The sequence below is a fragment of the Pseudomonas sp. FP198 genome, assembly GCF_030687895.1.
In the GTDB taxonomy this organism is placed as follows: domain Bacteria; phylum Pseudomonadota; class Gammaproteobacteria; order Pseudomonadales; family Pseudomonadaceae; genus Aquipseudomonas.
In genome coordinates this window covers 57,672-113,472 of record NZ_CP117452.1, presented here as the reverse complement: position 1 = coordinate 113,472, position 55,801 = coordinate 57,672, and the positions used below count along the sequence as shown (strand labels likewise).

The following is a 55,801-nucleotide window of genomic DNA, read 5'->3' as shown; positions in this document are numbered from 1 at the left end:
GCCCAGCCCGCCAGGGACCTGGGTTTTTGCGGCGACGGCATTATAGGTGTCGTCCCCCAGCAACACCCGAGCCAGCGGCTCTGGCTCCTTGGCGTAGATCATTTCCGGTGAGTTGACCTGGATTTCTCCCGGTATTCCAGCGCGGGTCTGCATCGTGGAATTGACGCCGCTATAGCCCATTTCGTTAGCGGCACCGTCAATCACTTTCACGTTCGCGCCGCGCTTGCCGAGCTCTGCCGCAACGGAACTGATCTGGTCGGATTCGACAATGATCGTGTTCCTGGCCAGGTCCTTGATCCGGGTCGCATCCCCACCATAATCGTTGTCGATTTTCTCTCGGGCACGCGCCTCGGACTTGATCGGCGCCTTGGCGACCTTGCCCCCATATTGGGCGGCGATTTCATCGGCGACGGTATCGATTTCCGCTTTGGCGGCCGGGGCTTTTGCGTAGACCTCTTCGAAGGTCTTGGGAGCCTTGGAGGTGGTGGCTGGCTTGCCCAGTTTCGCCAGCTTCGGCCCCATGCCCAGCAAGGCCATGCCCGCCACGCCTTGCAATAGATCCCGGTAACCCGGACCAAGGCGGTCACCCAGGTCCCCCAGCAGTGCCATGCCTGCCATCGCGGCACCGCCAATGGCGACGGCTGCAGCAAGGGCGGCGGCGCCGGCCATCGCGGCCAATACCAGCGCAGCACCCGCAGCCACGATTCCCAACGCTTCCAGGCCGGTATGCAACCAGCCTTCGAGGTCCAGCACAAACGCCACCGACACCGTCGGTCCGCCGATGAAGGTGTTCGGGCTGCCCGTCTTGATGTGGGCGCCGCAGACCATTTTGCTGTGCAGGCGCGCCGCCGGTTTGCCGTTGATGAACACCGTGGCGCTGCCTTCGGCGATCAGCACCGGAAAGGGCCAGATCGGATGGTTCATCGGCAGGCCGGTGCAGGAAGAGGCGATGTCTTCGCCCGCCCGCATGGCATTGCGATCGTTGATATAGACGTTGAAGCTGCCCATGATCAACGCCCCCGTGGTCGGCTCGGGCAGGTTGAATATGGTGGACAGGCCCTTGACGATCTGGAACATCGACAAGCCGCCAGCCGCGATCGAGCCGGCCATGATCGCCAGCGCCACACCGCCCGTGGCGACCGTCGCGGCGACGACCGCAGCGCCGATCAAGGCGCCGGCCACGGCACCAGCGACCATCGCGGCCAACCCGAACCCGTGGGCTATTTCGTCACCCAGACGTGCCGCCGCCTGTGCATCCATCGCGGGAATCTACCTCACTGTTTGGTCTGACTGCGCAGTGGCACGTATCGAATCTCAGACAATCGGAGGCTGTGGCTTGAGCGAATGCATCGCCAGCTTCCAGGCCGGCTCGTGATAGGCGAAGTCGTTGGGTGTGGTGGTCAAGGTGGTGATCAGTACGGACGGCTTACGCTCGATGAAAACCTGGCGCAGCATCAGGTCGCGTCCTTCGCGTTGCCAGGTGTAATCCAGCAAGGTGGTGGTGTGCCCATGCAGCGCCGTGTCCCAGCGCTGGACCAGCTTGAAGCCCGGCAATTGCTGCTCCGCGCTTTTGAGTTGGCGGTCCACGTACTCGGCAAAGGGAGCGTCACCCTGGGTGGCATCGCGGCTGATGACGAAACTGGCCTCTTTGGCGGGTCCCACTGCCGGCAGCTTGAAAATGTTGATGCTCTGGTCCTGCCAGGTATCGGGGATTTCGAGATCGGCTTCTTGAATGCGGTATGAGGTCACAGTAATCGCTTTCCATGGACATGAGGTGACGCGTGGAGGAGCAGATATTCGGGTAATGCCTGGCAACAATCAAGAACCGGGTTCCTCTCCTCCAGGTAACCCTCTACATTATGCGATCAGCGTCACCACTCTGGCGATTCACGCCTCTGCAGAAGCCATCGAAGGGCATATTCTGTTGATTTTTTGAATCAGACCATTGCAGTCTTCGCCAGCATAAGGGACTGCGGCAGCGATAAGGACAACCGATGGTATTCAACCAAGCCTCACGCCTGGCAAAGATCACCAGCCCCCTCGGACCCGAGGTGCTGCTGCTCAAGGACATGGGCGGCGGCGAAGAGTTGGGGCGGCTGTTCAACTATGAGTTGCAGTTGCACTCGCTGGACAACGCCATCGACCTCAACCAGGTGCTGGGTAAACCCATGTGCGTCAGCCTGCAACTGGACGGTGGCGGCGAGCGCTATTTCCACGGCATCGTCGCGCGCTTCAGCCAGAACATCGACCAGGGCCAGTTCGCCAGCTACCAGGCCACCTTACGGCCCTGGCTGTGGCTGCTGACCCGAACGTCCGACTGCCGGATCTTCCAGAACCTGACGGTTCCGCAGATCATCAAGCAGGTGTTTCGCGACCTGGGTTTCTCCGACTTCGAAGACGCCCTCAGCCGGCCTTATCGCGAGTGGGAATACTGCGTCCAGTACCGCGAGACCAGCTTCGATTTCGTCAGCCGGTTGATGGAACAGGAAGGCATCTACTACTTCTTCCGTCATGAACAGGGTCGCCATGTACTGGTGCTGGCCGACGCCTACGGCGCCCATACCCAAGCGCCCGGCTACGGCTCGGTGCCGTACTATCCGAAGAACGAGCAGCAGCGTGAACGCGATCATATCCACGATTGGCACCTGGCCCAGGAAGTCCAACCGGGGTCGCTTGAGCTCAACGACTACGACTTCCAGCGTCCCAGCGCGCGCATCGATGTACGTTCGGCTATGCCGCGCCCGCACACCGCTGGCGACTATCCGCTGTATGACTATCCCGGCACCTACGTGCAGAGCGAAGACGGCGAGCACTACGCCCGCACCCGCATCGAAGCCTTGCAGACCCTGCACGAGCAGGTCGAGCTGGCCGGCAATGCCCGAGGCCTGGGCTCGGGGCATCTGTTCAGCCTGACCGGCTTCAGCCGCCAGGACCAGAACCGCGAATACCTGATCGTCGGCGCGCGTTATTACCTTTCTCAGGAAAGCGGCGAGAGCGGCGTCGGCGCGCCTTCGGCACAGTTCGAAAGCAGCCTGACCTGCATCGACGCCCAGCAGAGCTTTCGCCCGATGGCGATCACCCACCGCCCGATCGTCAAGGGACCGCAGACGGCTTTGGTGGTCGGGCCCAAGGGCGAGGAAATCTGGACCGATCAGTTCGGCCGGGTGAAGGTGCATTTTTATTGGGACCGTCACGACCAGTCCAACGAAAACAGTTCGTGCTGGATTCGGGTGTCGCAAACCTGGGCCGGGAAAAACTGGGGCTCGATGCAGATTCCACGTATTGGGCAGGAAGTCATCGTCAGCTTCCTCGAAGGCGATCCGGACCGACCGATCATCACCGGACGTGTCTACAACGCCGAGCAGACCGTGCCTTACGACCTGCCTGAGAATGCCACCCAGAGCGGCATGAAAAGCCGTTCGAGCAAAGGCGGCACGCCGGCAAATTTCAACGAAATACGCATGGAAGACAAGAAAGGCGCCGAGCAGCTTTACATCCATGCCGAGCGCAACCAGGACATCGTGGTCGAGGTGGATGAGAGCCATTCGGTCGGCCACGACCGCACCAAGAGCATCGGCCACGACGAAACGGTGATCATCGGCAACAACCGCCTGCGCATCGTCAAGCAGGAGGACATCCTGTCGGTGGGCCAGCGCAAGACCGACAGCATCAGCCAGAGCTACGTCATTGAAGTCGGCGAAAACCTGCGCCTGGTGTGCGGTGAGAGCATCCTGGAGCTCAACGCCAGCGGCCAGATCAACCTGACCGGTGTGCAGATCAGCTTCTACGCCAGCGGCGATGCCGAGTTCAACACCGGCGGTGTGCTGCACCTGAACAACGGCGGCGGCCCCGGTGCCACGCCGGACGGCCAGGGCGTCAAGGCCAGCATCGATGCCAACGTCGCCGCCGCCTTTCCCAAAGGCTAACCCAAAGGCTAACTTCGAGACCTGATGCGCCATGACTTACCGTTTGAATGAATTTCAGCTCCAGCTGCCACCCAGCGAGTTGCTCGACGCCTCGATCAACATCCTCAAGTTTCCCGAATTGGGCACGTCCCTGATCGTCAGCCGCAGCCTGCTCGCCGAGGGAGAAACCCTGCAAAGCAACCTCGACGACCAGCTCAAGCGCCTGGAAAAGCAAGTCCAGGACCTGCGCTGCCAACCGGGCGCCACGTTGCGCGTGGGGGCTGGGCAGGAAGTCGAAGCCATCGAGTTGCGCAGCCAGTTCAACAAGGGCAACGAAAAGGTCTTTCAGTATCAGCTCGCGCTGGTACTGCCGGGCACACGCAAGATGCTTGCCCTGAGCTACGTCAAGGCCGAGAAGCTGGGCGACACCGAAGCGGCGCATTGGGCGACGATCAAGGGATCGCTGGTGTTTGACGCGCCGGTTTGATAAGCGCCGGGCTCGTGTGGCGAGGGAGCTTGCTCCCGCTGGGGCGTGGAGCCGCCCCGAAAATCCGCCGGGCGTGGGGCGTCAGGCACACCTTATCCGCTGGTTTTGCGACTGCTTCGCAGCCGAGCGGGAGCAAGCTCCCTCGCCACAGGGGTCCACCATGTCCCGGATTTATTTTTTCATTTTATCGTTGCGTCCCTGACCGGCAGAGTCCTTTGTGCCACCGGGCGACGCTCGCGGCGCTCCACCAGCATTTCATCGGCGACTTCGGCCGCGCTCTCCGCAATCAACTCGGGACGGCGGCCCGGTAACTGCTGCATCACCTGCGGCAAGGCGCTGACAAAATACATATCCCAGATCACCTGCTCCGTTTGCGACAGCTGAATCATGCGGTTCTCCTTGCTCGATGGATAAACTTTCTGCAGAGAACCTATGCCCGGTGGCAGGTGCTGAAAATCAGACAATTCCTTAGAGCATGTCGGACGTTTCCGATAGTTGTGTCTTCAGCCCCGCAAAAATGCCTGGTGCAACTCTTCCAGTGTCTGGAAATGATGTACCGGGTTCTGCGCACTCAACTCCTCGAAACTGCCGAATCCGTACCCCACCGCCGCCGCGTCCAGACCATTGCTGCGCGCGCCGATCAAGTCATGTTCGCGGTCGCCGATCATCAGGGTGCTGGCCGGGTCAAGGCTTTCTTCGGCCATCAGGTGGGCGATGAGCTCGACCTTGTTGGTACGGGTGCCATCCAGTTCGCTACCGTAGATCACCTTGAAGTGCCGGGCGAAATCGAAATGACGGGCGATTTCCCGGGCGAAAATCCACGGCTTGGACGTGGCAATGTAGAGCTGTCGGCCTTGGCCACCAAGCGTTTCCAGCAGCGGCACGACACCGTCGAAGACACGGTTTTCATAGAGGCCGGTGACCTTGAAGCGCTCGCGATAGAAATTTACTGCGTCCCAGGCTTTCGCTTCGTCGAAGGCATAGAACTGCATGAAGGCCTGCAATAGCGGTGGGCCGATGAAATGTTCGAGACGGGTCAGGTCGGGTTCGTCGATGCCCAGTTTGCCCAGGGCGAACTGAATCGAACGGGTGATGCCCTCGCGCGGGTCGGTAAGCGTGCCGTCGAGGTCAAAGAGTATGGTCTGGTAGTGCATGGCTGGTCCTGAGGAAGTAAGTGGGGCTGCTACGCAGCCCAGCGGGAGCAAGCTCCCTCGCCACGAGAATAGGGGCCTGGCAAACCACTCAAGGCTGGTCGTAGCCTTCGGCCAGATGCAAATCCTTGAGCTTCACGTAATTCGCCGCGCTGTAGGTGAAAAACGCCCGCTCTTTGTCCGTCAGCGGCCGGACCTGCTTCACCGGGCTGCCCACATACAAAAAGCCGCTCTCCAGGCGCTTGCCCGGCGGTACGAGGCTACCGGCGCCGATGATCACGTCGTCCTCGACCACCGCGCCATCCATCACAATGCTGCCCATGCCGATCAGGATCCGGCTGCCCACCGAGCAGCCATGGAGCATGACTTTGTGGGCGATCGTAACGTCGTCACCAATCAGCAACGGGAAGCCATCGGGGTTGAACGGCCCGGCGTGGGTGATGTGCAGCACGCAGCCGTCCTGGACGCTGGTGCGGGCGCCGATGCGGATGCGGATGCGGTGCATGTCGCCGCGAATGACGGTCAGCGGCCAGACCGAACTGTCTTCGCCGATCTCGACGTCGCCGATCACCACCGCGGTGCTGTCGACAAAAGCCCCCCGGGCAAGCCGCGGGCTGTGGTTCTGGTACGTTCGAAGGGTCACGATAGGCTCTCTCTTGTCCGATGATAGGCGCTGCTAGCTGCGGTGAACGCCGATTGTAATTAAGATGGGCCCATGTTTCTTCCAGCCAAGGTGCCAACCGTGAGCGTGAACAACCCTCTTTTGCAGCCCTACGACCTGCCGCCATTCTCGGCGATCCGTGCCGAGCACGTGCAACCGGCCATCGAGCAGATCCTGGCTGACAACCGTGCCGCCATCGCCGAGATCCTCAAGACACAAGTCAAACAGCCCACCTGGGCCGGCCTGGTATTGGCAATGGATGAGCTCAATGATCGTCTGGCCGCGGCCTGGAGCCCGGTGAGCCATTTGAACGCGGTGCGCAACAGCCCCGAGTTGCGCGAGGCCTACGAGGCTTGCCTGCCGGCGCTGAGTGCCTATTCCACCGAGCTGGGCCAGAACCGCGAACTGTTCCAGGCGTTCGAAGCCCTGGCGAACAGCCCCGAGGCCGCCGGTTTCGACGTGGCCCAGAAAACCATCCTGGAACATTCTCTGCGCGATTTCCGCCTGTCGGGCATCGATCTGCCGCCCGAGCAGCAGAAGCGCTACGCCGAAGTGCAAAGCAAACTGTCCGAACTCGGCAGCCGCTTTTCCAACCAGTTGCTCGACGCGACCCAGGCCTGGACCAAGCATGTCACCTCTGAGGCCGCCCTCGCCGGCCTGACCGACTCGGCCAAGGCGCAAATGGCCGCCGCGGCCCAGGCCAAAGGCCTCGACGGTTGGCTGATCAACCTGGAGTTTCCCAGCTACTACGCGGTGATGACCTACGCCGAAGACCGCGCCCTGCGCGAAGAAGTCTACGCCGCCTACTGCACCCGCGCCTCGGACCAGGGCCCGAACGCCGGTCAGAACGATAACGGCCCGGTGATGGAGCAGATCCTCGACCTGCGCCAGGAACTGGCCCAGTTGCTGGGTTTCGCCAACTTCGCCGAATTGAGCCTGGCAACCAAGATGGCTGAATCCAGCGATCAGGTGCTCAGCTTCCTGCGCGACCTGGCCAAGCGCAGCAAACCGTTCGCCGCCCAGGATCTGGAACAATTGAAAGCGTTCGCCGCCGAACAGGGCTGCCCCGACCTGCAAAGCTGGGACAGCGGCTTCTACGGCGAAAAACTCCGCCAGCAACGTTACAGCGTCGCCCAGGAAGCCCTGCGCGCCTACTTCCCGATCGACAAGGTGCTGGGCGGCCTGTTCGCCATCGTGCAACGCCTCTACGGCATCGAGATCGCTGAACTGAAGGGTTTCGACGCCTGGCATCCGGACGTGCGCCTGTTCGAGATCAAGGAACACGGCCAGCACGTCGGGCGCTTCTTTTTCGATCTGTACGCCCGTCCCAACAAGCGTGGCGGCGCCTGGATGGACGGCGCCCGTGATCGTCGCCGTACCCTTGATGGCGTACTGCAGAGCCCGGTCGCCAACCTGGTGTGCAACTTCACCCCGGCCGACAGCGGCAAGCCGGCGTTGCTGACCCACGATGAAGTGACCACGCTGTTCCACGAGTTCGGCCACGGCCTGCATCACCTGTTGACCCGCGTCGATCATGCCGGCGTGTCGGGCATCAACGGCGTGGCCTGGGACGCCGTGGAGCTGCCGAGCCAGTTCATGGAAAACTGGTGCTGGGAGCCTGAAGGCCTGGCGCTGATTTCCGGTCACTACGAAACCGCTGAGCCATTGCCCCAGGACCTGCTGGAAAAAATGCTCGCGGCGAAGAACTTCCAGTCCGGCCTGATGATGGTCCGCCAGTTGGAATTCTCGCTGTTCGACTTCGAACTGCACGCCACCCACGGCGATGGCCGCAGCGTGCTGCAAGTGCTCGAAGGCGTACGCGACGAGGTGTCGGTGATGCGTCCGCCGGCCTACAACCGCTTCCCCAACAGCTTTGCGCATATCTTCGCCGGCGGTTACGCCGCGGGTTACTACAGCTACAAGTGGGCGGAAGTGCTGTCGGCCGATGCGTTCTCCAAATTCGAAGAAGATGGCGTGCTCAACGCCGACACCGGTCGCGCCTTTCGCGAGGCGATCCTGGCGCGCGGCGGCTCCCAGGAGCCGATGGTGCTGTTCGTCGACTTCCGTGGCCGCGAGCCTTCGATTGACGCACTCTTGCGCCACAGCGGCCTGAGCGAGGACGCGGCAGCATGAGTGAGGGGCCTGTGATTACCAAACGACGCTTCATCGCCGGGGCAGTCTGCCCGGCGTGCAGTGAGCCGGACAAGTTGATGATGTGGAATGAAGACGGCGTGCCCCATCGCGAGTGCGTGGCTTGTGGTTATTCCGACACGCTCAATGAACAAGGCCTGTCAGTGCCCAAGGAATTGGGCACCCGGGTCAATACGTCCGCTTTGAAAGCGCCGGACGCCAAGGTCCAGGCGGTGCAGTTCTTTCCCAACCCCAAGTTGAAGAAAAAAACCGACTGAAATCTTCGGCATTACCTTCCGGGCCGCCCGGCCCGGAAGCGATACATATATACCGCAGGGTGCCCTGCCTTCCTCTTCAGACTGGTCCGACACGTCCAGACTGAAAGGAAGCTTTCCATGCCAAACGCTGATAACCCGCTACTGCAGGACTACGACCTGCCGCCCTTTTCGCGCGTCCAGGCCGAACACTTCTCCCCGGCCCTCGACCAGATAATCGCCGAAAGCCGCGTCAAGGTCGCTGAGATCATTACCAGCCAGACGATCCTCCCAACCTGGGACGACCTCGTCGTGGCGATGGATGAAGTTCACAGCCGGCTGGAGGGTTTTCGCTATGTGCTACACCGCCTGACCTTGACCCGGACAGGCGAAACCTGGCAGCAGGCATTGCTCGATTGCGGGCCGCGATTGCGCGACTTTCGAGTCGGACTGCACCAAAACGCCGAGCTCTTCCAGCTCTACCAGCGCTTGGCGAACAGCGAGATAGCCAGGAATTTCGAACGGGCGCGCACAAGAGTCCTGGAAAAAATCCTGCGGCAGTTTCGTGAAAACTTGCCGGAGAACACGGGGGGTGACTTGAACCTGATAAAGGTTCGCATTCGAAAAGCTGAAGATACTTTTCTGGACCTGCTGTACAAGGCCAATAAAGGCTGGAGCGTAGCCATTGACGATGAAGCCCAGCTCAGCGGCTTGCCGGCGGCATTCAAACAGCGCATGGCCAATCAGGCAGGCGAGGCTGGGCTCACGGGATGGCTACTAACCCTTGACCGAGAGTCACATCGCATCGTCACGCACTATGCCGATTATCGCTTTTTGCGCAAGGTGACCGACATGGCCTACAGCACGCGCGCTTCTGATCAAGGACCGCATCCCGTCCGATTCGACAATGGCCCCGTCCTCAAGCAACTGCTGGACGACCGGCACGAATATGCAAAACTGTTGGGCTACACGGATTTCGCTCAATTGGCGGTCGCGTCGGAGCAGGCCGAGTCCACCGAACAGGTCCTGGCTTTCCTGGACACCCAACTCCAGTCGCAGCAGAGCACCTTCAACCTGGAAGCCGAGCAACTCAAGGCTTTTGCCAGGAAACAAGGTTTAGGCGAGCCCGAACCTTGGGATTACCGGTACCTGGCGGAGAAACTCCGTCGGCAGGCGGCAGGCATCTCGCAGGAAGAATTGAGTGCCTGGTTTCCATTGGAGGCGGTCTTTTCCAAGCTGCTGGTGATGGCGTCAGATCTATTCGCAGTGAACTTCATCGAACGTGAGGATGTGGGCACCTGGGCTCCTGACGTGCGTCTTTTTGAAGTCTCTGAGGGCGGAACGCCCATTGGTTATATCTATTTCGATCTGTTCGAGCCTGCTAACGGGGTGGGCTTTCCTCATACCACGACCATTCGCGATCGGCTGATGACCGCCGAAGGCCGGCCCCGAAATCCCATCGCCGTCCTGCATGGCTCGTTGCCGCGGGGAACAGACGAGAACCCGACGTTGCTCGACCATCAGCAGCTGCGCATTCTGTTCCATGAGTTCGGCCAATGCCTGCATCAGGTCTTGAGCCAGGCAGCCTATCGTGATGTCTCGGGCATCAACTCGGCATCCCGCGATACAGCCGAATTCGCCGGGTGTCTGCTGGAAAAATGGTGCTTTTCCAAGGAATGCCTGATCCGCGTATCGGCGCATCATCAAACCGGAGCAGCACTGCCGGACGAGATGGCCGATCATTTCATTAGGCTCATCACCACCCAGGTCAGTTGGCAAACCGCCACCGAACTGCGCAACGCACTGCTCGATTTCGAGTTGCACCGCACCCACGCTGATGGGCGCAGCGCTCAGCAGGTATTCGAGCAGATTAGCGAAAAGGTCAGCCATTTGCCTGTGGTAGCCAATGCTCGCCTGGCCAATGGGCTGGACTACATGGCGGCGGGCTATGCCGCAACACTGTACGCCGACCCGTGGTCCAACGCCCTGGCCGAGAGCGTGTTCCAGAGGTTCCAGCGCGACGGATTGTTCGACGCGCAGACCGGCAAGGCGCTTCGCGAATACATATTCGGGACGGGCGACTCGCGGCCGTTGTCCGAATCCATAGCCGCCTTCCTCCGCGCTACCGATCAGCGTGGAGGAGGCAAAGTCTGAGGATCGAGCTGACGCGCCGTAATCGTTGAATTGACCCAACTTTTCAACGAGCACAGCGCAAAGACGCTGATACGGCAATCGCCATCTCTCAGAGCCATCCGGAGTCTCTCGACATCGGCTTGCATCGCAGTTCGTCCCCAACCCGAAGCTGAAGAAAAAACCGACTGAAACCTTCTGCATTACCTTCCGGGCCGCCCGGCCCGGAAGCGATACATATATACCGCAGGGTGCCCTGCCTTCCTCTTCAGACTGGTCCAACACCCCGAACTGAAAGGAAGTTACCCATGCCAAGCGTTGACAACCCGCTATTGCAACCCTACGACCTGCCGCCTTTTTCGCGCATCCAGGCCGAACACTTTTCCCCGGCCCTCGACCAGATACTCATCGAAAGCCGGACCAGTCTCACCGAGATCATTGCCAGCCAGACACCCTTCCCAACCTGGGACGACCTCGTCGTGGCGATGGATGAAATTCACAGCCGGGTGGAGGGTTTTCGCTATGTGCTACACCGCCTGACCTCGACCCGGACAGGCGACGCCTGGGAGCAAGCATCGCTCGATTGCGAGTCACGATTGCATGAATTTCAGAACGGACTGAAACAGAACGCCGAATTGTTTCAGCTCTACCAACGCCTGGCGAACAGCGACATTGCCAAGAACTTCGAACCGGCGCGCATAAGAGTCCTGGAAAAAATCCTGCGGCAGTTTCGTGAAAACTTGCCGGAGACCGCTGGGGGGGACTTGAACCTGCTGCAGGTGCGCATTGAAAACGCTGAAGGTCTTTTCCGGGAACAGCTGCACATGGCCAATAAAGCCTGGGATATCCTCGTTGACGATGAGGCCCAGCTCAGCGGTTTGCCGGCGGCGTTCAAACAACACATGGCCAGCCAGGCTCGCACAGTCGAGCGCACGGGATGGCTGCTGCCCCTCGATGAAGAGTCGCATCGCATCATCATCCGCTATGCCGACAACCGCTCGTTGCGCCAGCAAATCAACGTTGCCTATGAAACACGAGCTTCTGATCAAGGCCCGCATGCCGGCCAGTTCGACAATGGAAACGTCCTCAAGCAACTGCTGGACGACCGGCACGAGTATGCAAAATTATTGGGCTACACGAATTTCGCTCAATTGGCGGTCGCGTCGGAGCAGGCCGAGTCCACCGAACAGGTCCTGGCTTTCCTGGACAACCAACTCCAGTCGCAGCAGAGCACCTTCAACCTGGAAGCCGAGCAACTCAAGGCTTTTGCCAGGAAACAAGGTTTAGGCGAGCCCGAACCTTGGGATTACCGGTACCTGGCGGAGAAACTCCGTCGGCAGGCGGCAGGCATCTCGCAGGAAGAATTGAGTGCCTGGTTTCCATTGGAGGCGGTCTTTTCCAAGCTGCTGGTGATGGCGTCAGATCTATTCGCAGTGAACTTCATCGAACGTGAGGATGTGGGCACCTGGGCTCCTGACGTACGTCTTTTTGAAGTCTCGGAGGGCGGAACGAGCATTGGCTATATCTATTTCGATCCGTTCGAAGTTGCGGGCCAGGAGGGCTTCCCGCAGACCACGACCATTCGCGACCGTCTGATGACCGCCGAAGGCCGGCCCCGAAATCCCATCGCCGTCCTGCATGGCTGGCTGCCGCGGGGAACAGCCGAGAACCCGACGTTGCTCGACCATCTGCAGCTACGCATTCTTGTCCATGAATTCGGCCATTGCCTGCATCAAGTCTTGAGCCAGGCAGCCTATCGTGGTGTCTCGGGCATCACCTCGGCATCTCGCGATGCCACCGAATTCGCCGGATGCCTGTTCGAAAAATGGTGCTTCGCCAAGGAGTTTTTGATCCGTATATCGGCGCATCATCAAACCGGAGCAACACTGCCTGACGAGATGGCCGATCAGTTCATAAGGCTCATCAGCACCCAGGCCAGTTGGGAAACCGCCAAGAATTTGCGCAACGCGCTGTTGGATTTCGAGTTGCACCGCACCCACGCTGATGGGCGCAGCGTCCAGCAAGTATTCCAGCAGGTCAGCGAAAAGTTCAGCCATTTTCCAGTAGTCGCCAATGCACGCCTGGCCAATGGGCTGGACCATATGGTGACGGGCTATGCCGCAACACTGTACGCCTATCCGTGGTCCATCGCCCTGGCCGAGACCGTGTTTCAGAGGTTCCAGCGCAACGGATTGTTCGACGCGAAGACCGGCAAGGCGCTTCGCGATCACATATTCGGGCCGGGCGACTCGCGGCCGTTGTCCGCATCCATCACCGCGTTTCTCAGCGCGACCAATCAGCGTGAAGGAGCCAATACCTGAGGATCGAGGTGACGCGCCGTGGTCGTTGAATTGACCCAACCTTTCAACGAGCACAGCGCAAACACGCTGGTACTGCAATCGCCGTCTCTCAAGGCTACACGGAGCTTCTCGAGATCGGCCTGCATCATGTAGCGAACCCCGTCCTTGAAGTGGTGGCTGTCGCCGAAACCGCCTTCGGTCATCTCCTCCAGGGCGTCTTCCTTGCTCCAGCCCTGCACAACCACCCGGTACATGGCGGCCATCAAGCCGGTACGGTCCGAGCCGTGTTTGCAATGCATGAGCACCGGCCCCTTGGCCTGGCCGTCCTGGATGGCGCGCAGGGCCCTGAGGACATCAGTGTCGTCGACGTGATTGGTGCGATAGGGCAACTGAACCTGCTTGATGCCGGGTGCGGACAACCAGTTCGCGTCCGAATCAGGCAGAAAATTGATGATTGTGCCGATATCGAGTTTCGCCAGCAGAGGCAGGGCACCGCCGTCCGGCAAGGAACTGCGATAGAGCGTTGGCGACATCTGGTAGAGGTCGTAGCGCTTTTCCACGGGCTGGGCCCATTCGCCGGGCCTGGCCTCGGCGTCGGTGGCGGCCTGGGCGGCGGAATCGACCAGCGCGGCGAACAAGACCAGGCACAGCAGGGAACGCAAACAGAGCTTGAGCATGAGGAGCAACCGGCGGCCAAGGATTGGGAAGTCGTCAGTTTCGGTTCGCCTCGGTTAAAAGCCCGTGAGCAAGACGTCAAAGCGCCGTGAACCAGGGCCTGCTTTTCCTGAACTGCCAAACGGCACTGGCTTGAATCGACGGCAGCGAATACTGTATGCGCATACAGTTTTCGGAGTATTCCCATGTCCGTCTCACTTCCGCCTCGTGGCCGCGGCACCGCCACCAACCCGCACAACCGCTTCGCGCCGAGCCGTTCGGTGGCCGAGGACGATGGCTGGTACCAGGAAGTGCCGCCGACCCAGGGCACCGAGGTGCGCATCGAAACGGCCAAGACCATCATCACTCGAAACACCTCCACGGATATCCCTTTCGATCGGTCGATCAATCCTTATCGAGGCTGCGAACACGGCTGCATCTACTGCTATGCGCGACCCAGCCATGCCTACTGGGACATGTCGCCCGGGCTGGATTTCGAAACCAAGCTGATCGCCAAGACCAACGCCGCCGATGTGCTGGAGGAGCAGCTGTCGCGGCGTGGCTATCAATGCGCGCCGATTGCCCTGGGTTCCAATACCGATCCCTACCAGCCGATCGAACGCGAACAGCGCATCACCCGGCGGATTCTCGAAGTGTTGCTGCGATACCGGCACCCGGTGACGATTGTCACCAAGGGCTCGTTGATCCTGCGCGACCTCGACCTGCTGACCGAACTGGCGGAGCAACGGCTGGTACATGTGATGATCAGCCTCACCACGCTGGACGACGAACTCAAGCGCATCCTCGAACCCCGCGCGGCGGCGCCGAAGGCCCGGTTGCGGGCGATAAAGGTCATGCGCGAGGCGGGCATCAACGTCGGCGTGCTGTGCGCGCCGATGATCCCGATGATCAACGACAGCGAGATTGAAAGCCTGCTGACCGAAGCCCACGCTGCCGGTGCGCAGAACGCCGCCTACGTCATGTTGCGCCTGCCGCTGGAAGTGGCGCCGCTGTTCGAGGAGTGGTTGCAAGCGCACTACCCGCAGCGCGCCGCCCATGTGCTGAGCCTGGTGCGCCAGAGCCGCGGCGGCGAACTGTATGACAGCCGGTTTGGCGTGCGGATGCGCGGCGAAGGCCCGTTCGCCGACCTGCTGGCCCAGCGCTTCGCCAAGACGCTCAAGCGTTTGGGCCTGAACCGACGAGATGGTTACAATCTTGACTGCGATGCCTTCTGTCCGCCGGGCCGACAGATGTCGTTGATTTGATTAAAGTTGAGCTGGGAACGGGCACTGGACATGATCTGCGCCAGTGTTTCGCCACCCCTGGAATCGTTGTCCTAGAGCCTTCGATTCAGTTTGAGTTAAGTTTCGGCCGCTACCTTGTTCAGCGAGTGACTGACGGGTCGAACACGTCGACCTGGATATTTTTTAACCAGCCACTGGCGTCTTAAAGAGGATGAATCATGAGTGACAAGGATAAACAGCCGTTGGCTGCGTCGGCTTCAGCCCAACCCGAGGCGGAAACCGCCGATGCAGCGCTGCAGCACATTGTTGACGGCTTTTTGCATTTCCATCACGAGATCTTTCCCCAACAGGAAGAACTCTTCAAGAAACTCGCCACCGCCCAGAAACCCCGGGCGATGTTCATCACCTGCGCAGATTCGCGCATCGTGCCCGAGCTGATCACCCATAGCTCCCCAGGCGACCTGTTCGTGACCCGTAACGTTGGCAACGTCGTGCCGCCTTATGGGCAAATGAACGGCGGCGTCTCCACCGCCATCGAATACGCCGTGCTGGCCCTGGGTGTGCAACACATCATCGTTTGCGGCCATTCCGATTGCGGCGCCATGCGTGCGGTGCTCAACCCCGACACCCTGGAAAAAATGCCGACGGTCAAGGCCTGGCTGCGCCACGCCGAAGTCGCCAAGACCATGGTCCACGACAACTGCCCGTGCGGTGACGAAAAGCAGACCATGCCCGTCCTCACCGAAGAGAACGTGATTGCGCAGTTGCAGCATTTGCGAACACACCCTTCGGTGGCCTCTCGCATGGCCAGCGGCCAATTGTTCATCCATGGCTGGGTGTACAACATCGAGACCAGCGAGATCAAAGCCTTTGACGCGGACCAGGGTTGTTTCCTGCCGCTCGATGGCAGCCATCCGATACCGGTGGCGACGCCCAAAGCGCGCTTCTAACCGCTCCTAAACATCCTTGTGTGGTCGAGCCTCCCGCCATTTGCGCGGGCGGGCCTCGCCATGCCTGAAGAAAATTTCGGGAGAGTCGCCATGCGCGCTGCTCAATTAAAAGCTGTTCTGCCACGGGAGCTCCTGGCTTCGGTGGTTGTATTCCTGGTGGCGCTGCCCTTGTGCATGGGCATTGCCATTGCCTCGGGCCTGCCACCAGCGAAGGGGCTGATCACCGGTATCGTCGGTGGTCTGATCGTGGGCTTCCTGGCTGGCTCCAAGCTGCAAGTCAGCGGCCCAGCGGCCGGTTTGGCGGTGCTGGTCTTCGAACTGGTGCGCCAGCATGGCGTAGCAATGCTCGGGCCGATCCTTTTGCTGGCCGGGCTGCTGCAACTGCTGGCCGGGCGTTTTCGCCTCGGTTGCTGGTTCAGGGTCACCGCGCCTGCCGTGGTGTACGGCATGCTGGCCGGTATCGGTGTGCTGATCATCTTGTCCCAGGTCCATGTGATGCTTGACGCGGCGCCCAAGCCTTCCGGGCTGGATAACCTGGCGGCGTTCCCGGCGGCAGTGGCCCAGGCTTTACCTTCGTTCGGCTGGCAGGCCGGTTTGCTCGGCCTGTCGACGATCGCGGTGATGTGGCTGTGGGAAAAGTTTCGCCCCCATAGCCTGCGCTTCGTTCCTGGCGCCCTGCTCGGCGTGGGCCTGGCAACGGTTGCCAGCCTGCTGCTGGCGTTGCAGGTCAAGCGCGTGGAGGTCCCGGAAAACATGGCCGAAGCCATCGACTGGCTGCGCCCGGCGGATTTGCTGAACCTGGCCGACCCCTCCGTGTTGATCGCCGCGTTCGCGGTCGCTTTCATCGCCAGTGCGGAAACCTTGCTCTCGGCGGCTGCCGTCGATCGCATGCACAGCGGCGAGCGGGCGGATTTCGATCGGGAACTGTCCGCCCAAGGTGTCGGTAACATGCTCTGTGGCCTGCTCGGTGCCTTGCCGATGACCGGCGTGATCGTGCGCAGTTCGGCGAACGTCCAGGCCGGGGCGACCACACGGATGTCGACCATCTTCCACGGTTTGTGGTTGCTGCTCTTCGTGCTGCTGCTGTCCAGCGTGCTGCAAAGCATCCCGGTAGCGAGCCTGGCGGGTGTGCTGGTCTACACCGGTTTCAAACTGGTGGATATCAAGGCCTTCCGTGGCCTGGGCCGTTATGGCCGGATGCCGATGTTCACCTACGCCGCGACGGCGCTGGCGATCATCTTCACCGACCTGCTGACCGGCGTGCTGATCGGTTTCGGCCTGACCCTGGTGAAGCTGGCGTGGAAAGCCTCGCGCCTGAAGATCAGCCTGATCGACTTGCCCCAGGACGGCGAGATGGAACTGCGCCTGGTGGGTGCGGCGACCTTCCTCAAGGTTCCAGCCCTGACCCAGGTGCTGAACACCATTCCCGAAGGCGCAACGGTGCATGTGCCGCTCAACAACCTGAGCTATATCGACCATTCCTGCCTGGAATTGCTCGAAGAATGGAGCCGGGCGAATGCCAGCAAGGGTTCGAAGTTGTTGATCGAATCGCGCGGGCTCAAGCGCCGGTTGGAAGGGCGCTTGCGCACGACCGTGGGGGTTGGCGCAACGGCCAGTTGACCCTGCTTCAGCGGCGCTCACGATGAGCAGCACAGACCCCATGTGGGAGCGAGCCTGCTCGCGAATTGCGGTGTTTCAGTCGACATAGATGTTGAATGATCAACCGCTTCGCGAGCAGGCTCGCTCCCACAAGGGTTTTGGGTTTTTCCAGAAGGATCAAGCAGCCGGCTGATCCAGCTCCAGGCCCACGCCCAAGCGGCGGGACATGCACGGCCAGCGCTTCCAGGCCGCGCCGGTTTCCGGGCTGCTGAGCTTCTCGCGGTAGGTTTCTACCGACTCCAGTGCAAACGTCTCGTCGTTGAGCATCTCGTCGAACGCGTGATGCACCACCTCATCGAGTTGGTTGGCAAATTCCTCACCGATCAGCTGATGGGCAATCAGATTGGCAACCGTCATGTCCAGGGGGATCAGCGGCTGGCCGAAATGCTTGATGTACAGGTCGTTGACCTCCTCCACAAAGCGGTGCGCCAGATAGGCTTCGTCGAGCAGGCTGTTGAGCCCGACATGCCCGGCCATGATCGTCGGCGGCTGGAGGAAATACTGCTCGGCAATTTTCAGTACGGGCTTGATCTGCGACTCGATACCCGCCTCCCTGGCGACGTCATTGGCGGCATCCAGCAGGTCAGGCACTTCGTTGATATAGGCTGCGACAAACCGCGCCAGAACGTCGTTGGCGTTCGCGTCCGGGAGCTGAATGGCGGGGTGCAGCGTCGGTAACTGGGTCGTCAACTGACGACTCAACAGGCCGGTCTCGGCCTCGTGCTGTTGGGCTTTTTGGATCTGCTCGCGCAATGCGGCGGTGTTCATGACAACTCCAGGAAACAACAGGCAATGAAATAGGAATGACATAACTTAGCTGGCGCATAAAAACTCCTAAGACCTATTTTTCATAACTGCTTCATCCTTGATACGTCGCCGTTATATCGGTTTGCCATCACTCTGCTGCGCATCCTTCTCCATTCGTGGGCCCTGGCGCAAGTCCCAGCTGTTTCAAACGATTTACGCCGTCGCGTTGCGAGGTTGCGGGTGCTGTCTATACTCGGTTTGGAATGGAGTTAGCCGATGACACCCGATTGCATGTGCAGCAAGGCGCGGCGAGTCAAGTAAGCAGTCTGGAATGCCGATCCCTTGCCGCAGGCGTTACGCCTACGGGATAACAAGAACGATAAGGGGAACCCGCAATGACGCGACATCCACACGTATGGATGGGCCTCCTGTTGTGGTCGATTTTCAGCCAGGCGCAAGCGGCCTGGACTGTGAATATGGCGCCTGGAGCGACACAGATCAGCAACGCAGTGTTCGACCTGCACATGACCATCTTCTGGATCTGCGTGGTCATCGGCATCATCGTCTTCGGCGCCATGTTCTGGTCGATGATGATGCACCGCCGCTCGACCGGCCAGAACGCCGCCCACTTCCACGAGAACACTCGCGTGGAAATCCTCTGGACCATCGTGCCCTTCCTGATCCTGGTGGCCATGGCGGTTCCCGCCACCGCCACGCTGATCAAGATGTACGACTCCAGCGAGTCGGAGATCGATGTCCAGGTCACCGGCTACCAATGGAAGTGGCACTACAAATACCTGGGCCAGGACGTCGAGTTCTTCAGCAACCTGGCCACACCTGCCGAACAGATCCACAACCAGAGCACCAAGGGCGAGCACTACCTGCTTGAAGTCGACAAGCCGCTGGTGCTGCCGGTCGATGCCAAGGTGCGCTTCCTGGTGACCTCCGCCGACGTGATCCACTCGTGGTGGGTGCCGGCCTTCGCCGTCAAGCGCGACGCCATTCCGGGGTTCGTCAATGAAGCCTGGACCCGCGTCGACAAGCCCGGCATTTATCGCGGCCAGTGCGCCGAGCTGTGCGGCAAGGACCATGGTTTCATGCCGATCGTGGTCGAGGTCAAGAGCAAGCCCGACTACGAAAAATGGCTGGGCGAACGCAAGGCCGAAGCCGCGCAGCTCAAAGAGCTGACCAGCAAGGAATGGACCCTGGAAGAACTCAAGGAACGTGGCGACAAGGTCTACCACACCACTTGCGTAGCCTGTCACCAGGCCGAAGGCCAGGGCCTGCCGCCGATGTTCCCGGCGCTCAAGGGCTCGAAAATCGCCACGGGGCCGATCAAGGATCACCTGAACATCGTCTTCCACGGCAAGCCCGGCACCTCCATGGCCGCGTTCGGCAAACAGCTGTCGGAAGTCGATATCGCCGCGGTCGTGACCTATGAGCGTAACGCCTGGGGCAACAACAAGGGCGACATGGTCACCCCTAAAGAAGTGCTGGAACTCAAGCAGGCGGAAAGCCAATGAGCCGCCCTGACGTGTGTTCCCGCAACCGGTCGGGGCTCGTTGCCCCGCGCCGACCAGCCCATTCGTTCGAAGGAGACAGGACATGAGTGCTGTGATCGATGACCACGGTCATGCCGGCGCCGACCACGCCCACGGCCCCGCCAAGGGCCTGATGCGCTGGGTACTGACCACCAACCACAAGGACATCGGCACGCTGTACCTGTGGTTCGCGTTCTCCATGTTCCTGCTGGGCGGCTCGTTCGCCATGGTGATCCGCGCCGAGCTGTTCCAGCCCGGCCTGCAGATCGTGCAGCCGGAATTTTTCAACCAGATGACCACCATGCATGGCCTGGTGATGGTCTTCGGCGCGGTGATGCCGGCCTTCGTCGGCCTCGCCAACTGGATGGTCCCGCTGATGATCGGCGCGCCGGACATGGCCCTGCCGCGGATGAACAACTTCAGTTTCTGGCTGTTGCCGGCGGCGTTCCTGATGCTGGTCTCCACCCTGTTCACACCGGGCGGCGGGCCTAACTTCGGCTGGACCTTCTACGCGCCGCTGTCCACCACCTATGCGCCGGAAAGCGTGACGTTCTTCATCTTTGCCATCCACCTGATGGGCATCAGCTCGATCATGGGCGCGATCAACGTGGTCGCCACCATCCTCAACCTGCGCGCCCCCGGCATGACGCTGATGAAGATGCCGCTGTTCGTCTGGACCTGGCTGATCACCGCTTTCCTGCTGATTGCGGTGATGCCGGTGCTGGCCGGCTGCGTGACGATGATGCTGATGGACATCCACTTCGGCACCAGCTTCTTCAACGCCGCCGGTGGCGGTGACCCGGTACTGTTCCAGCATGTGTTCTGGTTCTTCGGCCACCCCGAGGTGTACATCATGATCCTGCCGGCCTTCGGTGCCGTCAGCTCGATCATCCCGGCATTCTCGCGCAAGCCGCTGTTCGGCTACACCTCGATGGTCTACGCGACGGCGGCGATTGCCTTCCTCTCGTTCATCGTCTGGGCGCACCACATGTTCGTGGTCGGCATCCCGCTGGTGGGCGAGCTGTTCTTCATGTACGCCACCCTGCTGATCGCCGTGCCCACCGGGGTGAAGGTGTTCAACTGGGCGAGCACCATGTGGCAAGGCTCGCTGACCTTCGAGACACCGATGCTGTTTGCCGTCGCGTTCGTGATCCTGTTTTCCATCGGCGGTTTCTCCGGGCTGATGCTGGCCATCGCGCCGGCGGACTTCCAGTACCAGGACACCTACTTCGTGGTCGCGCATTTCCATTACGTGCTGGTGCCGGGTGCGATCTTCGGGATTTTCGCCTCGGCCTACTACTGGCTGCCGAAATGGACCGGGCACATGTACGACGAGACCCTCGGCAAACTGCACTTCTGGCTCTCGTTCATCGGGATGAACATGGCGTTCTTCCCGATGCACTTCGTCGGCCTGGCGGGCATGCCTCGGCGGATTCCCGACTACAACCTGCAGTTCGCCGATTTCAACATGGTCTCCTCCATCGGCGCGTTCATGTTCGGCACCACGCAGATCTTCTTCCTGTTCATCGTGATCAAGACCATCCGTGGCGGCGAACCGGCGCCGGCCAAGCCGTGGGATGGCGCCGAAGGGCTGGAATGGAGCGTACCGTCGCCGGCGCCGTATCACACCTTCACCACGCCGCCGGAAGTGAAATAGATGACACCGAGGGCCAATGTGGGAGCGAGCTTGCTCGCGATAGCGGTGTGTCTGACACACCGAGTAGCTGCCATCGCGAGCAAGCTCGCTCCCACAGGGTCATGTGTGAGGGCTCTAAGCCATGGCTGACTCGATCTCGCTGAAAAAACTGGTCACCCGCCTGTTGCTGGTGGTGGTGGCCATGTTTGCCTTCGGGTTTGCCCTGGTGCCGATCTACGACGTGATGTGCAAGGCGTTCGGCATCAACGGCAAAACCGCCGGGCAGTACACGGGCGAGCAAACCGTTGATGAGTCGCGGCAGGTCCGGGTGCAGTTCTTGTCGACCAACTCGGTGGACATGGTCTGGGACTTCTACCCCAAGGGCGATCAATTGGTGGTCAAGCCGGGAGCGGTCAACGAGATGGTGTTCATCGCCCATAACCCCACCGATCGGCCGATGAGCGCCCAAGCGGTGCCGAGCATTTCGCCGAGCAACGCCGCTGCATATTTCCACAAGACCGAATGTTTCTGTTTTACCCAGCAAGTGCTGCAACCCGGCGAACGCATCGAAATGCCCATGCGCTTCATCGTCGACCGGGACATGCCCAAGGAAGTGAAGCACCTGACGCTGTCCTACACGCTGTTCGATATCACCGCTCGTCATCCACCGGTGGCTGTAAACACTGACCGATAGCGTGCCCGATAAGGAGAACAATAAATGGCAACTCATGAGCACTATTACGTTCCGGCCCAGAGCAAATGGCCGATCATCGCCACGGTCGGGATGTTCGTCACGGTGTATGGCCTGGCGACCTGGTTCAACGACCTGAAAGCGGCGCGTCCGGATTCCCACGGTCCGCTGATCTTTTTCGTTGGCGGCCTGCTGCTGGCCTACATGCTGTTCGGCTGGTTTGGCGCGGTCATCAAGGAAAGCCGCGCCGGGTTGTACAGCGCGCAGCTCGATCGCTCGTTCCGCTGGGGCATGAGCTGGTTCATTTTTTCCGAAGTGATGTTCTTCGTCGCCTTCTTCGGCGCGCTGTTCTACGTGCGCGTGGTGTCGGCGCCCGGCCTGGCCGGCGAAGGCAGCAAGGGCCTGTCGGAAATGCTCTGGCCGAATTTCGAATACGTCTGGCCGTTGCTGAACAACCCCGATCCGAAACTCTTTCCGGCGCCCAAGGACGTCATCAGCCCGTGGGGCTTGCCGCTGCTCAACACCATCCTGCTGGTCAGCTCCAGCGTCACCGTCACCATCGCCCACCATGCCCTGAAGAAAGGTCATCGCGGCGCGCTGAAAATCTGGCTGGCGATCACCGTGCTGCTGGGTTGCGCCTTCCTGGGTTTCCAGGCCGAGGAATACATCCACGCCTACAAGGAACTGGGCCTGACCCTGGGTTCGGGGATCTACGGCGCGACGTTCTTCATGCTCACCGGCTTCCACGGCGCCCACGTCACCATCGGCACGATCATCCTGTTCGTGATGCTGATGCGCATCATGCGTGGGCATTTCGACAACGAGCATCAGTTCGGCTTCGAGGCCGCGAGCTGGTATTGGCACTTCGTCGATGTGGTGTGGATCGGCTTGTTCTTCTTCGTCTACATACTCTGAGGCAACCGTTACCAGGGCGGCTCTTACCAAGGAGCATGCGACACCAACTGGCCGCTGAAAAAGCCCCAGGCGATCAAGCCGACGGTGACGACGGCCAGGCTGACGCGAATCGCCAGGGCGATGACCAGGCGATTGGAATTGCTGTCGTCCTTGACCAGAAAAAACAAGCCGCTGAACAGGCTGGCAATCGTGGCGATCAGCATCAGGACGATGGCTGCTTTTAGCATCAGGAACACTCCGGGGGAACGCGATGCACGTGAGTATAGCTATCCCGTTCTACAGCTTTCGGGCGGCGCCATGAAAGGCTTCCGGCCGGGCCTCGTACCGTCGCTGGTGGTGGCCGTGCTGGTGCCGGTGATGGTGTGCCTGGGGTTCTGGCAATTGAGCCGGGGCGAGCAGAAACGCCTGCTCATGGACACCTACGCCGAGCGCCGCGTGGCCAAGCCGATGGACAGCGTGGAGCTTTCGCAAACAGCGGATCCGGCCTTTCGTCTCGTCAGCCTGCACGGCCAGTTCGACGCCGAACACAGCCTCCTGCTGGATAACCGCCAGCACGACGGCAAGGTCGGCGTCGAACTGCTGCAACCGTTCCTCGACCACGCCAGCGGGCTGTGGTTGCTGGTCAATCGAGGCTGGCTGCCCTGGCCTGATCGCCGTACTCCGCCAGTCTTCAATACGCCCGAGCAACCTGTCGACCTGCAAGCCTGGGTCTACGTCGCGCCCGGCGTCACGTTCCAGCTCCACGCCGACCCGGCCAGCGCACCGTGGCCGCGGCTGGTCACCGCTATCGAACCGCAGAAGCTCTGGGCCGAACTGGGTCGCGGCGGCTTCGCCTACGAATTGAGACAACAAAGCGGCCCTGGCGCCTACCGGACCGATTGGGCGGTGGTTGCCATGGGCCCGGAAAAACACCTCGGTTATGCCGTGCAGTGGTTCGCCATGGCGGCGGCGCTGTTCGGCCTTTTCCTTTATCTCGGATGGCACAACGCAGGGAGACACCATGGGAAGCACCATGAATCCAACCAACACGTCTGACGTGCCCGATGCACGCCGCCGTCGCAAGGGGCGCGTGCAATTGCTGCTGATTGTGCTGGGCGTGGTCGGGCCGATGATCCTCGCCACCGGCATGTACAAGTTCCAGTTCTGGGTCCCGGACAGTCGCAGCTATCACGGCGAGTTGATCGGCAACGGCCAGTCCCGCGCGGACATCGGCGTGCAGGCCGACGAGCAGCGCTGGCAGATCCTGGTAACGGCGCCGCAGGAGTGTTCGGTGGATTGCCGGCAACTGGTGTACCTGGCGCGACAGGTGCAGATCGGCCTGGGTCGCGAGGCTGGCCGCGCCAGCCATGCCCTGGCAATAGCGCAACCGCTGGAGGCGGAATACGACGCCCAGCTGCAGCGCGAGTATCCACAGCTGCAACGTTATCCACTGGACCTGCCGGCCTATCAGAAAGGCGCCCAGGGCTCTGGTGGCGCCCAGCTGTGGATCATCGACCCCCACAGCAACCTGGTGCTGCGCTACGACGCTCGGGTCAAGGGCAAGGACCTGCTCAATGACCTGCGCCACCTGCTGAAACTGTCGAACATCGGATGAGGACATCGACATGGCCAAGCCTGGATTTCGCCTCGCGCTGTTTGCCACGTTGCTGGCATTGATTGTCGTACTGTTGGGCGCCTACACCCGCCTGACTCACGCCGGCCTCGGTTGCCCCGATTGGCCCGGTTGCTACGGTTTCATCAGCGTGCCCAAGGGCGAAGCCCAACTGGCCCATGCCGAGTTGCATTTTCCCGACACCCCGGTGGAAGCCCATAAAGGCTGGAACGAAATGGTCCATCGCTATTTCGCCGGTGCGTTGGCACTGATGATTGCCGCGCTGGCCGCCCGCGCCTGGACCAACCGTCGCCACCCCGGCCTGCCATTAAAACTGCCGCTGTTCCTGCTGGTGGTGGTGTTCGCCCAAGCGGCGTTCGGCATGTGGACCGTCACGCTCAAGCTCTGGCCGCAGGTGGTCACCGGGCATTTGCTGGGCGGGTTCGCGACGTTGAGCCTGCTGTTTTTGCTCACGTTGAGATTGTCCGGCGTGTTGCCGGCGCTGACCGTGCCCAAGCGCCTGCAACACTGGGCGACCGCCGGGCTACTGCTGGTGATCGGCCAGATCGCCCTAGGCGGTTGGGTCAGCTCCAACTACGCCGCGGTGGCGTGTATCGACTTTCCGACCTGCCACGGCCAATGGATGCCGCCCGCCGATTTCGCCAATGGTTTCCACCTGACCCAGCACATCGGTCCGAATTACCTGGGCGGGCAGCTCGACAGCGACGCCCGCACCGCCATCCATGTGACCCACCGCATCGGCGCCTTGCTGGTGACCGTGGTACTGCTGGGGCTGGCCTGGCAGCTCAAGACCGTGGGCATGACCCGACTGGCGGGACTGGTCCTTATCGCGTTGGCCGCGCAGATTAGCCTGGGTATAAGCAACGTCGTGTTTCACCTGCCGCTGCCGGTGGCGGTGGCCCACAACGCTGGGGGCGCCGCGCTGTTGCTGAGCCTGGTGCTGGTCAACTATCACGCCCGGACCAGCCTGGTCCGGGTACGGCATCAGGTCCCGCTGCGCTGGCGCTTCAATCCGCCTGAACACGGCGTCGGCCCCATCACGATCAAAGGAGAGATGCCATGGCAACCCTGACCGGTACACGCCACAGCCAGGCGATCTGGCGCGATTACCTGGAGCTGACCAAACCCAAGGTGGTGGTGTTGATGCTGATCACCTCGCTGGTCGGCATGTTTCTCGCGACCCGCGCCGGCGTGCCCTGGACGGTGCTGGTGTTCGGCAACCTGGGAATTGCGTTGTGCGCCGGTGGCGCGGCGGCGGTCAACCATGTGGTGGATCGGCGTATCGACGCGGTGATGGCGCGCACCCACAAGCGGCCATTGGCCGAGGGCCGGGTCTCGCCGGCCGCCGCGCTGACGTTCGCCCTGGCACTGGCGCTGGCCGGCCAGGCGATGCTACTGGTCTTCACCAACCCGCTGACCGCCTGGCTGACCCTGGCCTCGCTGCTCGGCTACGCGGTGATCTACACCGGGTTTCTCAAACGCGCGACGCCACAGAACATCGTCATCGGCGGCCTCGCCGGCGCAGCGCCACCGCTGCTGGGCTGGGTCGCGGCCACCGGTCACGTCAGCGCCGAACCGTTGCTGCTGGTGTTGATCATCTTCGCCTGGACCCCACCGCATTTCTGGGCCCTGGCGATCCATCGCAAGGAGGAATACGCCAAGGCTGATATCCCGATGCTGCCGGTGACCCACGGCGAGCACTACACCAAGATTCATATCCTGCTGTACACCCTGGTGCTGCTGGCGGTCAGCCTGATGCCGTTCGTGATCCAGATGAGCGGGTTGCTGTACCTGGCGTGCGCGCTTGTACTGGGCGCCAGGTTCCTGCAATGGGCCGTGGTGCTGTACCGTGGCAGTCGGCCGCACGCGGCGATCAACACGTTCAAGTACTCTATCTGGTACTTGTTCCTGCTGTTCATCGCCCTGCTTGTAGATCACTACTTACTGTTGAGCCTATGACCCGAACCCAGAAAACCGTCTTCATCCTCGTGGCCGTGATCGCACTGATCCTCGGCCTGACCATCAATAAAGTGCTGTCCGGCAAAGGCCAGGGCGACCCGACCGCACTGATTGACGCCGGCATCATCCTGCTGCCGCAAAGCCGCACCCTGCCGGACGTGAAAATGACCGACCAGGACGGCCAACCCGTAACGATCAATGAGCTGAAAGACAAGTGGAGCCTGCTGTTCTTCGGCTACACCTTCTGCCCGGACATCTGCCCGACCACCCTCGCCCAGCTGCGCCAGATCAAGAGCGAGCTGCCGCCCGAGGCGGTGGCCAAGTTGCAGATCGTGCTGGTGAGCGTCGACCCGAACCGCGACACGCCCAAGCAACTCAAGCAGTACCTGGGTTACTTCGACCCACAGTTCATCGGCCTGACCGCCGCCTCGGTGCAAGACCTGCAAAAACTCGCCAATGCGGTGAGCATCCCGTTCATCCCGGCGGACACCAGCAAGCCCAACTACACCGTCGACCACAGCGGCAACCTCGCCGTGATCGGCCCGGACGGCACCCAACGCGGGTTTATCCGTGCGCCGTTGAATAATCAGAAGTTGGTGGCGCAGTTGCCGGAGATGCTCAAGCGTAAGTAAGGCCAAGGCGAGGGCTCCTGCTCCCTCCATCCAGCGGGGAATACAGTATCTGCAACACCCCGATCCCCGTGGCGAGGGAGCTTGCTCCCGCTCGACTGCGCAGCAGTCGCAAAACCAGACAATGCGGTTTGCCTGAAATAATGCAGGGGCCTGCTGCGCAGGCCAGCGGGAGCAAGCTCCCTCGCCACAGGGGGTTGGGTTCCCCTCTTCAGTCTCGGTATTCCAAGCCTTCCTCAGATGAATACTCAGAAATCAACAGTCCCTGAGAACTTCACCAACCGCGGATCACCCTGCGAAAGGTAGCCGCCGTTTGCCGAAGCCCAGTAGTTCTTGTCGGTGATGTTTTCCACGTTGACGCGCAACGTCAGGTCTTTCTCCGCGACCTTCATTTTATAACGTGCGCCCGCGTCGAAACGGTTCCAGGTGGGCAAGCTCAGGTTGTTGGCCTGATCCGCGTATTGCCCGCCAGTGCGCAACATTCTTGCGCTGAGCGCGGCGCCTTCGATACCCGGGACATCCCAATCCACGCTGGCATTGAGCTGGAACGTCGGCACGCCAATGGCGTGATTGCCGTCGTTGCGACCGCCAGCGGTTTTCTTGAGTTCGGACGTCATGCGGGTGCCGCCGGCCATCAAGCGGAGGCCTTCGATTGGCTCGCCGAAAACGCTGATCTCCAGCCCCTTGTTGACCTGCTCACCATCACGCACATAGAGGTTCTGCGCGTTGTCGACGTAACCATCGGAAGGTTTCTCGATGCGGAAAACGCCCAAGTTAGCCCCGAAGGTCTGCATGTCCAACTTGATGCCCGCTTCCAACTGTTTGGTGCGGCCAGGAGGAAAGGCTTGGCCCAGGTTGGTGATGCCTGTACCGGACGCCACTGGCCCTTTTGCAAGGCCTTCGATTCGGTTGGCGTAGAGCGACACGCTTTCCACAGGCTTGTAGACAATGCCGTAGACAGGCGTGGTAACGGCTTCATCGTAGAGCGCGCTACGGCTGCCATCGTTTGCTGCGTTGGCGGCACCGTTTGAGGTGGTGCCATCGTACTTGTAGTTTTCGACACGCAACTGCTGACGACGAACACCATAAGTGACCAGCAATTTGTCATCGAACAAGCCCAACGTGTCGGAAATCGCCAGACTACGGTTACGGGTTTTACCGGTCACCCCGGGATCACCCATTTCACCGCCAGTGCTGGACACCACAGTCGGTTTGGGAAGCTTCGGAGTGTCGTAGAGATTGCTGTTGCCGGTAACGGGACGATAGAACGTGTAGGCGTTTTCCTGCTCGGTCCAGATCGTTGAGCCGCCGATCGCCACCTGATGGGAGACAGGGCCCGTGTCAAAGCGCCCGTTCAACCCGCCACTGAACGAGGTATTGTCTTCGTTGTGCGGAATTTCCGAGCCACCGATCGTCGCTACGCCGTTATTGCCGACCAGTGTCGGTGTGGCGTAGAACCCGGTTTCTCGGGTGTGCTTCACACCGCCAGCCAGGTACGCGGTCCAGTTTTCGTTCAGATCCCAATCGCCACGAACCATGCCGAAGGTGTCTTCGGTTTCGGAATAAGTCCAGTCCTGTCCATAGTTGTGGCTAGCCTGCGGAGCCGTGGGTATGCGGGTGGCGTTGCCAATGTTCACCGAATTGCGCAGTCCATTGATACGCTGTTTCTGATAGCCGAAGTCGGTGGAAACGCGGAAGTCATCACCCCGATAGTCCAAGCCCGCAACGAACAACTTGGTGCGCTGATCCTGGTCGTCGATCGCAGTTTCACCTTCGCGCTGGCTCAGGTTCAACCTGGCGCCAAAGCGGTTGTCCTCGCCGAATCGCTGCCCGATATCCAAATGCTCGCCAACGCGGCCATCGGTGCTGATGTCCTGCGTATAACGACGAGTCGGGACATCCTCCGCGCGTTTGGGCTGCAAGTTGACGCCGCCTCCGAGACCCGAGCCCGTCGGACTGACACCGTTGATAAACGCGTTGGGGCCTTTGAACACTTCGACACGCTCGATCGCATCCGTCGATAGAATCTGACGCGGCAAGACGCCATACAGCCCGTTGTAGGAAATGTCGTCGCCGCTAAGCGGCAAGCCGCGAATCACGAACACTTGGGACTGGTTACCGAACCCATAGGATTGACGCACCGACGGATCGTTGAGAAGCACATCACCCACGTCTTCGGCTTGTTGATCTTCAATCAGCTGCGAGGTGTAACTCGTCATCACGAACGGGACATCCATGTTGTCCTGATTGCCCAACACCCCCATCCGGCCTCCCCTCGCCACCTGACCGCCTGCAAAGGGCGCTGGCAGCGTGTTGGAATTGGCTTTGATCCCATCGGCAGTAACGTCGGTCACCCCCAATTCGATAGGTTCTGCGGCCTGGACAAGAAAACTGACTGAGCAGCACGCGGCAAGCAACGTAAGGCGAGATGGAAATGGCATGGAGTGAGCACCTGCGGGAAAACCGGAATTCGATGTCACTAATGCTAATGATTCGCAGATGGATTATCTATAAGTAGCCCTAAAGATAGGGAAAGCGGTTTGATCAGCGTCAACCCCCGTGGCGAGGGAGCTTGCTCCCGCTCGGCCGGTCCGACGTCTCGGGCGCAGCAGTCGCAAAACCGGCCACTGCGGTTTGCCTGAAGAAATGCAGGGGCCCTGCTGCGCAGCCGAGCGGGAGCAAGCTCCCTCGCCACAAGAGATTGTGTCGAACCGGATACCCAGCCCAACGCCACCCCATTGTGGGAGCGAGCCCGCTCGCGAAGAAAACGCCACGGTTCCAGAGCAAAACAAGCCGCCCGCATCACAAGTAGTCTCTCGCCTACAGACCCTGACCGCCGCCCCTCCGGCAACCCACGCATCCTTGCGCCTTTGCCTACAACCGCACCAGAATCCGCCGGCTTTGCAGCCTTGCCCGCGGACTCTATCGTTTCCTTATCACCGGCCGAGCCGGTATCGATGAGACTCAGGCACGCCAGGAGCCCTCGGGAAAGTCATTGGCCCGGTGTGGGGGGCGCACCTCTTTATCCGTGCAGGACGCTAACGTGGCCCAGCTCGGGCAAAGAAACGCTGCCATCCATTCTCGTACACTGCCCATCTGCGGCCTTAATACCTGTAGCAAAAAGGAGGTTTACATCGCCATGGAAATCCACGAAATCAAGCAACGTCTGGCTCGCCCCGCCGTGAAGCTCATTGCCGGCGGCTTTCGTCCTGCCGGCACCGATGAAGAAAGCTGGCTGGGCAATGTTTTCCTGTTCCGACCGGATGAAGAGGTGCCCGCTAATCAGGCGGGGCAACCGTTGCTCCCCTATGCGCAGTTTTACCTGCCCGCCCTGCCCGTCAACAGCCCTCTGCTAGCAGGCGTTCGTGTGCTGACGGTGTTCATTTCAAACCCGTTCCCCGAGCACTTTGAGCCGATGGGGAACAATTGGGTCATCCGCGAGTACGGGCCGGATGATGTGTTGGTGCGCAAGTCTCTGCCGGTGGCAGGTACATTCCTCAAACCCTTCCCACTGACGGCGCAAGCGGTGCCGGAGGACTTTCCACTGTGGGATGGCGGTGGTGTCCCGGAAGACCTTGAGCAAGCAATCCTCACGCTGGAACGCGCGGGCAAGATCCAGAGCTATTACGACTTGGTCACCCACACCTACGAACACAAGATCGGCGGTTACCCCTCGTTCTGCCAGTCGGGTGTTGATCCGGGTGAAGGCTTCGAGTTTGTGTTTCAGATCTCATCGGACGCCAAGATCAATCTGAACGTGGTCGACAGTGGAAGCCTGATGTTCTGGAAACACAGCGAAACTGGAGAGTGGGCGCTTTATTACGACTTTTATTAGAAGTCGGGGGGCAGATTTATTTTCAGGTTCAATCAGCCCCTTTCTTTCCTACACCAACCTCCTCAAACCGCCGCCGCTTCATGAACAATTCCATCCCTATCACCACGGCAAAAACCGACAGCAACCCCAGATCAAACCCCAACAAGCGGTTCTGACCTGCCACAAAGCAGCCAACCGCACCCGCCGCCATCAACACCACGCCTAGCCACTTGCGTAGCAGATAGGGTTTGAGGAATCGATCGAGCAGAAAGAACACCACCAAGGCAATGACCAATTGAGTAATTTCGGACATGTACGTCTCCGGTCAGGTCTTGATGATCAATGTCGAGAGGGTGCGTTGCGGGCCGATGCCGCCGTTGACCTGCGCCTCGATGCTGACCAGTACGTCGCCCGCACGGTAGGTGGGTAGAAGTTGATTGGTATACGTGCGCACAGCCACCCCTACAGATGCCGCCATGTAAGGGGGGGCCACGGCCTTGGCGGCGGAAGCGAAGGTCGCGGCTGCAAGGGTGGCGATCGTGGTGCGCTGGGCGTTGAAGGCATCGCCCTGTTGTCGGGTCAGCGGCTTGGAGATGCCGATCATCATCAAGCAAGGCAGGCCTCTGGCCTGCATCTTGTCGTAGACCTCGACGACCTTGCTGTTGACTTCATAGTGAGCGTGTTTTGCCTCGCCAAAATGCAGCTCGCGCAAGCGCCCACGTTCGCTGTCGGTGAGGGTGATCTGCGAGACGTTGAAGACGATCCCGTGATTGCCCATGTATTGGAAAGTCCCTTCGAACTTCATCACCCGTATCCTTTTGGGGTAAGGGACAATTCTCTGAAACGGAGGGGTTGGATTCAAATCATTTCGTACTGCTGGACTGGGCAAAACAACCCACCTGCATCGCCAAAACACTGTTCTCCTACAGCCCCCGCCTACAACGTCCAACTAGCTACGCATCCTTGCGCCTTTGCCTACAACTACGCCAGAATCCGCCGGCTTGTGCGCCTTGTTCCTGGGTTCTATTGTCGTCCTGCCACTGCCCATCAGTGGTCGGGTTTAGTAGCCCGGTTCACATCTCGGTTGTACAAGCTCTATCAGTCAGGTTCTGCCTGTTCTTGATGGTGGCTGTGTGCATGGCGCCCTCGGGCGCGCCGGGTTTGGTGTGATCACCGGTCTACTAACTTGCGCACAGCCGCCACCCTTCCGTTTAGTAGCGAGATGGTGCGGCCTACTATGAGGGTCACACCGATGGTCAAGATCACCCCGAATCCGCCAGAAGCAGATTCCACTTCTACCTCTGAAAAATTCAAAGCCAAGCAGCAAGACGAAACCACCGAACCGAAACCGGAAAGATCCCAAGACGACCTCAAGCCGGGGCAGCTATACACCGTCGTGGAAGGCCTCGATAACGAATGCCTGCTCGCCAACCTCAGTGAGACGCTGGCTTCGGCTGATGCGATGGTGAGTGATCTGGCGTTTGATCTGGACGGTGCGAGGCGTCATGTGGCGCTGGGGATTCAGCAGTTGATTGAGCTGAGTTCGTTGTTGGCGGATAGGGTGTTGGATAACGTGGAGCCGCGGCGGTAGGATTTAATTTCAACGGAACCCGACGTTTTGCGTCGGGTTTTCTTCCCTCCGTGGAAACAGTCGTGAAGCTACGGTGCGGGCCAATACAGCGATTGACCTGCACCTCGATGCTGACTAGTAAGTCGCCAGCATGGTAAGTAGGCAGCATTTCATTGGCATACATACGCGAGCCGAGCGCATTGGATTCAAATTAACTCTATGCCGCTGCCACAAAGCGAGGCTCTTGAGAATTATCTGTAGGACAACCGGATCGAACTCCTTTCCGGAAACTTTAAGTGACAAACAACCCGCCTAAACCGGAGTCGTCCATTATGTAAATCTCTATTTCTGAATGAAACTCAAGGCCTTGTGAATTCATCAAGGATTGAAGAATGGAGTTCGATAAGTATCAGTTCACCACCCATCACGGAATCACTTTCTGCGTAAGCCGTTTCACCGTCATGTCCGCAGACAGAGGCGGGCTCAGAACGCTGTATTTTCGCGAGGCGAAAGCGGCCAACTTTGAAGTCATCCGATTGCTGGTGGAGCTCTATGACAAGATGCTCGCCAGGAATTTGCCTTGTGTCATGAACGTCGGAATTTCCAATCCCCTGACTCGTAGCCAGGGGGATTTGCTCAATGAGCAACGCACGGATCTTCTCGCCATTACCACTGGGATTTTTACGGGCGTGGCTGGTCAAGTGCCAGGCATCGGTAAAGTTGTCGCACCAGCAGCAGGCTACTTAGGTCGAAGGTGGGCCAAGGACCTGTTACCGACCTATCACACTGGCGATGTAATCGTCAGCCTGGGTGCTCAAGTCAGCGGCGGTATCGGGCCACAGCGCTCAACTTCGTCCATCATCATTCAATCCCGAGGAAACATAAGCTATGAGTCTCAATAGTCAGTATGTACTGGCCGGTTTGGGGATCCTGCTGCTGCATGTTTGTGTGAGACGCTACGTGCTCAGGGTGCGACTGGGGATAGCCCTGGTTTGCTTGGGTTTTTTGGTGATATTTGTGTTGCCGTCATTCATTGGCAGCATTGATGTCGGGCTCTTTGCGATTGCAGCAATAGCGGCGGGATCGGGGATGCTCTCCAGTCGAAGGCTGTACGAGAAGTGATGGTGGCCGCTCCTATCGATCCAGTTTTTTGAGAAACACGGTTATTTCTTTTTCGGCTTGTTTGTCGCCGTGGGCTCGAGCGGCTTCCAGGCCTTGTTCCCAGGCTTGGCGGGCCGCGGCGGCATCGCCTTGGCCTTGATGGGCCTTGCCCAGTAGCTTCGGGAAACGGGGACAGACCACGATTATGAGACAGGTCGATACAGGTGAGCCCAAATCGTGGTCCGTCCCCCGGTTCCCTCCCCTCATCACGCATTGCTGACCTTCATTCCTGGCGACGCATGAATTCTGCAAAAAGGGGGACTGTAAAATTCAGATATCCGTGATCTGTGCTGTAGATCATCCCCTTTGAAATGATGTTGGCCCGAGTCGGTCCCAGCGATGATTGAGAACGTCCCATCGCCTTCGCAATATCAGCGATGGCGTAAGGGCCGTCGCCGAGCGACGACATAGTCTTCACAAACTGCACTTCAGAAGGTGTAAGCCGATCAATGCGGACCCTGAAGAAACCTGCATCAAGAGAAGCTAATGTTTCGGAATAAGAATGGTCGACATCATCAAGCGTAATTTCAGGCCCCTCGGCGATGTTCCATGCCGTGGATGCCCACTCTTGAAGAAAGAACGGATAGCCCTGCGTCCGATCAACAATGCTGTCCAGCGCTGCAGCGTGGATAGAAGCCTCCTCCTCCAAGATCGGCTTTTGAACGGCTTGAGTCGCAGACGGTTGATCAAGCGCCCCCACCTCGGGGTAAAGGAAAAGCCGCTCGGCATATGACTTCGCCTCACCCGCCAGCCGAGCAACTTGCGGAAGACCTGCACCGACCAGCAGAACCGGAAGCCCTTCTTGCGACATGCGATGGATAGAGACAATCAGTGCCGATAGATCTGCTTCGGTGAGGTATTGGACTTCATCAATGAGAAGAATCCAGCCTTTGCCGGCGGCCTGTGCCGCTTCACCTATTACAGTAAAAAGGTCTGGAAGATCGTATTGAAGATTTCCGCTATCCGCGAGTCCAGGCTCAGGCTCAATACCAATCTCAATACCTCCAACATCGATCTTGAAGATTGATGCAAAGCTACGGAGTCCTTTCAGCCCACGATTAGCAATTTGCTTGGCGGCATCAACGCTTGAAAGCGCGCGCATGACCTTTCGCATTTCAGGATAAAGAAGACGTGCGAGGCTTTCACGTTCTGGCGACTCTACCTTGGAAACGAGAAGGCCTTCCTCCCTCGCAATTCTTCCTATTTCATTCAACAGGACCGTCTTACCCGTGCCCCTTAAGCCAAGGAGCATGATGGAACGAGCACTTCGCCCATTGAGGGCTCGTCCACAGGCAACTCTTGCTGCCTCAAGAATCAAGTCGCGTCCCGCCAATTCAGGGGGCCTGCTGCCCGCGCCGGGCGCAAACGGATTACGGTAGGGATCCATGCTGGCCTCAAAATAGCAAATTCTACAGAAAGATAGCTAAAGCTAGCTGATCTTGCTAGCTGTAGCTATACATCAATAGCATTCAGTAGAATCGGATTTGTTTCTAATGTTTTTTATGAGTGCTGCTCACTGGAGCGCCAGCCCGGTCAAGCGGGAGCAAGCTCCCTCACCACGGGTGCGTGGCGTTCAGGGATGGCGATCCAGCTTTTTCAGAAACACAGTCATTTCCTTTTCCGCCTGCTTGTCACCATGAGCCCGGGCGGCTTCCAGGCCTTGTTCCCAAGCTTGGCGGGCGGCCGCCGCATCGCCCTGACCCTGATGCGCCTTGCCCAATAGTTTCCAGGCTGCCGAATACTTGGGGTCGAATTCGACGCAGCGTTGGAGGTGTTCGGCGGCGCGGGGGAATTCACCGAGGTCGAGGTAGCCTTTGCCGAGGCCGAAGCGGAGAAGGGAGTTGTCCACGCCCTTGGCGAGCATTTTTTCGAGGGAGTCGAGCATGGGGGCGTCCTTATCGGTTGGGTCAGGGGTTGAGCGGTTGGCTGCTGGATAGCTTTCGCGAGCAGGCTCGCTCCCACAGAGGATCTCCATCGTTCACAGATGTTGTGAACAACATGGCCCCCTGTGGGAGCGAGCCTGCTCGCGATGAGGCCATGACTGCCACTGCACAGCCCGGATCAGAAGAAACTCAACCCCACGTGGAACAGCTTCTCGACATCACGAATGTGCTTCTTGTCCACCAGGAACAGGATCACATGGTCGCCGGTCTGGATGGTGGTGACGTCGTGGGCGATCAGTACCTGTTCGTCGCGGATGATCGCGCCGATGGTGGTGCCCGGCGGCAGGCCGATGTCGCGGATGGCTTTGCCGATCACTTTGCTCGACTTGGCATCGCCATGGGCGATCGCCTCGATGGCTTCGGCCGCGCCGCGGCGCAGGGAGTGGACGCTGACGATGTCGCCGCGGCGCACGTGGGCGAGCAAGGTGCCGATGGTTGCCAGTTGCGGGCTGATGGCGATGTCGATGTCACCGCCCTGGATCAGGTCGACGTAGGCCGGGTTGTTGATGATGGTCATGACCTTTTTCGCGCCCAGGCGTTTGGCCAGCAGCGAGGACATGATGTTGGCTTCGTCGTCGTTGGTCAGGGCGAGGAAGATGTCGGCATCGGCGATGTTTTCTTCCAGCAGCAGGTCACGGTCCGACGCACTACCTTGCAGCACCACGGTGCTGTCGAGGGTGTCCGAGAGGTAGCGGCAACGTGCCGGGTTCATCTCGATGATCTTGACCTGGTAACGGCTTTCGATGGCTTCGGCCAGACGTTCGCCGATCTGCCCGCCGCCGGCGATGACGATGCGCTTGTAGTTCTCGTCGAGACGGCGCATTTCGCTCATGACTGCACGAATGTTCGCCTTGGCGGCGATGAAAAATACCTCGTCGTCCGCTTCGATCACCGTGTCGCCCTGGGGCAGGATCGGTCGGTCACGGCGGAAAATCGCCGCGACCCGGGTTTCCACATTCGGCATGTGCTCGCGCAACTGGCGTAGTTGCTGGCCCACCAGCGGGCCGCCGTAGTAAGCCTTGACCGCCACCAGTTGGGCCTTGCCCTCGGCGAAGTCAATCACCTGCAACGCGCCGGGATGCTCGATCAGGCGCTTGATGTAGTTGGTCACCACCTGCTCGGGGCTGATCAGCACGTCCACCGGGATCGCTTCGTTGTCGAACAGGTCGGCGCGAGTCAGGTAGGCCGCTTCACGCACCCGGGCGATTTTGGTCGGGGTGTGGAACAGCGTGTGGGCGACCTGGCAGGCGACCATGTTGGTTTCGTCGCTGTTGGTCACGGCCACCAGCATGTCGGCGTCGTCGGCACCGGCCTGGCGCAGCACCGTCGGCAAGGAGCCACGCCCTTGCACGGTGCGGATGTCGAGACGGTCGCCGAGGTCGCGCAGGCGCTCGCCGTCGGTGTCGACCACGGTGATGTCGTTGGCCTCGCTGGCCAGATGTTCTGCCAGCGAACCGCCGACTTGCCCTGCACCGAGGATGATGATTTTCATCCAGCCACTCCTATCGAATCGGTTTAACCGCGTGCGGCGGCAATCTTGATCAACTTGGCGTAATAGAACCCGTCATGCCCGCCCTCCTGGGCCAGCAACTGGCGGCCATGGGGCTGCTTGATGCCGGCCTGGGTGGCGATGTCCAACTCCCGTGCACCCGGCGTGCGGGCGAGGAATGCTTCGATCACGTCGGTGTTCTCGGTCGGCAAGGTCGAGCATGTGGCGTACAGCAGCATGCCGCCAACCTCGAGGGTCAGCCACAGGGCGTCGAGCAGTTCCCCTTGCAGTTGCGCCAATGGGGCGATGTCGTCCGCCTGACGGGTGAGCTTGATGTCCGGATGCCGGCGGATGACGCCAGTGGCCGAACAAGGTGCGTCCAGCAGGATGCGCTGGAATGGCTTGCCGTCCCACCACGCAGCGGTGTCGCGGCCATCGGCGGCGAACAGCTCGGCATCCAGGCCCAGGCGCGCGAGGTTTTCCTTCACCCGCACCAGGCGCTTGGCTTCCAGGTCCACCGCCACCACACCGGCCAGTTTCGGCTCGGCCTCAAGGATGTGGCAGGTCTTGCCGCCAGGGGCGCAACAGGCGTCCAGCACCCGTTGGCCCGGCGCCAGTTCCAGCAGGTCGGCGGCCAGCTGCGCGGCTTCGTCCTGGACGCTGATCCAGCCGTCGGCGAAACCTGGCAAGGCACGGACGTCGCCCGGGGTTTCCAGGATGATGCCGTCGCGGCTGTATTGGCACGGGATGGCCGGGATGCCGGCTTCGCCCAGCAACGCCAGGTAGGCATCGCGAGTGTGATGACGGCGATTGACCCGCAGGATCATCGGCGGATGGGCATTGTTGGCCGCGCAGATGGCTTCCCATTGCTCGGGCCAGAAGGCTTTCAGGGATTTCTGCAGCCAGCGCGGATGGGCGGTGCGCACCACCGGGTCATGCTCCAGTTCCGCCAGCAGGGTTTCGCTTTCCCGTTGCGCGCGGCGCAGCACGGCATTGAGCAGCGCCTTCGCCCACGGTTTTTTCAGTTTGTCGGCGCAACCCACGGTTTCGCCGATGGCGGCGTGGGCCGGAACGCGGGTGTAGAGCAATTGGTAGAGCCCCACCAGCAGCAGCGCCTCGACGTCGGCGTCAGCGGCTTTGAACGGCTTCTGCAGCAACTTGGCCGCCAAGGCCGACAACCGTGGTTGCCAACGGGCGGTGCCGAACGCCAGGTCCTGGGTGAAACCGCGATCACGGTCTTCGACCTTGTCCAGTTGGGTCGGCAGGGAACTGTTGAGCGAAGCCTTGCCGCCGAGCACGGCGGCCAGTGCCTTGGCGGCGGCCAGACGCGGGTTCATGAAGCCTCCGCCGCTTGGCCAAGGACGGTGCCGACGGCGAATTTCTCACGGCGGCTGTTGAACAGATCGCTGAAGCCCAGCGCCTTGCCGCCGGGCAATTGCAGTCGGGTCAGGCACAGCGCCTGCTCACCACAAGCGACGATGAGGCCGTCCTTGCTGGCGCCGAGGATTTCACCCGGTGCGCCCTTCCCTTCGGCGCGGCTGGCAGCCAGGACTTTCACGGCTTCGCCGTTCAACGTGCTGTGGCAGACCGGCCAAGGGTTGAAGGCGCGCACCAGGCGCTCCAGTTCGACGGCCGGGCGGCTCCAGTCGATGCGGGCTTCGTCCTTGTTCAATTTGTGCGCGTACGTGGCGAGGCTGTCATCCTGCACTTCGCCTTGCAGCGTGCCGGCAGCCAGGCCCGCGATGGCCTCGACCACGGCCGGCGGGCCGATCAGCGCGAGGCGATCATGCAGGCTGCCACCCGTGTCTTCGGCGCCGATAGGCGTGCTCACCTTGAGCAGCATCGGCCCCGTGTCCAGGCCGGCCTCCATGCGCATCACGGTCACGCCGCTCTCGGCATCGCCGGCCTGCACCGCGCGCTGGATCGGCGCCGCACCGCGCCAGCGCGGCAACAGCGAAGCGTGGCTGTTGATGCAGCCCAGGCGCGGGATATCCAGCACCACTTGCGGCAGGATCAAGCCGTAGGCGACCACCACCATCAAGTCTGGCTTCAGCGCGGCCAGTTCGGCCTGGGCTTGCGCATCGCGCAGCGTCGGCGGCTGCAACACCTGCAGGCCATTCTCCAGCGCCAGTTGCTTGACCGGGCTGGGCATCAGTTTCTGTCCACGACCGGCAGGGCGATCCGGCTGGGTATAGACCGCGACGATTTCATGAGGGCTGGCCAGCAGGGCCTTAAGGTGTTCAGCGGCAAATTCGGGGGTGCCGGCAAAGACGATGCGCAGTGGCTCAGTCATGGGAAGCTCTCAATTACAAAGCAGTCGCAAAAAGAAAAAGGCTTGCCGCGGCAAGCCTTTTAAGAAGGGCATCAAGCGTTCTGGCGATGGATCTTTTCCAGTTTTTTCTTGATCCGGTCACGCTTGAGATTAGACAGGTAATCGACGAACAGCTTGCCGTTGAGGTGGTCGCACTCATGCTGGATACACACCGCCAACAGGCCCTCGGCGATCAGCTCGTAAGGCTTGCCGTCGCGGTCCAGGGCCTTGATCCTGACCTTCTGCGGACGGTCGACGTTTTCGTAGAAACCGGGCACCGAAAGGCAGCCTTCCTGGTACTGCTCCATCTCGTCGGTCAGGGTTTCGAACTCTGGGTTGATGAACACCCGCGGCTCGCTGCGGTCTTCGGAGAGGTCCATTACAACGATGCGCTTGTGCACGTTGACCTGGGTCGCGGCGAGACCGATGCCGGGCGCCTCATACATTGTTTCAAACATGTCATCGACCAACTGGCGCACTTCGTCGTCCACTACGGCCACCGGTTTGGCGATGGTGCGCAGGCGCGGGTCCGGAAATTCGAGAATGTTCAAAATGGCCATAAGCTTGATAAATGCACGTGTGAAGTAAGGTCGGGTGGCTGGCCTGGCGTGTCTTGGAATGCAGGCTACCGTTGTAAAACGTTGCTCTCGAATCGGAGCGAGCCACGGGGGCTCTGGCGTTTTACGCGAACGCACATAATAAAGGGATTCACCGCATGAGGAAATCACTACTCGCCCTGCTGCTCCTGGCCTCGGCTGGTATCGCGCACGGGCAAGTGCAACTTCGGGAAGGTTTTCCGCAGCAATACACAGTGGTTCCAGGGGATACGCTGTGGGACATTTCCGGTAAATACCTGCGCGAACCCTGGAAATGGCCGGAGCTGTGGCAGGCCAACCCGCAGATTGAAAACCCGCACCTGATCTACCCCGGCGACACCCTGTCGCTGATCTACGTCAACGGCCAACCGCGGCTGACCCTCAATCGCGGGGCCTCGCGCGGCACCATCAAGCTGTCGCCGCGTATCCGCAGCTCACCGGTGGCCGACGCCATTCCGAGCATCCCGCTACAGGCCATCAACAGCTTCCTGCTGAGCAACCGCATCGTCGACACGGCGGAGGATTTCAACAAAGCGCCCTACGTCGTCGCAGGCGATGCCGAACGAGTGCTCAGCGGCAGCGGCGACCGGATCTTCGCCCGCGGCACCTTCGATGCAAGCCAGTCGGCCTATGGCATCTTCCGCCAGGGCAAGGTCTACACCGACCCCGAGACCAAGGAATTTCTCGGGATCAACGCCGACGACATCGGCAGCGGCGAGATCGTCGCCAGCGAAGGCGACGTCACCACCCTGGCCCTGCAGCGCACCACGCAGGAGGTGCGCCTCGGCGATCGGCTGTTCAGCGGTGAAGAACGCTCGATCAATTCGACCTTCATGCCCAGCGCGCCAAAATCGGACATCAACGGGTTGATCCTCGATGTGCCCCGGGGCGTGACCCAGATCGGCGCGATGGACGTGGTCACCCTGAACAAGGGGCGCCGTGACGGATTGGCCGAAGGCAACGTTCTGGCGGTCATGAAGACCGGTGAAACAGTGCGCGACCGCATCACCGGCGCCCCGGTGAAGATTCCCGACGAACGCGCCGGCCTGCTGATGGTGTTCCGCACCTACGACAAGCTCAGTTATGGCCTGGTTCTGTACGCCTCGCGCTCGTTGGCGATCCTCGACAAGGTGCGCAATCCGTAACGGGTCTCACAAGTTACCAACAGAGTTATCCACAACTTGTTCCCGTTCGCACGGGGCTTATGACGATCAAGGATTGATCACATGCCATTGCCTGAATCCGCTTCGGTTCCGCCTGCGGAACTGGAGGCCCGTCTGCGCTTGCATCGCTTGCCGGAACTGGGACCCAAACGTTTCATGACCCTCATGGAAGCCTTCGGCTCGGCCTCCAAAGGCCATCAGCGCCCCGGCCAGCGCATGGCGAGCGCTGGGGTTGCCGGCGCAGTGCGCCGAGGCCCGACGCGCGCCGGAAATACGTGATGGCGCGGCCCGTGCATTAGCCTGGCTAGAGGGTTCGGCCCACTGTCTATTGATGCGGGACCAGCCCGACTACCCGGCGCTGCTGGCGCAGATCTGCGACGCACCGCCGCTTCTGTTCGTTGCCGGCGACACCTCGATTCTGGAAAAGCCGCAACTGGCGATGGTCGGCAGTCGTCGCGCCTCGCGTCCCGGCATGGACACGGCGGCGGCATTTTCCCGGAGCCTGGCCGGGGCCGGATTTGTCATCACCAGCGGTCTGGCCTTGGGTATCGACGCGGCCGCGCATCAAGCTGCGCTGGATGTCGGCGGGCAGACAATCGGTGTGCTGGGCACGGGCCTGGAAAATTTTTATCCACAGCGCAATCGGCGGCTGGCAGAAGCGATGATCGCCCAGGGCAGCGCGGTGCTGTCGGAGTTCCCCCTGGACGCGCCACCCCACGCCAGCAACTTCCCGCGCCGCAATCGGATTATCAGCGGTTTGTCCCTTGGCGTGCTGGTGGTCGAGGCCAGCGTCGCCAGTGGCTCACTGATCACCGCGCGCCTGGCGGCGGAACAGGGCCGTGAGGTGTATGCCATTCCGGGGTCGATTCACCATCCCGGCGCCCGGGGTTGCCATCAACTGATCCGTGATGGCGCGGCGCTGGTGGAAACCGTGGAGCACATCCTCGAAGCGCTACGCGGTTGGCAACGCTTACCCTTCACCGCCGAACCTGTCCCCGTGACGCATCCGCTGTTGCGCCTGCTGCACGCCGCGCCGCAGACCAGCGAAGCACTGGCCGACGCCAGCGGCTGGGGCTTGTCCAAGGTCCTGGCGGCACTGACCGACCTGGAAATGGACGGAAGGGCAGCATGCGAGCATGGACGCTGGTTTGCTCGCTAGGTTTTATGGGGAAGATCGGTAAACTGCGCACAGCCTTATTTGCGTTGCGGAGAATCTTTCATGGTCAACAGTTGGCGTGTGCAACAAGCCGCGCGAGAAATTCGCGCCGGGGCGGTGATTGCCTATCCAACCGAAGCGGTCTGGGGCCTGGGTTGCGACCCGTGGAACGAAGATGCGGTGGAGCGCCTGTTGGCGATCAAGTCCCGACTGCCCGACAAGGGACTGATACTGGTGGCCGACAACATCCACCAGTTCGATTTCCTGTTCGAGGATTTCCCCGAGACCTGGATGGATCGCATGGCCAGCACCTGGCCTGGGCCGAACACCTGGCTGGTCCCGCACCAGAACCTGTTGCCGGAATGGATCACCGGCGTGCACGACACCGTCGCGCTAAGGGTCAGCGATCATCCGATCGTGCGCGACCTGTGTTCGCTGGTCGGCCCGCTTGTCTCCACCTCGGCCAACCCCCAGGGGCGCCCGGCGGCACGTACGCGGATCCGCGTGGAGCAGTATTTCCGTGGGCAGATCGACCTGGTGCTGGGTGGCAACCTGGGCGGGCGCCGGAACCCGAGCGTGATCCGTGACCTGGCGACCGGCAAGGTGGTGCGGCCGGACTGATTCCGCCCACACATTCTGCATCTTGCATAAAACCACTGTGGGAGCGAGCTTGCTCGCGAAGGCGTCAGGTCAGCTGGCATTGATGTTGGCTGGTCCACCGCTATCGCGAGCAAGCTCGCTCCCACAGGTTTTGCGCAAACCTTTGGGTATCAATCTCAAGGCAGCAGAATGGTCGACCCCGTCGTCCGCCGCGCCGACAACTCGGTATGCGCCTTGGCCGCTTCCGCCAGCGGATAACGCTGGTTGATATCCACGGTAAGCTTGCCGCCGGCGATCATGGCGAAGAGCTCATCGGCCATCTGCTGGAGGTTTTCCGCGTTGTTGGCGTAGGTCGCCAGAGTCGGGCGGGTGACGTACAGCGAGCCCTTGGCCGAGAGGATCCCCCAGGTTCACCCCCTCCACCGCGCCGGATGCATTGCCGAAGCTCACCACCAGGCCACGGGGAGCCGTGCAATCCAGGGAGGTCAGCCAGGTGTCCTTGCCGACGCCGTCGTACACCACCGGGACTTTCTTGCCGTCAGTCAATTCCAGTACACGCTGTACGACGTTTTCCTTGCTGTAGTCGATCACTTCCCAGGCGCCGTGGTTTTTTGCGATAGCGGCTTTTTCCGCCGAGCTGACGGTGCCGATCAGCTTCACGCCCAGGGCCTTGGCCCATTGGCAGGCCAGCGAGCCCACGCCACCGGCGGCGGCATGGAACAGGATGGTTTCGCCGCCTTTGAGCTCGTAGGTCTGGCGCAGCAGGTATTGCACGGTCAGGCCCTTGAGCATCACCCCGGCGGCCTGTTCGAAACTGATGGATTCGGGCAAGTGGACTAGATTGGCCTCGGGCAACACATGCACATCGCTGTAGGCCCCCAGCGGACCGCTGCCATAGGCCACGCGGTCACCGACCTTGAAGCGCGTGACGTCCGCGCCGACGGCCTCGACCACGCCGGCACCCTCGGCACCGAGTCCCGATGGCAGCGCCGGTGGCGGGTAAAGCCCGCTGCGATAATAGGTGTCGATGAAGTTCAGGCCGATCGCCTTGTTGCTGACGCGAACCTGCTGCGGACCGGGCTCGGCCGGCTGGTATTCGACGTACTCAAGCACGTCCGGGCCGCCGTGGGCGCTGAACTGGATACGTTTGGCCATCTTCGCTCTCTCCTTATCGTGACTTTACTAAGCCTGCTATCGGACTCCTAAGCTTGATCTCCGTCAACTGTGGCGTGGGCGGATGCGGTGTTATCCTGTGCGCCCATTTTGCCGGCGGCCTGTGTACGCCGCGCAGCGTAGCCCTGATCAAGGTGATGTCATGACTACTCGCACCGAGGCCGTGAAAGCCTATCTGCTCGACTTGCAAGACCGCATCTGCGCCGCCCTGGAAACCGAGGACGGTGGCACTCGCTTCGTCGAGGACGCCTGGGCCCGACCTGCCGGCGGTGGCGGGCGCACCCGAGTGATTGAAAACGGCACGGTCATCGAGAAGGGCGGCGTCAACTTTTCCCACGTCTTCGGCAGCGGTCTCCCACCCTCGGCCAGCGCCCACCGGCCGGAGCTGGCCGGGCGCGGCTTCGAGGCACTGGGCGTGTCGCTGGTGATCCACCCGCACAATCCCCACGTGCCTACGTCCCACGCCAACGTACGCTTTTTCATCGCCGAAAAAGAAGGCGAAGAGCCGGTCTGGTGGTTTGGCGGCGGTTTCGACCTGACCCCCTACTACGGCGTGGAAGAAGATTGCGTGCATTGGCACCGCGTCGCCCAGCAAGCCTGCGAGCCGTTCGGCCCGGAGGTCTATGCGCGCTACAAGGCTTGGTGCGACAGCTACTTCCACATCAAGCATCGCAACGAACCGCGCGGCATCGGCGGGCTGTTTTTCGATGACCTGAACGAGTGGGACTTCGATACCAGCTTCGCCTTCATGCGCGCTATCGGCGACGCCTACATCGATGCCTACCTGCCTATCGTGCGGCGGCGCAAGCACGACCCGTTCACCGCCGCGCAACGACAATTCCAGGAGTTCCGCCGTGGGCGCTACGTGGAATTCAACCTGGTCTATGACCGTGGCACCCTGTTCGGCCTGCAATCGGGCGGGCGTACCGAGTCGATCCTGATGTCGCTGCCGCCGCAGGTCCGCTGGAGCTACGACTGGAAAGCCGAGCCGGGCAGTGAAGAGGCGCGGCTGACCGATTATTTCCTGCAGGATCGCGATTGGCTGGCTACGGCCTGAACGGGGAAAGGTCCATGGATCGCTACGTTGTAATGGGTAACCCGATCGGCCACAGCAAGTCGCCGTTGATCCATCGCCTGTTTGCCGAGCAGACCGGGCAAGCGTTGGACTACACCACGCTGCTGGCGCCGCTGGAGGACTTCGCCGCTTGCGCCCGGGAATTTTTCCGTGAGGGGCGTGGGGCAAATGTCACCGTGCCGTTCAAGGAGGACGCCTTTCGCCTGGCTGACAGCCTGACCGAACGGGCGCAACGGGCCGGGGCGGTCAACACCTTGAGCAAACAGGCCGACGGTCGCCTGCTGGGCGACAACACCGACGGCGCCGGACTCGTTCGGGACCTGACCGTCAACGCCGGGTTCAGCCTCAAGGGCAAGCGCATCCTGCTGCTGGGCGCCGGGCGGCGCGGTACGGGGCGCCCTGGAACCCTTGCTGGCCGAAGCGCCGTCATCGCTGATCGTCGCCAATCGCACGGTGGAAAAAGCTGAATTGCTGGCTGAGCTGTTCGCCGACCTGGGTCCGGTCTCGGCCAGCGGTTTCGACTGGTTGCGCGAGCCGGTGGACCTGATCATCAATGCCACGTCCGCCAGCCTGTCAGGCGATGTACCGCCGATCGCCGCAAGTCTGATCGAGCCGGGCAAGACGTTCTGCTACGACATGATGTATGGCAAGGAGCCGACGTCATTCTGCCGCTGGGCCGAAGAACACGGCGCGGCCGTGGTGATGGATGGCCTGGGCATGCTCGCCGAACAGGCGGGCGAAGCGTTTTTCCTGTGGCGTGGCGTACGTCCGGACACCGCCCCGGTGCTGGCAGAGTTGCGCCGTGAGCTCGCTGCGATCAATCCCTGAAGAGGATCGGGCATTTCTCCGGTCCTTCCAGCTTCAGCAATTCCTCCACCACCGGTGGCCTTGCCCCGCGCAAGGTCAAGCTACGCCCTTGGCCGCGCAGGCGCCGGGCTTCCTGGTGGAGCATTTCGACGCCGGAATAGTCGATGAAGTTGATCTGCTGGGCATCGATGATCACCTGCTGGGCGGGCATGCGTTGCAGGCGCACTTGCAAATAATGGCTGGCGCCGAAAAAGATCGAGCCGCCCACCCGCAAGACGTCCGCCTCACCTTCCCGGAAATGCTGCACCCGCGGTTGCGAAGTGCGCTTGAGATAGAAAAACAGCGAAGCCAACACGCCAGCGTAGATAGCCGTTTGCAGTTCAAGCAGCAGCGTGGCCAGGCAGGTCAGCCCCATCACCAGGAATTCGGAACGACTCACGCGGTACAGCGCCCGGATACCCCGATGGTCCACCAGGCCCCAGGCGATCAGCAAAATACTGCCGGCCATGGCGGGAATGGGGATGTGCGCGATCAGTGTCGCGCCGGTAACCGCGAACAGCGCCACCCACAATGCCGAAAACACTCCGGCCAAGGGCGAACAGGCACCCGCTTCATAACTGAGACCGGAACGGGTAAAGGAGCCGGCTGACAGCGATCCGGCGAAAAATCCTCCGACGATATTGGAAAGCCCCTGCGCCCGGACCTCCTGATTCGCATCAAGCAGTTGCCCGGAACGGACCGACAACGAGCGGGCGATGGACAGGCTGGTCACCAGCCCGAGCATGCCCACCGCAACCGCACCGGGCAGCAGACGCAAGATCAACTCCAGGTCCAGGGGCAGCGGCGTAAGCGGCGGCAGGCGTCCGACGAAGGCGCTGACCAGTGCCACATGCCCGAACATTCCGGGCCAGGACCAGACCACCAGGCTGGCGATCACGAGGGTGATCAGCAGACTCGGCCAGCGCGGCAGCAAGCGCTTGAGCACCACCCCGACCACCAGTGTCGCCAATCCCAACAACATTGAAGGCTTGTCCACCGCGCCGATGTGACTGGCCAGCATCAGCAGGCCCTTCAGGGCCGTGGCTTCGTTCGGCAAGTCCAGGCCCAGCAGATTCGGCAACTGCCCCAGCGCAATCACTACCGCCGCGCCCAGGGTGAAGCCGAGTACGACCGAGTGTGAGACAAAATTGACCAGTGCACCGAAACGCAACAATCCCAGCAGCCATTGGAAAATACCCGCCAGCACCGTCAACAGCAGGATCAAAGTGATGTAGTCCTGAGTCGCCGGTACGGCCAGAGGACTGACAGTGGCGTAGAGGACGATGGAGATTGCCGCCGTAGGACCGCAGATCAAATGCCAGGACGATCCCCACAGGCAGGCGATCAGCACCGGCACGATTGCCGCGTACAAGCCGTATTCCGGCGGCAGGCCGGCAATCAGTGCGTAGGCAATGGACTGCGGTAACGCGAGAATCGCGCCGCTGAGGCCGACGATCAGGTCACGGCCGACGCTGGCGCGGGTCTGCCGGGGCAGCCAGCTGAGGAACGGAAACAGCGAATGGCGCGTGGGGATTGCCATGGAGCCTCAAAGATGGGGTTTGGAAGCAAGGGTATCAGGACAAGGCACCGTTCTCCCTGTGGCGAGGGGATTTATCCCCGCTGGGTTGCGGAGCGACCCCGGACAGTTCAACACCATTGTCCTGACACACCGAGGCGATACATGGGGTCGCTTCGCAACCCAGCGGGGATAAATCCCCTCGCCACAAGAGCCGCTCCCACACCATTATGCCTAGAGCTTGGCCTTGACCGCCGCCAGCGCGTCCTTGCCATCCACCGTCTTCACGCCGTCCAGCCATTTGTCCAGCACCGCCGGGTTGGCCTTGATCCAGGCCTTGGCCGCTTCGGCGTTGCTGACCTTCTTGTTCACCACTTCGGCCATGATGCTGTTTTCCATTTCCTGGGTGAAGCTCAGGTTGGTCAGCAGCTTCCCAACGTTCGGGCAGGCCTGTGCATAACCCTTGCGCGTCAGCGTGTACACGCTGCCGGTATCGCCAAAGTATTTCTCGCCGCCCTTGAGGTAATGCATTTTCAGCTGCACGTTCATCGGGTGCGGGGTCCAGCCGAGGAACGTCACGAATTTCTGCTTCTTCACGGCCCGGGAGACTTCCGCCAGCATTGCCTGCTCGCTGGACTCCACCAGTTTCCATTCGCCCATGCCGAAATCGTTGGTCTTGATGATTTCTTTCAGCGAAAGGTTCGCCGGAGCCCCGGAGCCGATGCCGTAGATTTTCTTGTCGAATTTATCGGCGAACTTGTTCAAGTCGGCAAAGTTATGCACACCGGCGTCCCAGACGTAGTCCGGCACCGCCAGGGTAAACTCGGTGCCGTCCAGGTTCTTCGCCAATTGCGTGACATCGCCATTGGCGACGAACTTGTCATAGAACCCCTGTTGCGCCGGCATCCAGTTACCCAGAAAAACATCAACCTGGCCATCCTTCAGGCCACCGAACGTGATCGGTACCGCCAAGGTGTCGACCTTGGCCTTGTAGCCCATGCCCTCAAGCAGGAAACCGGTGATGGCGTTGGTCGCGGCGATATCGCTCCAGCCCGGATCGGCCATCTTCACGGTCTCGCAACTCTGCTCGGCCCACGCCGAAACACTGCTCAACGCCAACAGCCCGGCGGTCAGTACTGTGGATAACTTTTGCATGCGCTTCCCCTTACGTTATTGGTCTATTGGCAGGGTTGTGGATAACGGGCCTTGCGCTCCAGATCATCGAGGTCGATGTGGTTGCGCATGTATTGCTGGCTGGCATCGACCAGCGGCTGGTGATCCCAGCTCTTGAGTTTGCCCAGGGTCAGCGCCTGGGCAACGAAACGACGGCGTCGCTGGCTGGCGAGCACCTGTTGATGAATGGTTGGAATATCCCATTTGGCCCGAGCTTCGGCGAGAAAATCGTTGAACAGCGCCTGATGCTCGGGCGACTGGCTGAGATCCGCAACCTCCTGGGGATCATTGCGCAGGTCGAACAACAGGCATGGGTCATCTTCGCTGTAGATGAATTTCCACGGGCCGCGACGGATCATCATCAGCGGGCTGACGGTGCCTTCGGCCATGTACTCACCGAAGACTTCATCGTGCCCGCCCTGCCCTTGCAGATGCGGAACCAGCGAACGTCCATCCAGCGGCAAACCTGCCTCCAGCGTGCCGCCGGCCAGTTCGACCAGGGTCGGCAGCAGGTCGGCGGTGGACACCGCCGCGCTGACGCGGCCGCTGGCAAACTGGCCTGGGGCGCTGATCAGCAGCGGCACGCGGGCGGCCATTTCAAACCAGTGCATTTTGTACCAGAGGCCTTTTTCGCCAAGCATGTCTCCGTGATCGCCAGAGAACACGATGATGGTGTCGTCGAGCAACCCGGTGTCTTCCAACGTCTGCAGCAACTTGCCGACATTGCTGTCGATGTAGCTGCATGCGCCGAAGTAGGCGCGGCGAGCATCACGGATCTTATCCACAGGCAGCGGCTTGCCCCACAGATCATAGACTTTCAACAGGCGTTGGGAATGTGGATCAAGCTCTGTCTGGTCCGGGGTGTAGGGCAGCGGGATGTCTTTGTCGTCATACAGATCCCAGAATTTTTTGGGAATCGTGTACGGATCGTGTGGGTGTGTCATGGATACGGTGAGGCAAAACGGCTGGTCGCCGTCCTCGCGGATGTGGTCGAACAGGTACTGCTGCGCCTTGAACACCACCTCTTCATCAAAATCCAGCTGATTGGTGCGCACGCACGGTCCGGCCTGCAACACCGACGACATGTTGTGATACCAGCTCGGCCGCACATCCGGCTCGTCCCAGTTCACAGCCCAGCCGTAGTCCGCCGGATAGATGTCGCTGGTCAGGCGCTCTTCGTAACCGTGCAACTGGTCCGGCCCGCAAAAATGCATCTTGCCGGACAACGCCGTGCGATAGCCGAGACGGCGCAGGTAATGGGCATAAGTCGGAACGTCCGCCGGAAAATCCGCCGCGTTGTCATAGGCGCCGATCTTGCTCGGCAACTGACCGCTCACCAGTGTAAAGCGTGACGGCGCACAGAGCGGGCTGTTGCAGTACGCGGCATCGAATACCACGCCCTGGTCGGCCAGGCGTGACAAGTTGGGCAGCTTGATGGGTGACGGACCGTAGATCGGCAACATTGGCGCGGCCATCTGATCGGCCATGATGAAAAGAATGTTCTTGCGCTTCATGTATTCGCGGCATTCCATAGTGGACGGTTATGCGATATTGCTGCGAACGAGCATGTAGCCCATGCTGGTTGGGGTAAAGCCCATGCAAGATAATGACTAGGATAAGCTGAGCTTATGTATGACGCCTTGGGTGACCTGTCCCTGGATCTGTTCCGCGCCTTCGAATCAGCGGCTCGCCAGCAAAGTTTTACTGCGGCAGCGATCGAACTGGGCACGACCCAACCCGCCATCAGCCAGCAGATCAAACGGCTGGAAGAGCAGTTGGGCACACGCCTGTTTGATCGCATTTATCGGGGCATCGAACTGACCGAGGCCGGCGCAATCCTGTTCGAGCAGGTCCAGGCCGGTTTACAAAGTATCGATGCGGGGCTGAACGCGATCACGGCCCAGCACCAGCATGAAGTGCTGCAAGTCGCGACGGATTTCGCTTTCGCCGCCTATTGGCTGATGCCGCGACTGCATCGGTTCCACGCGGCAAATCCGCAGGTGGATGTGAGCCTGGTAACCAGTGAGCGCAACCACAACATGCTGCGCACTGATATCGATGTTGCGGTGCTGTTTGGCGACGGTCGCTTCAAACAGGGCGAAAGTCGTTGGCTTTTCAGCGAAGAAGTCTTTCCTGTATGCAGCCCTCTCCTGCTCAAGGAGCGCCCCCAACCCCTGCCCGCCCACGCCCTCGCGGAATTCCCGCTGCTGCATTTGCGTGGCGGCAACAGCAGCGCCTGGTTCGACTGGAGCGGCGTATTTCGTGAACTCGGCATCACCTCGCCGCCGGCGCCGGGCCAACTGCGCTTCGACAACTACACCTTGCTCATCCAGGCGGCGATTGGCGGCCAGGGCGTCGCTATAGGTTGGCGGCACCTTGTGGATAACTTGCTCGCGCAAGGACTACTGTGTCGCCCGATCGCTGAGACGGTACTGTCCCGGTTGGGATATTACGTGGTCTTGCCCCAGCGCAAGCGCCGGGGCGTGCTGATCAAACTGTTTGTGGATTGGCTGATGGAAGAACAGGCCAATAGTGCGGAGTCGCTTACAGGATTGCCGCTGCCTTCGATTGCGGTTTGAGGGAGCTGGCTGAGGTTTACGGTTTTTAGAGAAAGGCATTGATGCGTACAGAAATAAATATATAAATATCAGAGATATTATCAATACATTGCGGATTTTATTTTTTCGCCTCCGAATTCAAGCGCTATTGTTTTTGCCCAAACCATTTCCTCGGCTCGTATTGCGTCGGAACGCAGCATGTTTGAAGAAACATGCTGATAAAGGCGGTCCAGCCAACCACATCATTGCCCTTGAGAATAGGCTTCAACGCCGGAATCATGATCTCGTATCCATACTCAACGGTGCTCATATGCACTGACGCAACAAGAATGGTTGAGATAGTGCACACAATAAACCATCGCCACCTGAACTTATTTACCAGAGAAATGCCGCGATAAAAAAAACAGCAAAGAAAAGGAGATAAGTGAGAACGATATATACAGGACGGAAACAACTAGACTATTCATCCGTCGCCTCAGACTCAAGATAAATGGAGCGTATTACATCGTTGACGATGCCCCTGGCGTAATAAGCCACCTCGCGATTGAACTGGATGCGCAGCGTCCCATCGCTGATGTGTCGGGCCGCCAATGTGCACGCCTGGTTGCTCAGGTTCGCGGCGGCCTGGCTGACTGTCCAATAGTCGCAACTACCGGGCTGGCAACGTTCTTCCGACTGTTTCATTCCTCGGACTGCCATGAGCTGTAGCCGCTGGTTCCCGCCAGGTGATGGGTCCAGATGATGTCGCGGTAGCGAATGGCGACATGCTCTTGTGGCTCGGCGTCGCTATGGAGGATCACATGGGGCATATCCAGGGTGAGGTCGGCGATGACCCCTCCCCTGACCTCGATGGTGTAGAACTTCTCCAATAATCCAAACGAGGAGATTCGGTAAAAGCTGATGAAGCAATGTATCGCCTCTCGGCTGGAGAGCGCCTGGGCAATAAGGGGTGAGGATTTATCGACGTTCTTGCTGATGATGATTGGACGATGCGTGGCTTTATTGATATTCCCGATGTTCGCCATGTTATGGCTGTAGGAAAGCACCATGATTTCGTCGGCATGGGCCGCCTGGCACTTGTTGCCGATGGAGCCCTGGGTTGAACATCCCGCTGAAATCAGTCCTTGGACCTCGCCGGTAATGGTCATGTAGCCATGATTCGCCATACGTGCCGCTCCCTTCTAGCCGTTCGAACAGGCTATTCCGAAGGGGTTGGGCACGATGTAGGGCGCGGTGCAGGACGTTTCCGCAAATACGAACAGAATGTGTCGAGACCAGCCTCAAGCCACAGTCGCCGACCGCGCGAGCGATCAGTCAGCCGCCACGAAACTCACATGCTCGCCCACATGCAGGTTCGAGCGCAGCTCATCGACAATGCCCACGGCCACCCGATTGAGACGCTCCAGGGACTCGGCCATCCCGGACTCCAGGCTGGTGCTGACCTGGCTGAAATGCTCGATGCTCAAGCCCGGAGCGGCGTAGGGCGCGTTGACCAGGGTCCACTGCAAGGCGCTGTTTTTCAGGGCGTCGAGGATTTCCTCGGCGGCATGGCGCTGCAAGTCATCTTCGGCTTCCTGCTCATCGAGGGCAGCGAAATCGCCCACCAGGAACAGCCGGGGGATATTGACCGCCTGCATGCCTGCAATCAGCGCATCCACGGCCAGGACCTGCTCCACCGGGCCGGGAATGAGCGTGCGCTCCACTTGCTCGCTGTTCATTGGCAGCCCCGGCGCGTTCAACAGGCACACCACGGCAGTGGCGCCGGCAACGCTCTGCTTGACCCGTTCGGGGTCGAAGAGGTCGCCGGTCTTGGTCCGCAGGCCCGGGCGTGGCGCCAAGGCCGTAAGATCATCGAGGACGGCGATGACTTCGTGCTGGCGTCGCAACAGCTCAGCCATCAACGCACTTCCGAGGCTGCTCATGGCACCATAGAGCACCACTTTGATGACCGGGGTTTCGGCGTTTCTCATGGCTGGTATTCCTTTTTTCCCGCGTGTAAAGGCTCTGACCCGTGGTTAACCGCGAGGGTTCGGCTGGCCTTTCGAGGAGTGACAGATGCAACGGATCAAGGGCTATCACGCCCATGTCTATTTCGACGCCGGCACCATCGATCAGGCGCGGGCCTTGTGTGAGCAAGCCGCGCAGCTGTTTGCGCTGAAGATGGGCCGGGTTCACCAACGGCCGGTCGGCCCGCACCCGGACTGGAGCTGCCAGCTGGCATTCGATCCGCAGTACATCGGCGTGGTCCTGCCGTGGCTGGCGCTCAATCGCAACGGGCTGGTGATATTCCTGCACCCGGATACGGGTGACGATCTGGCCGATCACACCGATCATGCGATCTGGATGGGCGCGGTGCGGCCGTTGAATCTTTCGGCATTGAAGTGAAACGCTGATTGCTTTTGTGGCGAGGGAGCTTGCTCCCGCTCGGTCGCGTAGCGGCCGCAAAATCCTCGGGGCCGCTTCGCAGCCCAGCGGGAGCAAGCTCCCTCGCCACGAAAGCAGGCTGGTCATCAGCCATTGCTACAGCGAAAGGCTGCTGAAAGCTTGCGCGATTAGGATCGCCTCACCTACCGGCAAAAGACCGGTGGCCAGAAACGAGCTTTCGAATGCTCGTGCGGCCTTTTTAACAACAACAATGGTGATTCTGATGTCCGCTGCTACCCGTCCCGTTGCACCCCCTCCATCCGTCCGTCCCGAGCCCTGCATCCTGCGCTGACCGTTCCGGTTCGCCTTTGCCCGCCGCGCCACGCCTGGAGTATTTCCCATGCTGACTTTCCTTGGCTTTGCCATGGTCATCACGTTCATGTTCCTGATCATGACCAAGCGCCTGTCCGCGCTGATCGCCCTGATCATCATCCCGATCCTGTTCGCGCTGTTCGGTGGCTTTGCGCCGAAGATCGGCCCGATGATGCTCGAAGGCATCACCAAGCTTGCCCCGACCGGGGTGATGCTGATGTTCGCGATTCTCTATTTCGCCCTGATGATCGACTCCGGCCTGTTCGACCCGGCCGTGCGCAAGATCCTCAAGATGGTCAAGGGCGACCCCTTAAAAGTTTCGGTCGGCACCGCCGTTCTGGCGCTCGTCGTTTCCCTCGATGGTGACGGCGCGACCACTTATATGATCTGCGTGGCCGCCATGCTGCCGCTCTACAGCCGTATCGGCATGAGCCCGCAGATCATGGCGGGCCTGATCATCCTCGCCGGCGGCGTGATGAACATGACCCCTTGGGGCGGGCCAACCGCCCGGGCGGCCAGTGCGCTGCATGTGGATCCGTCGGACATCTTCGTCCCGATGATCCCGGCGATGCTCGCCGGCGTCGTGGCGATCCTGGCGATTGCCTACATGTACGGCAAACGCGAGCGTGCGCGCCTGGGTGAATTGCACCTGGCCGGTGACGACATGGACCACAGCGAAATCAGCGTCTCGCAGTTCCCGGACGCCCGCCGTCCGAAACTGATCTGGTTCAACGGCGCACTGACCCTGGCCCTGATGTGCACGCTGATCGCTGGCCTGTTGCCGCTGCCAGTGCTGTTCATGGTGGCGTTCAGTATCGCGATGATCGTCAACTATCCGTGCCTGCAACAACAGAAAGACCGCGTCGCGGCTCACGCCGGCAGCGTGTTGGCGGTGGTCGGGCTGATCTTCGCGGCGGGTATCTTCACTGGCATCCTGTCGGGCACCGGCATGGTCGATGCCATGTCCAAGAGCCTGCTGGCAGTGATCCCGGACTTCCTCGGTCCTTACCTTGCAGTCATCACCGCCCTGGTGAGCATGCCGTTCACTTTCTTCATGTCGAACGATGCATTTTATTACGGGGTGTTACCAGTTTTGGCCGAAGCAGCCAGCCATTACGGCATCACTGGCGTGGAAATGGCCCGTGCCTCGATCGTCGGCCAACCCGTTCACCTGCTGAGCCCGCTGGTTCCGTCGACTTACCTGCTGGTGGCCCTGGCCGGGATCGAATTCGGCGATCACCAACGCTTCACCTTGAAGTGGGCAGTACTGGTTTGCCTGTGCATAATGTTCGCCGCCTTGCTGATGGGGATTTTTCCGCTGTTCAGCACTCTATAAAAGCAACGCCCGCCGCGTCGCCCCTGTCGGTTAACCGAAGGCGCGGCGCGGCCTAACACTCGCTCAAAGGAACTCACATGGAATGGCTGACCAACCCGGAAATATGGGTTGCCTTCTTTACCCTGACCGCCCTGGAAATCGTCCTGGGTATCGATAACATCATCATGATCTCGATCCTGGTCAGCCGCATGCCCAAGCACATGCAGGCACGCACCCGGATCTTCGGCCTGGCGCTGGCAATGATCACGCGGATCCTGTTGCTGCTGTCCATCACCTGGGTGATGCGCCTGACCGCCGATCTGTTCGAAGTGTTCGGCCAGGGCATCTCCG

52 protein-coding genes and 4 pseudogenes (2 of these 56 only partly in view) are annotated in these 55,801 nt (G+C 60.6%); 31 read left to right on the top strand and 25 right to left on the bottom strand.

What is annotated here, in order from left to right:
• On the bottom strand, nt 1–1,260 hold the 5' portion of the coding sequence (locus PSH78_RS00530; protein WP_305497855.1) for a PAAR domain-containing protein. The gene continues 114 nt to the left of window position 1, outside the view; only the first 1,260 of its 1,374 coding nucleotides appear in the window; it begins with the start codon at nt 1,258–1,260; its stop codon lies off the left edge, out of view.
• 54 nt (nt 1,261–1,314) lie between these two features.
• A complete protein-coding gene (locus PSH78_RS00525) occupies nt 1,315–1,749 on the bottom strand; it encodes a DUF1795 domain-containing protein (RefSeq protein ID WP_305497854.1) in 435 nt (144 codons plus the stop codon).
• A 245-nt stretch (nt 1,750–1,994) separates the two neighbouring features.
• On the opposite strand from PSH78_RS00525, the gene PSH78_RS00520 reads away from it, so the two are divergent.
• Together PSH78_RS00520 and PSH78_RS00515 are read left to right on the top strand one after the other, a co-directional pair.
• Nucleotides 1,995–3,926, top strand: coding sequence for a type VI secretion system tip protein VgrG (locus PSH78_RS00520; RefSeq protein WP_305497853.1), 1,932 nt, complete (start codon nt 1,995–1,997; stop codon nt 3,924–3,926).
• Between the two features lie 31 nt (nt 3,927–3,957).
• Complete coding sequence (locus tag PSH78_RS00515; RefSeq protein WP_305497852.1) at nt 3,958–4,392, top strand: DcrB-related protein; 435 nt, start codon at nt 3,958–3,960, stop codon at nt 4,390–4,392.
• Nucleotides 4,393–4,571: 179 nt separating this feature from the next.
• On the opposite strand, the gene PSH78_RS00510 is transcribed toward PSH78_RS00515, so the two are convergent.
• The 3 genes from PSH78_RS00510 to PSH78_RS00500 form a co-directional block, all read right to left on the bottom strand.
• Nucleotides 4,572–4,781 carry a hypothetical protein gene (locus tag PSH78_RS00510; RefSeq protein WP_305497851.1) on the bottom strand — a complete coding sequence of 70 codons (210 nt, stop codon included), beginning with the start codon at nt 4,779–4,781 and terminating at the stop codon, nt 4,572–4,574.
• Nucleotides 4,782–4,895: 114 nt separating this feature from the next.
• Entirely contained in the window at nt 4,896–5,546 is a 651-nt protein-coding gene (locus PSH78_RS00505; RefSeq protein ID WP_305497850.1) for an HAD family hydrolase, read from the bottom strand.
• An 88-nt stretch (nt 5,547–5,634) separates the two neighbouring features.
• On the bottom strand, nt 5,635–6,186 hold the full coding sequence (locus PSH78_RS00500; protein WP_305497848.1) for a gamma carbonic anhydrase family protein: 552 nt from the start codon (nt 6,184–6,186) through the stop codon (nt 5,635–5,637).
• Between the two features lie 99 nt (nt 6,187–6,285).
• On the opposite strand from PSH78_RS00500, the gene prlC reads away from it, so the two are divergent.
• The 4 genes from prlC to PSH78_RS00480 all read left to right on the top strand — a co-directional run bounded on the left by prlC (nt 6,286) and on the right by PSH78_RS00480 (nt 13,039).
• A complete protein-coding gene (prlC, locus tag PSH78_RS00495; RefSeq protein WP_305497846.1) occupies nt 6,286–8,337 on the top strand; it encodes an oligopeptidase A in 2,052 nt (683 codons plus the stop codon).
• Nucleotides 8,334–8,612, top strand: coding sequence for a YheV family putative zinc ribbon protein (locus tag PSH78_RS00490; RefSeq protein ID WP_018600854.1), 279 nt, complete (start codon nt 8,334–8,336; stop codon nt 8,610–8,612). The genes prlC and PSH78_RS00490 overlap by 4 nt, the downstream gene beginning before the upstream one ends.
• A 117-nt stretch (nt 8,613–8,729) precedes the next feature.
• A complete protein-coding gene (locus tag PSH78_RS00485) occupies nt 8,730–10,742 on the top strand; it encodes a M3 family metallopeptidase (RefSeq protein ID WP_305497844.1) in 2,013 nt (670 codons plus the stop codon).
• Nucleotides 10,743–11,026: 284 nt separating this feature from the next.
• Complete coding sequence (locus PSH78_RS00480) at nt 11,027–13,039, top strand: M3 family metallopeptidase (protein WP_305501423.1); 2,013 nt, start codon at nt 11,027–11,029, stop codon at nt 13,037–13,039.
• On the opposite strand, the gene PSH78_RS00475 is transcribed toward PSH78_RS00480, so the two are convergent.
• Nucleotides 13,015–13,695 (bottom strand): tyrosine-protein phosphatase, encoded by a 681-nt coding sequence (locus PSH78_RS00475; protein WP_305497842.1) that lies wholly within the window; start codon nt 13,693–13,695, stop codon nt 13,015–13,017. The two genes, PSH78_RS00480 and PSH78_RS00475, sit on opposite strands and share 25 nt — an antisense overlap.
• 183 nt (nt 13,696–13,878) lie before the next feature.
• Between PSH78_RS00475 and PSH78_RS00470 the strand changes: the two genes are divergently transcribed.
• The 3 genes from PSH78_RS00470 (at nt 13,879) to PSH78_RS00460 (ending at nt 17,486) form a co-directional block, all read left to right on the top strand.
• Complete coding sequence (locus PSH78_RS00470) at nt 13,879–14,937, top strand: PA0069 family radical SAM protein (protein ID WP_305497840.1); 1,059 nt, start codon at nt 13,879–13,881, stop codon at nt 14,935–14,937.
• Between the two features lie 197 nt (nt 14,938–15,134).
• A complete protein-coding gene (locus PSH78_RS00465; RefSeq protein ID WP_305497838.1) occupies nt 15,135–15,866 on the top strand; it encodes a carbonic anhydrase in 732 nt (243 codons plus the stop codon).
• Between the two features lie 90 nt (nt 15,867–15,956).
• Complete coding sequence (locus PSH78_RS00460) at nt 15,957–17,486, top strand: SulP family inorganic anion transporter (protein WP_305497835.1); 1,530 nt, start codon at nt 15,957–15,959, stop codon at nt 17,484–17,486.
• A gap of 156 nt (nt 17,487–17,642) precedes the next feature.
• Here PSH78_RS00460 and PSH78_RS00455 read toward each other — a convergent pair whose 3' ends face one another.
• A complete protein-coding gene (locus PSH78_RS00455; RefSeq protein WP_305497833.1) occupies nt 17,643–18,293 on the bottom strand; it encodes a hypothetical protein in 651 nt (216 codons plus the stop codon).
• 374 nt (nt 18,294–18,667) lie between these two features.
• Here PSH78_RS00455 and coxB point away from each other — a divergent pair, with 374 nt between their 5' ends.
• From coxB to PSH78_RS00435, 4 genes are all read left to right on the top strand, one after another.
• Nucleotides 18,668–19,795: a cytochrome c oxidase subunit II gene (gene coxB / locus PSH78_RS00450; RefSeq protein ID WP_305497831.1), complete on the top strand. Its 1,128-nt coding sequence runs from the start codon at nt 18,668–18,670 to the stop codon at nt 19,793–19,795.
• 82 nt (nt 19,796–19,877) lie between these two features.
• Nucleotides 19,878–21,470: a cytochrome c oxidase subunit I gene (ctaD, locus tag PSH78_RS00445; RefSeq protein WP_305497829.1), complete on the top strand. Its 1,593-nt coding sequence runs from the start codon at nt 19,878–19,880 to the stop codon at nt 21,468–21,470.
• Between the two features lie 121 nt (nt 21,471–21,591).
• Complete coding sequence (locus PSH78_RS00440; protein WP_305497827.1) at nt 21,592–22,143, top strand: cytochrome c oxidase assembly protein; 552 nt, start codon at nt 21,592–21,594, stop codon at nt 22,141–22,143.
• A gap of 24 nt (nt 22,144–22,167) precedes the next feature.
• Complete coding sequence (locus PSH78_RS00435) at nt 22,168–23,055, top strand: cytochrome c oxidase subunit 3 (RefSeq protein ID WP_305497825.1); 888 nt, start codon at nt 22,168–22,170, stop codon at nt 23,053–23,055.
• A gap of 23 nt (nt 23,056–23,078) precedes the next feature.
• On the opposite strand, the gene PSH78_RS00430 is transcribed toward PSH78_RS00435, so the two are convergent.
• A complete protein-coding gene (locus PSH78_RS00430) occupies nt 23,079–23,282 on the bottom strand; it encodes a twin transmembrane helix small protein (RefSeq protein ID WP_305497823.1) in 204 nt (67 codons plus the stop codon).
• A gap of 70 nt (nt 23,283–23,352) precedes the next feature.
• Here PSH78_RS00430 and PSH78_RS00425 point away from each other — a divergent pair, with 70 nt between their 5' ends.
• From PSH78_RS00425 to PSH78_RS00405, 5 genes are read left to right on the top strand one after another with little or no spacing between them, the layout of a single operon-like run.
• On the top strand, nt 23,353–24,090 hold the full coding sequence (locus PSH78_RS00425; RefSeq protein ID WP_305497821.1) for an SURF1 family protein: 738 nt from the start codon (nt 23,353–23,355) through the stop codon (nt 24,088–24,090).
• On the top strand, nt 24,056–24,649 hold the full coding sequence (locus PSH78_RS00420) for a hypothetical protein (RefSeq protein ID WP_305497819.1): 594 nt from the start codon (nt 24,056–24,058) through the stop codon (nt 24,647–24,649). Before PSH78_RS00425 ends, PSH78_RS00420 begins: the two co-directional genes overlap by 35 nt.
• 10 nt (nt 24,650–24,659) lie before the next feature.
• Nucleotides 24,660–25,739, top strand: a complete 1,080-nt coding sequence (locus PSH78_RS00415; protein WP_305497817.1) for a heme A synthase — start codon at nt 24,660–24,662, stop codon at nt 25,737–25,739.
• Complete coding sequence (cyoE, locus tag PSH78_RS00410) at nt 25,727–26,626, top strand: heme o synthase (RefSeq protein WP_305497816.1); 900 nt, start codon at nt 25,727–25,729, stop codon at nt 26,624–26,626. The genes PSH78_RS00415 and cyoE overlap by 13 nt, the downstream gene beginning before the upstream one ends.
• Nucleotides 26,623–27,258 carry an SCO family protein gene (locus PSH78_RS00405; protein WP_305497815.1) on the top strand — a complete coding sequence of 212 codons (636 nt, stop codon included), beginning with the start codon at nt 26,623–26,625 and terminating at the stop codon, nt 27,256–27,258. The genes cyoE and PSH78_RS00405 overlap by 4 nt, the downstream gene beginning before the upstream one ends.
• A 245-nt stretch (nt 27,259–27,503) precedes the next feature.
• On the opposite strand, the gene PSH78_RS00400 is transcribed toward PSH78_RS00405, so the two are convergent.
• Nucleotides 27,504–29,696 (bottom strand): TonB-dependent siderophore receptor, encoded by a 2,193-nt coding sequence (locus PSH78_RS00400; RefSeq protein ID WP_305497814.1) that lies wholly within the window; start codon nt 29,694–29,696, stop codon nt 27,504–27,506.
• Nucleotides 29,697–30,394: 698 nt separating this feature from the next.
• Between PSH78_RS00400 and PSH78_RS00395 the strand changes: the two genes are divergently transcribed.
• On the top strand, nt 30,395–31,090 hold the full coding sequence (locus PSH78_RS00395; protein ID WP_305497813.1) for a DUF1963 domain-containing protein: 696 nt from the start codon (nt 30,395–30,397) through the stop codon (nt 31,088–31,090).
• A 28-nt stretch (nt 31,091–31,118) separates the two neighbouring features.
• Here PSH78_RS00395 and PSH78_RS00390 read toward each other — a convergent pair whose 3' ends face one another.
• Together PSH78_RS00390 and PSH78_RS00385 are read right to left on the bottom strand one after the other, a co-directional pair.
• On the bottom strand, nt 31,119–31,382 hold the full coding sequence (locus PSH78_RS00390) for a hypothetical protein (protein WP_305497812.1): 264 nt from the start codon (nt 31,380–31,382) through the stop codon (nt 31,119–31,121).
• 12 nt (nt 31,383–31,394) lie between these two features.
• A complete protein-coding gene (locus tag PSH78_RS00385) occupies nt 31,395–31,874 on the bottom strand; it encodes a hypothetical protein (RefSeq protein ID WP_305497811.1) in 480 nt (159 codons plus the stop codon).
• 447 nt (nt 31,875–32,321) lie between these two features.
• Here PSH78_RS00385 and PSH78_RS00380 point away from each other — a divergent pair, with 447 nt between their 5' ends.
• The 3 genes from PSH78_RS00380 (at nt 32,322) to PSH78_RS00370 (ending at nt 33,761) form a co-directional block, all read left to right on the top strand.
• On the top strand, nt 32,322–32,660 hold the full coding sequence (locus tag PSH78_RS00380) for a DUF6124 family protein (RefSeq protein ID WP_305497810.1): 339 nt from the start codon (nt 32,322–32,324) through the stop codon (nt 32,658–32,660).
• Between the two features lie 371 nt (nt 32,661–33,031).
• Nucleotides 33,032–33,541: a hypothetical protein gene (locus PSH78_RS00375; RefSeq protein WP_305497809.1), complete on the top strand. Its 510-nt coding sequence runs from the start codon at nt 33,032–33,034 to the stop codon at nt 33,539–33,541.
• On the top strand, nt 33,528–33,761 hold the full coding sequence (locus tag PSH78_RS00370) for a hypothetical protein (protein WP_305497808.1): 234 nt from the start codon (nt 33,528–33,530) through the stop codon (nt 33,759–33,761). The genes PSH78_RS00375 and PSH78_RS00370 overlap by 14 nt, the downstream gene beginning before the upstream one ends.
• Nucleotides 33,762–33,773: 12 nt before the next feature.
• On the opposite strand, the pseudogene PSH78_RS00365 reads toward PSH78_RS00370, so the two are convergent.
• The 7 genes and pseudogenes from PSH78_RS00365 to def form a co-directional block, all read right to left on the bottom strand.
• A pseudogene (locus PSH78_RS00365) lies at nt 33,774–33,920 on the bottom strand (hypothetical protein); the annotation flags it as partial.
• A 103-nt stretch (nt 33,921–34,023) separates the two neighbouring features.
• Nucleotides 34,024–35,187 (bottom strand): ATP-binding protein, encoded by a 1,164-nt coding sequence (locus PSH78_RS00360; RefSeq protein ID WP_305497807.1) that lies wholly within the window; start codon nt 35,185–35,187, stop codon nt 34,024–34,026.
• Nucleotides 35,188–35,373: 186 nt separating this feature from the next.
• On the bottom strand, nt 35,374–35,685 hold the full coding sequence (locus PSH78_RS00355; RefSeq protein WP_305497806.1) for a tetratricopeptide repeat protein: 312 nt from the start codon (nt 35,683–35,685) through the stop codon (nt 35,374–35,376).
• Between the two features lie 176 nt (nt 35,686–35,861).
• Nucleotides 35,862–37,235: a Trk system potassium transporter TrkA gene (gene trkA / locus PSH78_RS00350; RefSeq protein ID WP_305497805.1), complete on the bottom strand. Its 1,374-nt coding sequence runs from the start codon at nt 37,233–37,235 to the stop codon at nt 35,862–35,864.
• Nucleotides 37,236–37,258: 23 nt separating this feature from the next.
• Nucleotides 37,259–38,569 (bottom strand): 16S rRNA (cytosine(967)-C(5))-methyltransferase RsmB, encoded by a 1,311-nt coding sequence (gene rsmB / locus PSH78_RS00345; RefSeq protein ID WP_305497804.1) that lies wholly within the window; start codon nt 38,567–38,569, stop codon nt 37,259–37,261.
• Nucleotides 38,566–39,525, bottom strand: a complete 960-nt coding sequence (gene fmt, locus PSH78_RS00340) for a methionyl-tRNA formyltransferase (RefSeq protein WP_305497803.1) — start codon at nt 39,523–39,525, stop codon at nt 38,566–38,568. Before fmt ends, rsmB begins: the two co-directional genes overlap by 4 nt.
• A gap of 71 nt (nt 39,526–39,596) precedes the next feature.
• Nucleotides 39,597–40,103, bottom strand: a complete 507-nt coding sequence (gene def / locus PSH78_RS00335) for a peptide deformylase (RefSeq protein WP_305497802.1) — start codon at nt 40,101–40,103, stop codon at nt 39,597–39,599.
• Nucleotides 40,104–40,258: 155 nt separating this feature from the next.
• Between def and PSH78_RS00330 the strand changes: the two genes are divergently transcribed.
• From PSH78_RS00330 to PSH78_RS00320, 3 genes and pseudogenes are all read left to right on the top strand, one after another.
• On the top strand, nt 40,259–41,284 hold the full coding sequence (locus PSH78_RS00330) for a LysM peptidoglycan-binding domain-containing protein (protein ID WP_305497801.1): 1,026 nt from the start codon (nt 40,259–40,261) through the stop codon (nt 41,282–41,284).
• An 81-nt stretch (nt 41,285–41,365) separates the two neighbouring features.
• Nucleotides 41,366–42,461: pseudogene (dprA, locus tag PSH78_RS00325) on the top strand (DNA-processing protein DprA).
• Nucleotides 42,462–42,521: 60 nt separating this feature from the next.
• On the top strand, nt 42,522–43,079 hold the full coding sequence (locus PSH78_RS00320; RefSeq protein WP_305497800.1) for an L-threonylcarbamoyladenylate synthase: 558 nt from the start codon (nt 42,522–42,524) through the stop codon (nt 43,077–43,079).
• Nucleotides 43,080–43,234: 155 nt separating this feature from the next.
• Here PSH78_RS00320 and PSH78_RS00315 read toward each other — a convergent pair.
• Nucleotides 43,235–44,213: pseudogene (locus PSH78_RS00315) on the bottom strand (NADPH:quinone reductase).
• 160 nt (nt 44,214–44,373) lie between these two features.
• Between PSH78_RS00315 and hemF the strand changes: the two are divergent.
• Both hemF and aroE read left to right on the top strand, forming a co-directional pair.
• Nucleotides 44,374–45,288, top strand: coding sequence for an oxygen-dependent coproporphyrinogen oxidase (gene hemF / locus PSH78_RS00310; RefSeq protein WP_305497799.1), 915 nt, complete (start codon nt 44,374–44,376; stop codon nt 45,286–45,288).
• 14 nt (nt 45,289–45,302) lie between these two features.
• Nucleotides 45,303–46,134, top strand: a pseudogene (aroE, locus tag PSH78_RS00305) (shikimate dehydrogenase).
• Here the strand turns inward: aroE and PSH78_RS00300 are convergent.
• From PSH78_RS00300 to betC, 3 genes are all read right to left on the bottom strand, one after another.
• Nucleotides 46,124–47,692, bottom strand: coding sequence for a SulP family inorganic anion transporter (locus PSH78_RS00300; RefSeq protein ID WP_305497798.1), 1,569 nt, complete (start codon nt 47,690–47,692; stop codon nt 46,124–46,126). The pseudogene aroE and the gene PSH78_RS00300 overlap by 11 nt on opposite strands.
• 210 nt (nt 47,693–47,902) lie before the next feature.
• A complete protein-coding gene (choX, locus tag PSH78_RS00295) occupies nt 47,903–48,823 on the bottom strand; it encodes a choline ABC transporter substrate-binding protein (RefSeq protein ID WP_305497797.1) in 921 nt (306 codons plus the stop codon).
• A 23-nt stretch (nt 48,824–48,846) separates the two neighbouring features.
• Nucleotides 48,847–50,355 (bottom strand): choline-sulfatase, encoded by a 1,509-nt coding sequence (gene betC, locus PSH78_RS00290; protein ID WP_305497796.1) that lies wholly within the window; start codon nt 50,353–50,355, stop codon nt 48,847–48,849.
• 114 nt (nt 50,356–50,469) lie between these two features.
• Between betC and PSH78_RS00285 the strand changes: the two genes are divergently transcribed.
• Complete coding sequence (locus PSH78_RS00285) at nt 50,470–51,420, top strand: LysR family transcriptional regulator (RefSeq protein WP_305497795.1); 951 nt, start codon at nt 50,470–50,472, stop codon at nt 51,418–51,420.
• Nucleotides 51,421–51,858: 438 nt separating this feature from the next.
• On the opposite strand, the gene PSH78_RS00280 is transcribed toward PSH78_RS00285, so the two are convergent.
• From PSH78_RS00280 to PSH78_RS00270, 3 genes are all read right to left on the bottom strand, one after another.
• A complete protein-coding gene (locus tag PSH78_RS00280; RefSeq protein WP_370871041.1) occupies nt 51,859–52,083 on the bottom strand; it encodes a hypothetical protein in 225 nt (74 codons plus the stop codon).
• Complete coding sequence (locus tag PSH78_RS00275) at nt 52,080–52,565, bottom strand: Hcp family type VI secretion system effector (protein ID WP_305497794.1); 486 nt, start codon at nt 52,563–52,565, stop codon at nt 52,080–52,082. The genes PSH78_RS00280 and PSH78_RS00275 overlap by 4 nt, the downstream gene beginning before the upstream one ends.
• 144 nt (nt 52,566–52,709) lie before the next feature.
• On the bottom strand, nt 52,710–53,369 hold the full coding sequence (locus PSH78_RS00270; RefSeq protein WP_305497793.1) for an NAD(P)-dependent oxidoreductase: 660 nt from the start codon (nt 53,367–53,369) through the stop codon (nt 52,710–52,712).
• Between the two features lie 85 nt (nt 53,370–53,454).
• On the opposite strand from PSH78_RS00270, the gene PSH78_RS00265 reads away from it, so the two are divergent.
• The 3 genes from PSH78_RS00265 to PSH78_RS00255 form a co-directional block, all read left to right on the top strand.
• On the top strand, nt 53,455–53,784 hold the full coding sequence (locus tag PSH78_RS00265) for a DOPA 4,5-dioxygenase family protein (RefSeq protein ID WP_305497792.1): 330 nt from the start codon (nt 53,455–53,457) through the stop codon (nt 53,782–53,784).
• Nucleotides 53,785–54,163: 379 nt separating this feature from the next.
• Nucleotides 54,164–55,471, top strand: coding sequence for a CitMHS family transporter (locus PSH78_RS00260; protein WP_305497791.1), 1,308 nt, complete (start codon nt 54,164–54,166; stop codon nt 55,469–55,471).
• Nucleotides 55,472–55,548: 77 nt separating this feature from the next.
• A protein-coding gene (locus tag PSH78_RS00255) for a TerC family protein (protein ID WP_305497790.1) crosses the window boundary here: on the top strand, nt 55,549–55,801 show its beginning. It continues 515 nt past the right edge of the window; only the first 253 of its 768 coding nucleotides appear in the window; it begins with the start codon at nt 55,549–55,551; its stop codon lies off the right edge, out of view.

What these genes read in the sequence shown, in the direction of transcription:
- def (WP_305497802.1), bottom strand. Translation starts at nt 40,103, where the DNA reads ATGGCCATTTTGAACATTCTCGAATTTCCGGACCCGCGCCTGCGCACC.
- ctaD (WP_305497829.1), top strand. Translation starts at nt 19,878, where the DNA reads ATGAGTGCTGTGATCGATGACCACGGTCATGCCGGCGCCGACCACGCC.
- PSH78_RS00405 (WP_305497815.1), top strand. Translation starts at nt 26,623, where the DNA reads ATGACCCGAACCCAGAAAACCGTCTTCATCCTCGTGGCCGTGATCGCA.
- PSH78_RS00330 (WP_305497801.1), top strand. Translation starts at nt 40,259, where the DNA reads ATGAGGAAATCACTACTCGCCCTGCTGCTCCTGGCCTCGGCTGGTATC.
- PSH78_RS00355 (WP_305497806.1), bottom strand. Translation starts at nt 35,685, where the DNA reads ATGCTCGACTCCCTCGAAAAAATGCTCGCCAAGGGCGTGGACAACTCC.
- coxB (WP_305497831.1), top strand. Translation starts at nt 18,668, where the DNA reads ATGACGCGACATCCACACGTATGGATGGGCCTCCTGTTGTGGTCGATT.
- rsmB (WP_305497804.1), bottom strand. Translation starts at nt 38,569, where the DNA reads ATGAACCCGCGTCTGGCCGCCGCCAAGGCACTGGCCGCCGTGCTCGGC.
- PSH78_RS00370 (WP_305497808.1), top strand. Translation starts at nt 33,528, where the DNA reads ATGAGTCTCAATAGTCAGTATGTACTGGCCGGTTTGGGGATCCTGCTG.
- PSH78_RS00470 (WP_305497840.1), top strand. Translation starts at nt 13,879, where the DNA reads ATGTCCGTCTCACTTCCGCCTCGTGGCCGCGGCACCGCCACCAACCCG.
- PSH78_RS00475 (WP_305497842.1), bottom strand. Translation starts at nt 13,695, where the DNA reads ATGCTCAAGCTCTGTTTGCGTTCCCTGCTGTGCCTGGTCTTGTTCGCC.
- PSH78_RS00465 (WP_305497838.1), top strand. Translation starts at nt 15,135, where the DNA reads ATGAGTGACAAGGATAAACAGCCGTTGGCTGCGTCGGCTTCAGCCCAA.
- cyoE (WP_305497816.1), top strand. Translation starts at nt 25,727, where the DNA reads ATGGCAACCCTGACCGGTACACGCCACAGCCAGGCGATCTGGCGCGAT.
- PSH78_RS00505 (WP_305497850.1), bottom strand. Translation starts at nt 5,546, where the DNA reads ATGCACTACCAGACCATACTCTTTGACCTCGACGGCACGCTTACCGAC.
- trkA (WP_305497805.1), bottom strand. Translation starts at nt 37,235, where the DNA reads ATGAAAATCATCATCCTCGGTGCAGGGCAAGTCGGCGGTTCGCTGGCA.
- betC (WP_305497796.1), bottom strand. Translation starts at nt 50,355, where the DNA reads ATGAAGCGCAAGAACATTCTTTTCATCATGGCCGATCAGATGGCCGCG.
- PSH78_RS00265 (WP_305497792.1), top strand. Translation starts at nt 53,455, where the DNA reads ATGCAACGGATCAAGGGCTATCACGCCCATGTCTATTTCGACGCCGGC.
- PSH78_RS00390 (WP_305497812.1), bottom strand. Translation starts at nt 31,382, where the DNA reads ATGTCCGAAATTACTCAATTGGTCATTGCCTTGGTGGTGTTCTTTCTG.
- PSH78_RS00385 (WP_305497811.1), bottom strand. Translation starts at nt 31,874, where the DNA reads ATGAAGTTCGAAGGGACTTTCCAATACATGGGCAATCACGGGATCGTC.
- PSH78_RS00455 (WP_305497833.1), bottom strand. Translation starts at nt 18,293, where the DNA reads ATGAACACCGCCGCATTGCGCGAGCAGATCCAAAAAGCCCAACAGCAC.
- choX (WP_305497797.1), bottom strand. Translation starts at nt 48,823, where the DNA reads ATGCAAAAGTTATCCACAGTACTGACCGCCGGGCTGTTGGCGTTGAGC.
- PSH78_RS00485 (WP_305497844.1), top strand. Translation starts at nt 8,730, where the DNA reads ATGCCAAACGCTGATAACCCGCTACTGCAGGACTACGACCTGCCGCCC.
- PSH78_RS00490 (WP_018600854.1), top strand. Translation starts at nt 8,334, where the DNA reads ATGAGTGAGGGGCCTGTGATTACCAAACGACGCTTCATCGCCGGGGCA.
- fmt (WP_305497803.1), bottom strand. Translation starts at nt 39,525, where the DNA reads ATGACTGAGCCACTGCGCATCGTCTTTGCCGGCACCCCCGAATTTGCC.
- PSH78_RS00510 (WP_305497851.1), bottom strand. Translation starts at nt 4,781, where the DNA reads ATGATTCAGCTGTCGCAAACGGAGCAGGTGATCTGGGATATGTATTTT.
- PSH78_RS00320 (WP_305497800.1), top strand. Translation starts at nt 42,522, where the DNA reads ATGGTCAACAGTTGGCGTGTGCAACAAGCCGCGCGAGAAATTCGCGCC.
- PSH78_RS00515 (WP_305497852.1), top strand. Translation starts at nt 3,958, where the DNA reads ATGACTTACCGTTTGAATGAATTTCAGCTCCAGCTGCCACCCAGCGAG.
- PSH78_RS00440 (WP_305497827.1), top strand. Translation starts at nt 21,592, where the DNA reads ATGGCTGACTCGATCTCGCTGAAAAAACTGGTCACCCGCCTGTTGCTG.
- PSH78_RS00270 (WP_305497793.1), bottom strand. Translation starts at nt 53,369, where the DNA reads ATGAGAAACGCCGAAACCCCGGTCATCAAAGTGGTGCTCTATGGTGCC.
- PSH78_RS00435 (WP_305497825.1), top strand. Translation starts at nt 22,168, where the DNA reads ATGGCAACTCATGAGCACTATTACGTTCCGGCCCAGAGCAAATGGCCG.
- PSH78_RS00395 (WP_305497813.1), top strand. Translation starts at nt 30,395, where the DNA reads ATGGAAATCCACGAAATCAAGCAACGTCTGGCTCGCCCCGCCGTGAAG.
- PSH78_RS00280 (WP_370871041.1), bottom strand. Translation starts at nt 52,083, where the DNA reads ATGAAACAGTCGGAAGAACGTTGCCAGCCCGGTAGTTGCGACTATTGG.
- PSH78_RS00400 (WP_305497814.1), bottom strand. Translation starts at nt 29,696, where the DNA reads ATGCCATTTCCATCTCGCCTTACGTTGCTTGCCGCGTGCTGCTCAGTC.
- PSH78_RS00360 (WP_305497807.1), bottom strand. Translation starts at nt 35,187, where the DNA reads ATGGATCCCTACCGTAATCCGTTTGCGCCCGGCGCGGGCAGCAGGCCC.
- PSH78_RS00520 (WP_305497853.1), top strand. Translation starts at nt 1,995, where the DNA reads ATGGTATTCAACCAAGCCTCACGCCTGGCAAAGATCACCAGCCCCCTC.
- PSH78_RS00300 (WP_305497798.1), bottom strand. Translation starts at nt 47,692, where the DNA reads ATGGCAATCCCCACGCGCCATTCGCTGTTTCCGTTCCTCAGCTGGCTG.
- hemF (WP_305497799.1), top strand. Translation starts at nt 44,374, where the DNA reads ATGACTACTCGCACCGAGGCCGTGAAAGCCTATCTGCTCGACTTGCAA.
- PSH78_RS00415 (WP_305497817.1), top strand. Translation starts at nt 24,660, where the DNA reads ATGGCCAAGCCTGGATTTCGCCTCGCGCTGTTTGCCACGTTGCTGGCA.
- PSH78_RS00285 (WP_305497795.1), top strand. Translation starts at nt 50,470, where the DNA reads ATGTATGACGCCTTGGGTGACCTGTCCCTGGATCTGTTCCGCGCCTTC.
- PSH78_RS00460 (WP_305497835.1), top strand. Translation starts at nt 15,957, where the DNA reads ATGCGCGCTGCTCAATTAAAAGCTGTTCTGCCACGGGAGCTCCTGGCT.
- PSH78_RS00260 (WP_305497791.1), top strand. Translation starts at nt 54,164, where the DNA reads ATGCTGACTTTCCTTGGCTTTGCCATGGTCATCACGTTCATGTTCCTG.
- PSH78_RS00375 (WP_305497809.1), top strand. Translation starts at nt 33,032, where the DNA reads ATGGAGTTCGATAAGTATCAGTTCACCACCCATCACGGAATCACTTTC.
- PSH78_RS00480 (WP_305501423.1), top strand. Translation starts at nt 11,027, where the DNA reads ATGCCAAGCGTTGACAACCCGCTATTGCAACCCTACGACCTGCCGCCT.
- PSH78_RS00430 (WP_305497823.1), bottom strand. Translation starts at nt 23,282, where the DNA reads ATGCTAAAAGCAGCCATCGTCCTGATGCTGATCGCCACGATTGCCAGC.
- PSH78_RS00275 (WP_305497794.1), bottom strand. Translation starts at nt 52,565, where the DNA reads ATGGCGAATCATGGCTACATGACCATTACCGGCGAGGTCCAAGGACTG.
- PSH78_RS00425 (WP_305497821.1), top strand. Translation starts at nt 23,353, where the DNA reads ATGAAAGGCTTCCGGCCGGGCCTCGTACCGTCGCTGGTGGTGGCCGTG.
- PSH78_RS00420 (WP_305497819.1), top strand. Translation starts at nt 24,056, where the DNA reads ATGGGAAGCACCATGAATCCAACCAACACGTCTGACGTGCCCGATGCA.
- PSH78_RS00380 (WP_305497810.1), top strand. Translation starts at nt 32,322, where the DNA reads ATGGTCAAGATCACCCCGAATCCGCCAGAAGCAGATTCCACTTCTACC.